This is a genomic window from Pseudoalteromonas sp. NSLLW24 (assembly GCF_015864725.1).
GTDB lineage: Bacteria > Pseudomonadota > Gammaproteobacteria > Enterobacterales > Alteromonadaceae > Pseudoalteromonas > Pseudoalteromonas arctica.
In genome coordinates this window covers 230,687-288,357 of record NZ_JADYWQ010000001.1, presented here as the reverse complement: position 1 = coordinate 288,357, position 57,671 = coordinate 230,687, and the positions used below count along the sequence as shown (strand labels likewise).

The following is a 57,671-nucleotide window of genomic DNA, read 5'->3' as shown; positions in this document are numbered from 1 at the left end:
TTAAAATTTTGTGTTAAAAATGAATATATGCACTCTTTTTATCAATACTGTATTGATAGTGATAAAAAGGTAATTTTCACCTCAGACATGTACTTACCAGAATATGTGATAAAAAAAATTCTTTACGATAATGGTTATACAAAATTCCATCAATTATTTTTATCCTCTGTAATTCGTAAATCAAAGTCTAAAGGTGGATTATATCCACATATACTTAAAGAACTATCCTGTAAACCATCTAAGCTTTTACATATTGGCGATTATTACTTCGCCGATGTAATTAACGCGATGAAAGAAGGCATCAAACCTTATTATTACAAAAAAACCAGTGAATTTGCGCTTAGCCATCATTCATTTAAAAGATTAAGGCAGCTATACCCTTCAAAACTCTCTATAGAAGAATCTATTTATTTTGCGACTATCATCAACAAAACGTTTACCCAAAGAAATAATAACAATGAAAATATTTGGTACGACTTCGGTTATGTTTATTGTGGAATAATATATTTTGGCTTAACTCGCTGGCTTACTAGTCAGGTAATACATCAAGAAATAGAACATATATTTTTCCTTGCGCGCGACGGCTATATAATGCATAAAGTGTATAGCCTTATGAATCAAGGAATTAAAACCCCTGTTAGTAAATATATGTATGCATCAAGGCGAGCTATAAACATCCCCACTATATACAATGGCATCGATGAATATTCGATAAAGGTACTTTGTCATTTTGTTCCTAATTTGAGCGTCGTAAACTACCTTGATAGAGTTGATATAGAAGCGGAAAAACATATTGAAAAAATAGAAAAAGTAGGCTTTTCTGATCAAAATCATACAATAGAAACAGATAGCGATAAGGATAAATTAGCAAAACTCTTTCATTTATTAGTTGATGATATATGTAGTAATGCAGCGGTCGAAAGAGAGAACCTATTAACTTACCTAGATCAAATTGGGTTTATGGATACCAAAAAAGTCGCGATTGTTGACATTGGATGGCAAGGGACAATCCAGAATTCACTGAATAAGCTAATGCTATTAGAAAATAATGAAATAGATATTCATGGTTATTACCTAGGCACATTTCAAACTGCAATGAAGTTTTCTGAAAAAGGGTTTCCGATGTCTGGCTATATGTGTAACTTTTCAGAACCTAAAAATAATTTTCAAGTGTTATCGGAAGGTGTGCATATGCTCGAATTTATTTTTTCGGCACCTCACGGCTCTGTAATTAAATTCGATAAAAAAAATGATGACATAGTAGCTATATTCGAACCTAATGACTTTTCTAATGATAAGCTAAATACAATAAACGAATTTCAAAAAGGGGCTATGGACTTTATTTCTGATTTTATGGCTATTGAGAGGGACTATAAAAAAATAAATATCGCTCCTGAAACAGCTATAAAACCTATATCTCGACTATTAAAAACCCCTACTTATAGCGAATCCGTAAACTTTGGTAATCTAAAACACTCTGAGTATGTCGGAGCAAATAGCCATGAAAGTTATTTTGCTAAAACGTCCGATCCATTAAAAATGTTTCTTAACCCGATTAAGTTTAAGCAAACCTATAGCAAATCATTATGGAAAGCTGGTTTCAGAAAACGTTATATGCGATATATTCTACCGGAAAATATATACTGCTATTTTAGAAAGCATTAAGTTGGTAACTCCATTTTAATGCTTATAAATTAATATTCAAAAAAACTAAAAAATATCTTCCCTTGTTTCAATTTACTGCGTTTACTTAACTTATAAGTGATTTTATCTACCCACATACCAATTCTGAGATACTGAATGCGCCCCAGACAAAGCAGTGAAAAACGACCAGACGCCATGAATTTACGCCAAAGTGTAAAAACACTGTGGCCCTACCTTACAAAATTTAAAGGCCGTGTTTTTGTTGCACTTATGGCGCTTATAGGCGCAAAAGGTGCCACGCTTTTAATGCCTTGGGCACTTAAAGAAATTATAGACTCGGTAGATAAGTCGATTAACCCACTGTTGGTTATTCCCGCTTTATTGTTATTGATGTACGGTGCACTGCGTTTTGCCAGTGTATTTTTAGGTGAGATAAGGGATGCTGTATTTTCTCGTGTAACCGAGCACGCCATGCGTGATATTGGTTTAAAAGTATTTAAGCATTTGCACTCACTTGAGCTGGCTTTTCATTTAGATAGGCAAACCGGTGGCATTAGCCGCGATATAGAACGCGGTACGAGTGGCTTAAGCTTTTTAATGCGCTTTTTAATGTTTAATATTGTGCCTACTTTATTTGAAATACTGACCGTTGCGATTATTTTTGGCACGTTGTTTTCTGTTTGGTTTGCGCTTATTACATTACTGGCAGTTGCTATTTATATTACCTTTACTGTGGTGGTTACTCAGTGGAGAAACCGCTTTATTAGAGAAGCAAATGCTGCCGACAATCAAAGTAATACCCGCGCCATAGACAGCCTACTTAATTATGAAACTGTAAAGTATTTTAATAATGAGCAGTTTGAAGCAAAAACGTACGACACCTTTTTAGCAAACTGGGAAAAAGCCCGTTTAAAAAATAGAATGTCGTTGCTCGCCCTTAACTCAGGCCAAGCACTTATTATTGCTTGTGCTATTACCGCGTTAATGTGGTTGGGCTCAACCGAGGTAGTTGCAGGTACGCTTTCTATTGGTGAACTTGTGATGATTAACGCGTATATGATTCAATTGTTTTTACCGCTTAACTTTTTAGGTTTTGTGTACCGCGAAATAAGACGCGCCCTAACCGACCTTGAAAACATGCTTGGGCTACTTAACAAAAAACCACAAATAACCGATGCACTTAATGCTAAAGAGCTCAATATTAGCCAAGGTGAAATAACATTTAATAATGTAAGTTTTAGTTACGATGCGCATCGCCCTATTCTTAATAACCTTAGCTTTAGCGTTAAAGCTGGCAGTAAGGTAGCTATTGTTGGTGCCAGCGGAGCTGGTAAAAGCTCATTAGCGCGACTGCTTTATCGTTTTTATGATGTAAGCGCTGGTGAAATTAGTATTGATAATCAATCTATAAACTCAGTAACACTAAATAGTTTACGAAAAGCCATTGCTATTGTGCCGCAAGACACTGTGCTGTTTAACACCACAATTCGTGAAAATATCGCTTACGGTAGACCATCAGCAAGCGATGCTGAAATTGACGAAGCCATTGCTATGGCGCATTTAAAAGACTTTATAGAAACACTCGATAAAGGCAATAAAACGCTGGTTGGTGAACGTGGTTTAAAAGTATCTGGCGGCGAAAAACAGCGTATTGCCATTGCACGCGCTATTTTGAAAAAGTCCCCTATTTTAATTTTTGATGAAGCAACATCTGCACTCGACTCTCATTCTGAGCAAGCAATACTTGCTGCAATGCGTGAAGTTGCCAGTAACCATACGAGTATTGTTATTGCACATCGTCTTTCTACTATTACCGATGCAGACACCATTATTGTGCTCAAATCCGGACAAATTATTGAGCAAGGTAAGCACGATGAGTTACTCACACTCGCCGGAGAATATGCCCATATGTGGGAACTACAGCATAAAAAATAAATAGTGTGTAACCCCTCTTAGCTCGGATACTTTTAAGTATTCGAGCTAAATAAAGCTTTTATAGCGCCTATCGACCTTTCTCTTTTCTTCTTTATTAGTTTTATCGAGCACTGTGGTGATTCACCTCAAAAGGTTTGTTTGTATGATTAATATCAATAACAATCGATAAGTTAAATATTCGTAACAATAAAAATGATTCACTGCTGCTTTAATTCAATCAGTGATACTCAGGAGTAAGTAATGAAAAAGAGTTTAATTGCCGCAGCATTAGCTGCCACATTTATTACCGGTTGTTCAGAGCCGCAAACAACAAAAACAGACGAGCAACACCCTAAAGTAGCCACTGCAGCAGTAACAGAAAAAGCAGAGTTAGGTAGTTTTGGTGTTGACCTAACAGCACGTAACGAAGCCGTTAAACCAGGCGATGATTTTTTTATGTATGCCAGTGGTACTTGGTATGACAACTACGTAATGCCTGCAGATAAAACCCGCTACGGAGCATTTTCAGGATTAGCTGAGCGCAGTGAAGACGATGTTAAAGCTATTATTGAAGAAATAGCAGCACGTAAAGATTTAAACGCAGAAGAAAAACTCGTTGCTGATTTTTACAATGCGTATATGGATACCGAAACACTTAATAAACTCGGTGTAGCGCCTATTAAGCCATTGTTAAGTGAAATTAATGATATATCGTCGACTGACGATTTAGCTGAAATGTTTGGTAAGTCTTGGTTAACCGGTAATAAAGCCCCTTTGGGTGGCGGCATGTGGTTTAACCGCTTAGACCCTAATAAATATGAAATGTCACTAGGTGCGGGTGGGTTAGGCCTACCAGATCGCTCTTACTACCTTGAAGACGCTGAGCGTTTTGTTAAAACACGTGCAGCTTATGTAGCTCACATTGCTGACATGCTTGAGTTTACAGGAGTCGAAAATACCGCTGAGCGCGCTCAAGCAATTTTAGACCTTGAAACCAAAATTGCACAAGGTCACTGGCCACGTGAAAAGCGTCGTAATCGCGATTTAACCTTAAACCAAGTTGAACGTGCTGATTTAAGCACTGCTTATCCTGGCTTTAACTGGGATTTATACTTTGCACAAACAGGTTATAAAGTACCTCAGTTAAATGTGTCTCAGCCAGAGCCAATAAAAGCGATGATTGAGCTAATCAATCAAGAAGATATTGCAGTATGGAAAGACTACCTAACGTATCACGCTATTAGCGGTAACGCAGGTTTACTATCAGAAGACGTATTTAATACTAACTTTGCTTTTTTTGGTAAAGAACTAAACGGACAGCAAGAGCCTCGCCCTCGTTGGAAACGTGCAATAAGTGAAATGTCGGGCACAAGTTCGCTTGGTTTTGCTATTGGTAAAATATACGTAGCGCGTTACTTCCCTGAGTCATCAAAACAACAAATGTCAGAGCTGGTTGAAAACCTTCGAACAGCCCTTGGTGAACGTATTGATAATCTAGAATGGATGGGTGATGCAACTAAAGTAAATGCGCGCGCTAAGCTGGCTGCATTTGTACCAAAAATTGGTTACCCCGATGTTTGGCAGTCTTATGAAGGTTTAAGCATTACTAAAAACGATTTGATTGGTAATGTGAAAAACATGCGTGAGTTTTTCCACGCTGAAAGTGTTGAAAAAGAGCTACAAAAAACAGACCGTAACCGCTGGGGCATGACGCCACAACGCGTAAACGCTTACTACAATAGCTCGTTTAATGAAATTGTATTTCCAGCTGCGATTCTACAACCGCCGTTTTTCGATCCAAATGCCGATCCGGCTGTAAACTATGGCGGTATTGGCGCTGTAATTGGTCACGAAATGGGTCATGGATTTGACGATCAAGGTTCAAAATCAGACGAAAACGGTGTGCAACGTAATTGGTGGACTGATGCTGACCGCGCTGCATTTGACAAAAAAGCCGATCAACTGGCTGCGCAGTACAGTAAATACGAGCCAATTGAAGGTAATTTTGTTAATGGTCGCAATAGCCTTGGCGAAAATATTGGTGATGTGGGTGGGTTATCAATGGCCTATCACGCGTACAAGCTAAGTTTAAATGGTAAAGAAGCGCCTGTTATTGACGGTGTTACTGGCGATCAACGTTTTTTCCTTGCGTGGGCACAAGTATGGAAAGAAAAACGTACTGAGCAAAGCATGCTTAACCAACTTCGTGGTGGCACACATGCCCCAGGTCGCTTTAGAGCACAAGCGCCACGCAACCACGATGCATGGTACAAAGCGTTTGATGTAAAACCAGGCGATGAGTTATACCTTCCTGAAGATGAACGTGTACGTATTTGGTAAGTAATACTTACTTTTTATTACTTAGTAAGGCAACCTGTTATACAGGTTGCCTTTTTTATTGAGTTAAATTTACAATAATAGATATAATTCCAACGTCTAAATCCCTCGATAATCTCCTCACTAAAATGCACTTTAGATGGACTTTAAACGCTACAGTTTTAATCGGCTTTAATACTTACTAGCCCTTGAATGCATTTACCTTTAGAATACGCATTATAATTTTATTCTATTATTTACATATATTAAGGCGAAACGCAGATGGGAAGAGCTTACCAAAACAAAAAAGATTCAATGGCTAAGACTGCGGGTGCTAAAACTAAAGTTTATTCTAAGTACGGCAAAGAAATTTATATTTGTGCTAAAAACGGCGGTGTAGATCCAGATGGTAACTTATCATTACGTCGCTTAATTGAACGCGCAAAAAAAGACCAAGTACCAGCACACGTTATTGACCGCGCAATCGACAAAGCAAAAGGTGGCGGCGGTGAAGACTACTCAGCAACACGTTACGAAGGTTACGGCCCTGGTAACTGTATGATTATCGTTGACTGTTTAACAGATAATAACAAGCGTACCTTTGCTGATGTACGTGTTTGTTTTACCAAAGCAAATGCTAAAATTGGCGCTCAAAACTCTGTTTCACATTTATTTGATCACCTTGCTATTTTTGTATTTGACGGTGATGACGACGAAGCAGTACTTGAAGCATTAATGATGGCTGATGTTGATGTAACTGACGTAGAAGTAGATGACGGTAAAGTCACTGTTTTTGCTCCTCACACAGAGTACAACAATACACGTACAGCGCTTGAAGAAATGGGCGTGACTGAGTTTGACGAAGACCTAATTAGCTTTGTGCCACAAATTGAAACGCCGATTGAAGGCGAAGACGTTGAAGTTATGGAACGCTTTTTAGCCATGCTAGAAGATTGCGACGACGTACAAAACGTTTACCATAACGCGCAATTCTAAAACCTGATTTACTAAGTTAGAACGACTTTAAGCCAACAGCTATGTTGGCTTTTTCATTTTTAGAACATGGTATAAATATGAACTCCCTTAAAGAGCTTAAAAGTGGCAAACTTGCTGGTGCTACTCGCCTGCAATTAGTAGAAGAGCTAACAGTATTCCCTGAAGAGATTTTTAGCTTAGCTGACACGCTTGAAGTTCTCGATTTATCAAATAATAACTTATCAACACTACCTGATGAATTTGCCTGCTTAACACACCTTAAGCGTGTATTTTTATCGTTTAATCAGTTTAAGCATATTCCTGCGGTTTTAGCTAAATGCCCTGCTCTGATAATGGTTGCATTTAAAGGCTGTAAAATAACTGAGTTTAGTGATTATTGTTTACCAAAAAATATTGAATGGCTCATCCTCACCGATAATAATATTACTGAGCTACCGCAAAGTTTTGGCCAATTTACCCAACTTAAAAAGCTCGCGCTTGCGGGCAATCAACTTAAGCAACTGCCAAGTAGCATGGCGCAGTGTAAAAACCTCGAGCTTGTTAGGCTCTCTGCTAATAACTTAACACACGTAGACGACTGGCTGTTTGAACTGCCTAAACTTGCTTGGCTTGCGTTTGCCGGTAACGATTTTAATAAAGCCCAGTGCCTTACAAAGTGCAGCTTAGAAAATAAGCCTCTTGACGATTACACGCTTAGTCATGTTATTGGCCAAGGTGCATCGGGCGTTATTCATTTAGCGCAAGCTGCTGATAGCGCTGTAGCGATTAAATTATTTAAAGGTGCAATTACCAGCGACGGCTACCCGCTTGATGAAGTGAATTGCTGCTTACAAGCAGGCGATCACGCTAATTTAATTAAAGTACTTGCCTACATTGAACAAAGTGATCAGTTAGGTTTAGTGATGGAGCTAATAGATAAAAGCTTCGCTAATTTAGGTTTGCCTCCAAGCCTTGAAACCTGTACGCGTGATACCTTTAACAATGATTGCCATTACTCAACTCACGCTATTTTAAAAATTGCACAGCAAATGGTAAATACACTGCATCACTTACATGTTCGTAAAGTAAGTCACGGCGACATTTATGCGCATAACACTATGGTTAACCAAAACCATGACGTTCTGTTTGGTGATTTTGGTGCTGCAACTAATTTAACGATGCTAAGTGAGTATCAGCAAAAGCAACTAGAGTTGATAGAAGTAAGAGCTTTGGGCTGTTTAATTGAAGACTTATTAGGCACGGTAACCGGTGATGATAGGCAAAGTGAGCTATTTGTTAAAATGTCCGATATGGCAAAATATGCTATGCAACCTTCATTAAATCAAAGACCTACACTTACTGAGTTATTAGAAGAGCTAAATATATAATTAAGTAGAGTCATAAAAAAGAGCAACGTGTAGCACGTTGCTCTTTTTTTAGTTTGAGTTTATTGAATTAATCGAGCTCATTTAGTGCGCTTAAACGGGTAAATCTGTTGTTTAAGCATACCTACCGGCATGTAATCCCCGACTACGCCATATGCTTCTGGCCACTCTTTTTCGCCTTTAACAGCAGTACCAAACACGTAGTCTAAAAACGAAAAATGCGCAGCGTAATTGCGGTCAATTGCGGCTTTATCTGACGCATGATGCCAATGGTGAAACTGCGGTGTAACCATAAAATATTTTAGCCAACCAAATTTCACACGTACATTTGCATGGTTAAACACAGCCTGTAAACCCACAATAATTACGTACAGACTAATTATTTGCTGTGAAAATCCAAGTACAAATATGGGTGTGAGCACTAAGCTGCGAGTTACGAGTATTTCAAGAATATGTTGGCGAGAGCCCGCTAACCAGTCCATTTCTTTAGCACTGTGATGTACGCCATGAAAGCGCCATAATAAAGGGACTTCGTGATAGGCACGATGCACCCAATACTGCATTAAATCAGCCACGAGTATTATTAAAAACAACTGCACTACAAATGGTGTTTGCTCTATATAACCTTGTACTGTAGATGATACAGCCCAGCCAAAACCATAATGCACAAAGTGGTTAGTAACGAGTAATACAAAACCAATAATTAAATGGTTTACGAAAAAGTGGTTTAAATCGCCTCGCCATTCGCTACGTAATATTTTTTGATCTTTTCGATGGGGTAGCAGCTTTTCAATAACAATAAATATGAGTGTTGAGCCGAGTAAATCTAAAATAAACCAATCGAGCCCTATGTAAGGTGTGTCGCTAGCAAACTCGTTTACCTCAACGTTTGGTCCGCCAAACATAATTGCCAGAACAATAAAAAACCACGCTGTAGCCCCTAAACGCTTATTGGTATTACGTACAAAGTTAAGTAGCCCTAAACTGCCCGAGACCAATAATGATGCAAACATAAGCTGACGTAAAAAGTCGACACTGTAGCTTTTTCTCAGCTCTGGTGTAGTTAAGTATTCAGGAAAGTGAAACGCTAATACGCCTAGGCAACTCAGTATTGCTAAAAAGCAGGCTATGTAGCCACTTATGTTGCCCTCACCTATCTGAAGATGATTTGTGCGAAATACCTTTCGTGATAAAGCTCTGATCATTTTTATTATTCCTTGCTTCGTTGAGTTGATTAAATACAACGAAATTCCATTGATTTACACACCCACATATTAACAAAATTTAGGGTATAAAAAATACAAATAGTTCCCTCCATAGTCTGAGTTGCAAATATACAGATAAACCAAACGCAAAAAAGCCACGCAATGCGTGGCTTGGTTGGATAAAGCTAAAACTTTACATCATTAGGGCTGTATTATAAAAACGCACCTAATGCTTTAACTTGGTCTAACATGCGGTTTGAGAAACCCCATTCGTTGTCGTACCAAGCCATTACTTTAACTAGATTGCCATCGGCTTTAGTTTGCGTTGCATCAAAGATAGATGACGCTGGGTTATGGTTAAAGTCGATAGAAACAAGCGGAAGCTCATTATATTGTAAAATATCTTTCATTGAACCCGTTGACGCTTCTTTCATGATTGCATTGATTTCTTCTGCAGTCGTATCGCGCTTAGTAATAAACGTAAAATCAACTAAAGATACGTTGATTGTTGGTACACGTACCGACATACCGTCTAATTTACCAGCAAGTTCTGGTAATACTAAACCAACAGCTGCCGCAGCACCTGTTTTAGTTGGGATCATAGATTGAGTTGCACTACGAGCACGGTATAGATCTGGGTGGTATACGTCAGATAGGTTTTGATCATTCGTATAAGAATGAATCGTTGTCATACTCCCCTTTTCAATACCTACTGTGTCGTTAATTGCTTTTGCAAGTGGTGCTAAACAGTTAGTAGTACACGATGCATTTGAGATGATTTGGCTATCAGCGTTAATTACATCGCTGTTTACACCATGAACCACTGTTGCATCCATATCTTTACCTGGAGCAGAAACGATTACTTTTTTAGCACCCGCTGTAATATGCTTAGCAGCGTCATCACGTTTAGTGAAAAAACCAGTACATTCTAAAACGATATCGACGTTTAGTGCTTTCCACGGTAAATTTGCAGGGTCGCGTTCTTGCGTTAACGTAATTACGTCATCGTCAATTAACATGGTGTTATTTTCAAGTGTTACTTTTTTAGAAAATTGACCATGAACTGAGTCATACTGCGTTAAATGTGCATTAACGTTAGCTGGTGCTAAATCGTTAATTGCTACAATTTTAATTTCGCTGTTTTGAGCTGACTCATAAAGTGCACGTAAAACATTTCTACCGATACGGCCGTAACCGTTAATTGCTACATTAATCATTTTAGACTCCTATTTAAGTTCACTTGCTTGGCGAGCAAGCGCTTCAATTGCTTGCCAGTCTTTATTTTCAATTAGTTGTTTATCTAGCATCCACGTACCACCAACACAAATAACGTTGTTAAGCGCTAAATAGTTCGGTGCAGTTGCTAGGCTAATGCCGCCAGTTGGGCAAAAAGTAATATGTGGTAATGGGCCACCAATTGATTTAAGCATTGCTGTTCCGCCTGCTGCTTCTGCAGGGAAGAATTTTAAATACTTAAAACCATGCGACGCAAGTTGCATAACTTCACTTGCAGTTGCAGCGCCTGGTAAAAATGGTATATCTGATGTTTTAGCCAAAGCAATAAGCTCATCGCTCACACCTGGACTCACCATAAAATCTGCACCTGCGGCAACCGAAAGATCAAAACTTGCTTTATCTACTACCGTACCAGTACCTACATAGGCTTCAGGTACTTCTGCTTTCATCAGCTTTACAGCTTCTGCAGCAATAGGTGTACGTAGTGTTATTTCTAAGGCTTTTAAGCCACCGTTATATAACGCTCTTGCAAGTGGTGCTGCATCTTCTAATTTTTCGATTACAACCACTGGCACTACGGGTGCCGATGCTAAGATTTTTTCAATACTCATTACTTGTTCCTCATTACCCAGTATGGCTAATATTTATTCAAGTCCAAAAGCACTCGCGCCTAAATCGGCACTGCTTACGATATTTCTAAATCCAGTAAATAATTCGCGACCTGTACCAAATGTTGCACTTGGCAGGCTAAGTTCTGCTTCACGTTTAGCAAGTTCTTCGTCGCTAACGTGTACTTTTAATATTCCGTTTGGCGCATCAAGTGTCACTAAATCACCTTCTCGGATTTTAGCAATAATGCCGCCTTCTACTGCCTCTGGTGCTAAGTGAATAGCAGCTGGTACTTTACCTGATGCACCCGACATACGACCGTCAGTAACAATGGCTACTTTAAAGCCTTCATCTTGAAGCGTTGCCATTACTGGCGTTAATTTATGTAGCTCTGGCATACCTTTCGCTTTAGGGCCTTGCTCTTTTAGCACGGCAATAAAGTCTTGGTTTAATTCGCCACGCGTGTATGCATCTTGCAGAGCACTTTGTGAGCTAAATACTTTTGCAGGAGCAGTAACAACCTGATGTTCGATAGCAACAGCTGACACTTTAATAACAGCTTTACCTAAGTTACCCGTTAGAAGTTGCAGACCACCTTGCTTACTAAAAGGGTTACTCACTGGGCGAAGTACTTCTTCATCATGTGAGTTTGCTGGGCAATCTACCCATTTAACTTTAGTTGGGCCGGTTGAGTTGCTCATGATCAGGCTATCGTCTTTATCCAAACGAGGTTCTGTCATGTAAGGTGCTAAACCATCGCCTAGCATTGTTTTAACATCTGTGTGTAAGTAACCAGCGCTTGCTAGCTCTCGCATTAAGAAACCCATACCGCCAGCTGCTTGGAAGTGGTTTACATCTGCAGAGCCGTTAGGGTAAATACGTGTAAGTAGTGGTACAACTTCTGATAAATCAGACATATCTTTCCACGTAACCTGAATGCCCGCCGCTTTTGCTATCGCAACAATATGAATTGCATGGTTAGTAGAACCACCTGTAGAAAGTAGGCCTACTAAACCGTTTATAATCGTTTTTTCGCTGATCACATCGGCTAAACACGGGCTTTCTTTATCATCTGTAAGCTGCTTAAGCATAGTTTCTACAGCATTACCTGTAAGACCATCGCGAAGCTCAGTGTAAGGATTAATAAACGAACTACCTGGAAGGTGTAAGCCCATTATTTCCATTAACATTTGGTTTGAGTTTGCAGTACCGTAAAACGTACAAGTACCTGCGCTGTGGTAAGACGCGCTTTCAGCCTCTAATAAGTCTTCGCGACTTACTAGACCTTGTGCAAATTTTTGACGAATACGTGCTTTTTCTTTATTAGGAATACCTGATTGCATTGGACCTGCTGGTAAAAAGAACACAGGTAAATGACCAAACGACAATGCACCAATTAATAAACCCGGGACGATTTTGTCACAAACGCCTAAACAAAAAACGCCATCAAACACATCGTGTGAAAGAGAAATTGCCGTAGACATAGCAATTACATCACGAGAAAAAAGCGAAAGTTCCATGCCGTCACGCCCTTGCGTAACACCATCACACATTGCAGGAACGCCACCAGCAACTTGTGCTGTAGCATCGTATTTGGTAGCAATGTCTTTAATTAAATCTGGGTAGTCTTTGTATGGCACATGAGCCGATAACATATCGTTATATGAGTTGATAATAGCAAGATTTGGCTGCTCATCAGCCTTTAAGCGCGCTTTGTCATCACTGCTACATGCAGCCATAACATGGGCTATATTTCCGCAACCTAAACCGGCACGAACTCTTGTTTGTTTTTTTGCGTGCGAAATACGTTCTAAATAATCTTGACGGGTATTTTTACTGCGTTCGATAACGCGCTGGGTAACTTCTTGAATACGAGGATGTAACATAATTTAACTCATCTCTATTAGTTAGAGGATAAAGGCTCAGTAGCAACTACAGACTCCACGTAAATAACTGTACTGAGCATCTTTGATTTACCCGTTCAAAGGTACGCTACCAGGGAGCCTCTCACAACAGCCCTGACACCGGTGTCACTGTATTAACGCATAGCAATGACACCGGTGTCAACCCCGGGTAACAAAAATAGTTTAATATTTTAACATGACCGAATAATGACCTAATTGATTTTTAGGCACAAAGTATATTTTAGCAAGTTCAGAGCAAAAAAAAGCCCGAATAAGCGTCACTCATATTCGGGCTACTGTGAAAGTGTTTTTAACTCACTATTTTATCGCAGAGGTAGACTCGCGTGTAATTAAGCGCGACTCAAGCGTTACCTGATACGGCTGTTCTTGCGGTTGAGCGATGTGTGAAATAAGTTGAGTTACGGCTTGTTTAGTCATTTCTTCAACAGGCTGTGCAATAGTCGTTAAACCAGGCCAAATATGACGTGCAATGGGTGCATTATCAAAGCCGGCTATTGAAATGTCATCAGGCACTTTTAATTGGCGCTGGGTAGCTAATTTTAATACCGCTGCCGCCATGTAATCGTTTGATGCAAATACAGCTGTTGGCCTAGGAGATAAATCTAAAATACTGCGTGCACTATCTACACCTGAGTGATAACTAAAGTTACCCTCCTCTACTAAGCGCTCATCAAACTCTATTCCATGGCTTGCAAGTGAACGCCTGTAGCCTTTAAAGCGTTGTTGCGTGGCACTGTGATCCGGGTGCCCTTTAATAAACGCTATAGATTTATGCCCAAGGCTAATTAGATGCTCAGTAATTTCAAATGCGCCTTGTTCATCATTACTACGAACTGAAATAGAATCATCTTGAAGTAAAGCTGACGCAACTCTTGCGTAAGGGATTTTTTTAGATTTTAAAAAAGCAACAAGCTCAGCAAAATCACCAAAAGGAGGTGTTAGCACAATGCCATCTAATCGAGAAGTCTGTAGTAATTGCTCAATATTATTTATAAGGGCTTCACCACGAAACTCACAAGGATGTATCAATAAATTATAGTTATTTTCTTTGCATGCTTCTAAAGCACCCGTTTGCACGCGAGTAATGTAGCTTTTACTTGGGTTATCGTAAAGACACCCAATAATAAAGCTACGATTTTGTGCAAGGCCTCGTGCAATTGGATTTGGGGTGTAATCGAGTTCTTTAAATACCGCAAGCACCTTTTCTCGGGTTGCAGCACTAACATTAGGCTCGTTATTCAAAACGCGTGATACGGTTTTTTTAGAAACACCAGCATGACTTGCCACACTGTTTATTGTTACTTTTTTCATCACTCTATTTTTCCAAATGCGAACAAGGAAAGCTCCTTATTTGCTGTTGTGCAAACACGCTGCGGCACCAATTAGTGGAATATTATCTTGTGTTACAAGTATTACAGGAATTTGCCCTGCGTATTGCGACATAATACCCTTTTGCGAAAATCGTTCAACAAAACGGCTCTCTAGAAGTCTTGCTTGCATACGAGGCAGTATTCCACCGCCAATAAATAGTCCGCCTAAAGCGCCGTAAACAACGGCTAAATCGCCAGCTACACTGCCGATCCAATCACAAAATTGATTAAGAGTTGCATCGCACACAGCACATTCACCGCTATTTGCTAGGCTACTTATTTGCGCAGCATCTAAATTTTTAGCTGTTACACCCTTAACCGCAGACATCGCTTTGTATAAATGCGTTATGCCAGGGCCTGAAAATACAGTTTCGATAGAAACATGGGGATGATCTTTACGTAATTCATTTAATAGTAAAGTATCGAGTTCATTAACTGGTGCAAGCGATATATGCCCCCCTTCTGAACTTAAAACAGCGGTAGATTGCGACGTTCTAACTAAGCACGCGGCACCAAAACCAGTACCTGGACCTATAACACCAATGTTAGCATTGTCATCAGCTTGGCCTGATTTAACAATGACATTTTGTTTAGGATCTAAGTAAGGAGCCGCATATGCAAAGGCAGCAAAATCGTTAATGACCTCTAGTTGCTGTAAATCAAAATGAGTTTTAAATTCACTAACACTAAAATGCCAACCTAAATTGGTTAAATGTACCTGCCCAGCTTTTATTGGACCTGCAACGGCTAAACATGCGCGTTTAGGTGTAATATGCGAGACTGTTTGTAAATATTGCTCAAGCGCACTTTCAAGTGAACCAAAATTAGCACTAGGAAAAATATTAATGTGCTCTATTACAAATTGGTTAGTATGTTCATTAAAAGCAGTTATTAAAGCAAAGCGGGCATTAGTGCCGCCAACATCAGCAACTAAGATGGGATCAAATTGGGCAGAAGAGTTTAGGCTCATAGTATTATCTCTTTTGTTAAGCGACTCGTGCTTATTATTTTACAATGGTATACCATTGTTATTTATACTTTGAGCTATCACCTCAAAGTAGCTATCACAGTAAAAAATGCTGCCTATAAAATATATAAACAGCGAATACGTTTTGACAACAAAATGATAAAACATTTATATTATGACACCGGTGTCAGCCGTTTATCAATAAAAATATACGTTAATTCACAAAAAGCTTGAAATTATTCATTAATAACCGAAAATGGCACAATTATTTATCAAATTAATTAAGTTGTAACAATGAAAGGTAAAGCCACCTCATTTGATATTGCCCACTATGCAGGGGTATCTCAATCAACTGTATCTCGCGCTTTACGTAACAGCCATCTTGTTAATGAAGAAACACGTAAACGTGTTTTCGATATAGCTAAAAAGCTTAATTATAAAGTTGATAAAAATGCCAGCAACTTGCGTACACAACAAAGCAGCACACTTGCATTACTTCTTTTCGAAGACCCTACCTCTGATGAGTCACAAATTAATCCTTTCTTTTTAGCCATGCTTGGCAGCATTACCCGTGCTTGCGCTAAAGAAGGTTACGATTTATTAGTATCATTTCAATCGGCCAGTGCTGATTGGCAAGCAGACTATGAAGATAGCCACAGAGCCGATGGTATTATTTTACTCGGTTATGGCGATTACATTGATTACCAACCAAAATTTAATACCTTACTTGAACAAAACACTAAGTTTGTTTGTTGGGGTGCAACGGTTGATAATCGCCCAGATTTAACTGTTTGTTGTGATAACTACGGTGGCGGTAAGCTCGCCGCTGAGCACTTTATTGCACACAGCAGAACTGATTGCGCTTTTATTGGTGATGCATCTGATCATAGCCCTGAATTCTTTAGTCGCTTTCAGGGTTTTAAAGATGAGCTATTAGCTAACAACGTAAAAATAAACGAACGTAAAATGGCTAATGCTATATCAACTGAAGAATCTGGGTATCACGCCACTCGTTCGCTTATCGCTAATAATATTAAATTTAACGCCTTATTTGCTGCAAGCGACTTAATTGCTATTGGGGCTATACGTGCACTTAAAGAAGCAAATATTAACGTGCCAAAAGATGTTGCGGTAGTCGGCTTTGATAACATAGCCATTGCTAGTTATGTAAACCCACCGCTGACGACGATAGAGCAAAACACCACTGTTGCAGGGCAAATGCTCGTAGAGAACTTATTAAAGCTGATACGTGGTGAAGAAGTACAAAGTACCCTATTAGCTCCTATTCTCATTCCTAGAAGGTCAAGCTGAGCTTATTTTTTAAGCAAACACCGGCTACATCTGTTCACATCCATTTACAAACAATAAAATTGTATAATAAACAATAGATTAAAATAAAAATCATCTGAAAAACTATACTTTTCCGTCAAAAAGACATCAATTCCTCCCCCCTTAGCAATAGCTAGTCGTTAACTGTATTTACTATTTTGTGTCTGTAATGTAAATTTATTGTGCCGCTATAACCTTACTCTGTAACTTTATAGCTTAAATAACAATAATATCTCAGGGATTTACATATGTTTAAAACTAAAGCTCTATCAAATGCAATAAGGTACTCTTTATTGCTAGGCTCTGTAGCCTTAGCGCCTAACGCGCTAGCTCAAGAAAACGACTTGAATTCAGACGTAGAATTAGAAGAAGAAGCACCTGAACGAATAGTTGTAACAGGCTCACGTATAAGAAAAGCTGAATTTTCAAATGCATCACCAATTCAAATTATCAATGGCGACTTATCTCGTGAAATGGGTTTATTTGATGCAGGCTCAATGCTTCAATCGACCAGCCAAGCGGCTGGTGCTCAAATAGATAATACATTTGGTGGTTTTGTACTAGATAACGGTCCGGGCGCTGCAACAATCGGATTTCGTGGTTTAGGTGCTGAACGAACTCTTGTGCTTATTAATGGCCGAAGAATGGCTCCTGCTGGCGTTGGTGGTGCACCAACATCACCTGATTTGAATTTAATACCTGGCGTAATGATTGAGCGTGTAGAGAATTTATTTGATGGCGCATCAACCGTTTATGGTTCTGATGCGGTAGCGGGTGTAGCTAACGTAATATTGAAAAAAGATGTTGAAGGTTTTATTTTTGATGCATCTTATCGTCAACCTAAAGGTGAAGGCGGTGAAGAAACTGTACTTTCGGGTATGTGGGGCAAAACCATGGATAATGGTTTTATCACTGTAGGCGTTGAATATTCAGAACAAAAATCTCAATCTTTATCTGGTAACCCTTTTGTTAAAGGGTGTGAAGAGCGTATTTGGGAAGCTGAAGATGGCAGTATCGTAACGAGAAACAGTGGCTATGGTCCTGTGGCGAGTGGTGAAGATTCATGTGATATTTTCCCTCTAACAAATCGTATTAGCGTACCTTCTTTCTTTGGTAGTGTTTATTACACTCCTAACTTTACAAACACTGGTATTCCAAACTTCAGCGAATCAACTGTACCATCAAGTCTTGAAGGATTTTTACCTTCATGGGTAGCTGGCGATTTCGATGGCGATGGTATTAATGATGGTGTATTTGTTGATGGTAACGGAGATGGTTTCCGTGACGTTGATTTCCAAGACCCTCTATACGCTTTCCAACAATCTGATTACTACAAAAGTGGTGATTACAGAAGTAAAAATGAACGTATTTCACTAATGCTTAATGGTGAATATAACTTCCAAGATGATAACGATACAACTTTCTACTACGAAGGTTTATATGCGAGTCGTAAATCACCAATTTTTAGCCCTGGTGCACAAATATTTCAACAAGTAGCGGCATCAAACCCATATAACCCTTGTGGTACAAACGGTATTGACTGTTTTGGCGTGTTAGGTGTGGGCCCTGGTGGACCTGAGGCCGTTCAGCCAATCATCAATATTCGTGGTGACCGTGATCAAACTGAGGTTGAAGTTTCACAATATCGTTTAGTTACTGGTGTTACTGGTAACCTCGGTATGTTTGAAAACATTGGTTTAGACAATTGGTACTACGACGCGTCTGTATCGTACAGCGCATCTAAAGGTACTGACCACCGTGTTGGTATTGATGAAGAGCGCTTGATTAACTCATTAGAAACTGCTGTTCTTAATGATGATGGTACTGTTACCTGTGGTACTGGTTCTGATGGATGTGTTCCTGTTAATTTATTTGCAGACAGTATTTACCAAGAAGGCGGCGGTACGCTTTCACCTGAAGAAGCGGCCTATTTATTTATTGACCGCGACATCGAAACTAAAGTAAACCAGTTTGTTTTTAATGCATTCATGGGTGGTGACTTCTTCGCACTACCATGGAATAACGAAACTGTTGCAGGTATCGTTGGTATTGAATATCGTCGTGATGAGATTGAATCAAATCCTAATGCAGCAGCATCACAAGGCTTACTATGGGGCTACTTTGCTGACCAAGGCGCTGATGGTTCTCGTAATCTAAAAGAAATATTTACAGAAGTTGACTTCCCTTTACTTAAAGGAGTTAAAGGTGCTGAAGAACTTACATTTACAGCTTCTGGCCGTGTTTCTGAGGAATCTTTCTACGATGCTGAATCAACTTATAGTCTTAAAACTATCTACCGTCCTGTTGATTGGTTTACTCTTCGTGCTACAAAAGGTACTTCTTATAGAGCGCCAAACTTACGTGAACGTTTCTTAAACGGTACGTCTGGTTTTAATACAGTTGCCGATCCATGTGTTGTTCCGGAAGATGCTCGTAATATTGACCCATTGAACCCAGGTTCAGCAGCTACATATAATGCAGCTGAAGAAACACGCGATACAGCGGTATTAAACGCTTGTCAAGCATCAGGTATTGATCCAACTACTCTTGGTTTAGGTCAAGGTGGGACTGATTCATATACAGCTACTTACAGCGCTGAGATTGAAACTGGCGGTACAACTGAGCTTAGTGCTGAAACATCAGTGGCTAAAACATACGGTTTTATCTTTGAACAACCGTTCACTGATGCATTTGATTTAACAATGTCATTAACTCGTTTTGATATTGAAGTAACAAATAGTATTGCAGAGCCAAGTGCTTTCTACAGTATTGGTCAGTGTTATTCTGCAGATGGTAATGATGCTTTTTGTAGCCGTATAGGGCGTGACGAAAATGGTCAAATTGATTTAGTTGATGCTAGCTTTATCAATATTGGTTTAATCTCTTCTAAAGGTTTTGATTACAATATCTACTTTGAAACAGATACGGTAATTGCAGAAGAAAACTTAGGTATTACACTAGACCTTCAAGCTACGCGTATGACAGAGCAAGTTTTTGATGTACTTGGTACTATTGATGACAATATGGGTGAGCCAGATTCACCAGAATGGCGCGGTACAGCACGCTTACAACTTAAATATTCTGATTTTAGGTTTAACTGGGAAACACGTTTCATCGGTAAAGGTCGTGAAGATGAAGATGATTTAGGTGAATTCGAAGAAGGTACTGCAGGTTGTCGTGGTTTAACTGACGCAAATGGTGCTCCACTTAAATGTCGCCCTGTTGGTTTCACTGATGACTACTTTGTACATAACATCGGTATGACTTGGTCTAACGATGCTTATAAAGTGAACTTTGGTGTACGTAACGTATTTAATGAAGCTCCACCAAAAGTAGATCCAAATGGTTCTTTCTCAAATACTAACATCCCTCTAGGTGTTGGTTATGATACATCAGGACGTAGCCCATACATCAGTTTTACAGCTTCTTTTTAATTAGAATTGGCTGAGTATATATTCAATCCAGATGGCCTAAAATTTTAGGCCATTTTTTTTGAGGGAATAAAAAATGAAACTTAAAAAAAGAATGTTAGTAGGATTTACCTTACTAAGCCTATCTTCTTTCGCTAATAGCGAAACTGAAGATGCGACACAAGTAAGCAGTATCGATGCTTTCTCAATGTCATCGGCTATCCGTAGTGTTGTAGCATCACCTGATGGTAAGAAGCTTGCTATTTTAAGAGCGACTACCAAAAATGGTGACTATATAATTGAGATAAGAGATCCAAATAACCTAGAAGCAGACCCCGTAAGGTTGGGCGCTGATAAAATGCTGATATCTTCCATCGTATGGTTAAACGATGAAAAAATTGGCGTTATGTTTAGACAAATACTAGAAGATGGAAGTCGCAAATACTGGGTTAATAAGTTTGCAATAACTGATGCTGATGGTAAAGGCGACTGGTTATTACCATTTAAGAAAAAGCGAAATGTTCAATTTAATATAATAAATATACTTCCAGACAAAAAAGATGAAGTACTTGTAGAGGTTGATATTAATAATAACTACATTCCAGATGTAGTGAGATTTAATATTAACACTGGACGAAGCGTTACTGTAATGCGCGGAAATGAAAAAGTATCAGGCTCGTTTGTTTCTGACTACGATGGTGAAATAAGAATAGCCCAAGGTTGGAATAAATCTGATAACGCAATCGATTATTATGCCCGAGATAAAGGCAATGATGATTGGAAAGTAATTAAGCAAGTTAGTCCTAAAAAGCGTGAAAACTTTGAGATATTAGGATTTGCAAAAGGTAATCCTAACGAAGTTTATGTTAACGCCAACTTAGGCGAAAATACGACTGGCATTTATATTTACAATATTAAAACAGGTCAGTATTCTGAACGTCAATTTGGTCTTAAATCTGTAGATACAGACGGTGTTATACTTGATACAGACGGTACTTTACAAGGCTTTCGCTATACAACCAAGCAGCCTAAGTTTTATTTCACAGACCCAAACCTTCAAGCACTTAACGAATCTGTTGCTTCTTTATTTAAAGATAAATTTGTACAAATCATTAGTAGCTCTGATAACGATAACGTATTAGTGGTGAGAGTATCTGCTGACGATAATCCTGGCAGCTATTACATTGTTACTAATAAACAGAAGCTGACTAAAATTGGTGATCGACTTCCGTTTATTGATAAAAGTAAATTAGGATCCGTTAAATATATCTCTTATAAAGCAAGAGATGGACGCAAAATAAAAGCGTATGTAACCATTCCTGCGACTAAAGGTCCTTACCCTGCGATAATACTTCCTCACGGTGGTCCTTGGGTGCGTGACTCTGTTGTATTTGATGACTGGGCGCAGTTACTCGCCTATCATGGTTACGTCGTTATTCAACCAAACTATCGGGGATCTACTGGTTACGGTTTAGAACATTGGATAGCCGGTGATAATAACTGGGGCTTGAAAAAACAAGATGATCTAGACGATGCCGCACAATATTTAATAGATAAAGGCTTAGCGACAAAAGATAAACTCGCTTTATTTGGCTGGAGTTATGGTGGTTACGCTGCATTTGCTGCATCTATGCGTGAAAACAACATATACAAATGTGTTGTTGCCGGTGCCGGGGTAAGTGATTTAAGCCGTATTAATGCAACTCTTAACGAAAATCGCTTTTTAAGTATTTTACAACGCCCTACGATTACAGGTGTCTCTCCTGTAGAGCAAGTAAATAAAGTAAATATTCCTATACTGGTTGTACATGGTGATATCGACAGTCGTGTTCCAGTAAAACACAGTAGAGACTTCGTATCTGAGCTTGAAAAGTACAAAAAAGACTTTAAATATATTGAGCTTGAAGATGCCGATCACTTTTCTGATACGCTTTTCTACGATCATAAAAAAGAATTTTATACCGAGTTGTTATCATGGTTTGATAATAAGTGTGGCCTCAAATAATGTAACTAAAAAGTGACATTCATTTTATTTGAAGAGCATTCTTTTGTTTTAATATTAAGTGAGTACATAACAAAAAGGCTTCTAAATTTATTTAGAAGCCTTTTTTAATAACTACAGCATGTTTTATATTAGTCTTTAAGCGATTCGGCAACCACCGGATAATAGTCCCAAACTTGTTTATCACTGAGTGAGCGTACAAGCTTAATGTATTCTGCATGTGTCCAAGCTAGAGGTGTTGCTGAGTTTGTGCCCTCGCCTAACACATAACCTGCTTTATTTACACCCACGCCATCCCATACTTGCTCAGGTAGCATCATGCCGCTATTAGCAAACTGCTCTAAGCCTTTTACGTAGCTATTTTTAATGTCCGCTTGTTTTGCATCATCTAGCGTATTATTTGCGTTTGCGGCCGCTATTTCATAGTGTCCGCGTTCGCCTGTAAAAAATGGCCATACACGACCACGTTGGCCTGGCGTGTTGCTCCCGCTTTCGGCGTAATTAGTACCTGTGGTTTCATCTTCGCCGTAACCGTCGTTGCCATAACGGCGATAGCCTGCAAATGTGCCGCTACCATCGGTAAAGTTAAAGCTGTATTTAACTTGTAAGTTATCTTCAAGCGTTTCGTCGTCATACTCAGGCAGGGTTTTAACTATACTTGAATCGTTGGCACTTCTTACTCCATAGCGGACTAATTCTAAAAAACCACCGTCTAAAATCTGCTTTTTGTTAAAACCTTCACGGCCATTGTTGGCGTTAATTTTAGTATTAGAGTTAGCGTCGGTGTCTTGACCTATACGAATAAAATACTCGCCATCGGTGCTATCACCTTTTAAATTACCTTCGGTGGTAAACATTTGCGATTCTATATCACTGTTGTACTTTTTAGCCGTTGCTAAATAACGATCTGCATTTTGAGTATCACCACTGAGTGTTGCTATGTCACTGGCTGTTATAAGGCCAGCAACAACGGCAGCCGTTGTAGAGGGAGAATAACCACTTTGCTCTTCCCAGCGCTCTTGCTGTGTTGCGGGTGGAGTGATTTGCATGTCGTTCCATAAAATTTTAGCTCTTCCGCCATCAACTAAAAAGTCAGCTGCCGGTTTTAGCATGCGTGCATACCAATCTTTAAGTTCGTTATCACTTAGTACGTTTGCTTGATGTAACTTCCACGCGAGCATAATTGGCATAGCTGTTTGATCTAGCTGTCCCCCTACCCATTCAAGTTCACCATCAACATGTGTTTTTTGTAAAAACCATCCTGTATCACCATTGTTACCGGGGGTTATGCTAGTAACTTGTACTTTTTCAAGGTATTCGAAGGCCGTTTTTGCAGTGGCGGTATCGCCTAAGGCCATAAATGCCATAGCTACTTGATAAAAATCACGAACCCATACCGCTTTGTAACCAGTCGAACCCTCTTTGGCTGAAACAGTTTCACCCCAAGGATTAGAAAGTGAGGCAATGAGCGCACCCGCATTAGTTTTGTCTTCTTGCGCTTTTAGTACCATTGCACTGGTGTAAAGTAGCTTACCGTCATCGGCTGTTTGCTTAACCATTGTATTTAATGGCTCAAGGCTTTGTAAATAATCTTCCCAGCCTAGCGCTTCACCTTTACCGTTGTAGGCATCAAGCACATTTTGATAACCTTTAGATAAGCTCTGTGCACCTTGTTGCTGGCTTTGCTGCTGCGTTTTACCAAAGCTTAGTGCTAAATCAAATGTGGTATTACTATAGATAGTACCAAGCTCTGCCAGCAGAGTGACATTACCGGCCTTATCGCCTGTGTTTGAATATTTTTTGCTTAGTGTGTGTTGTTTTTTAAGTGAGGTGATGCCATCGCTCACACCTGTAAAGCCTACACTTTGCATTTTGAATGACGTAGATGATTGCAACGTTAAAAAATTATCATCTTCCCATGCTACTAAGCCTTGCTCAGTGGTTTTTGCAAAATCACCTAAGCCGTTGTTGTTTATATAAGGATTAACAGCAACATACGCTTTCACGCCTTTAAGTGATGTATTAAAAATACTGCGTACAAACAATGTTTGTCCGTCAGGGTCGGTGAATATGTGTTTTTCGAGGGTAAAACGCCCTTTCTTATCTGTACTTGTTACTTTGTAAGCAAGCGATAGTGGTCTGCCTTTATCGTCTTTATGTAAGTAATCAATTGTAACGTCTAAGTCGTCAGCTTCAGTGACTGTAAAATCTTTACCGGTTACTACAAACTGCATATCTTTAATTTGAGCTTGGTGAATGAGTCCAAACATAGTTTCGGTGATCATACCTTTGGCAATTGAAAACCATACTTTTGATACTTCACCTGTCGCAGCGTTGTTATTATATTGGCCGTTTTGGTATTGCTCAAAAGAAGTACCAATTCCGGTTTTACCCGCGTAAGCCCAATATGGTTCAGCACCTGGTGCGCCAGGAGCTGCTGAAACTGTAGCATCAATATTTTCGTTATTCGTATTTTGTGCACCACAGGCTGTTAAGCCCAAAGTTAAAAGAGCGGTAGTAATAAGGTTATATTTTTTCATTGTGTGACCCTTAGTTTGAATTTTTAACGCGCATTACAGCAATCGCAGCAACAACGAATGATGCAGCACCAATTAATAATGCGTAAATAGGCTGGTTAGAAAATACGTGGCGTAAAATAAGCCCTAAAATACTAGCAGCAAGCAATTGCGGTATAACAATAAAGAAGTTAAAAATACCCATATACACGCCCATTTTATTACTCGGTAGTGCGTTACTTAACATTGCATAAGGAAGCGATAAAATAGAAGCCCATGCAAAGCCAACGCCTATCATTGGAATAAGGAGCATTTTTGGATCTGTTATAAACATAAAGCTCGCAAGGCCCAATGCGCCTAGTAATAAGTTAAAGCAATGTGCGCCTTTTAAGCCCATTTTTTTAACTAAAAATGGAATACACATAGCGGCAATAGCCGCAAAGCCGTTGTAAGCTGCAAATAAAATACCGACCCAATCAGCCCCATCGTTAAAGGCTTTACTTGTTGCATCACTGCTGCCGTAATGAAAGCTTGTTACTGCGGCTGTGGTGTATATCCACATAGCAAACAACGTAAACCAGCTAAAAAACTGCACCCAAGCAAGCTGCTTCATTGCCTCTGGCATGGTAAATACATCTTGTACTACTTGGTAAAAACCGCCTTGTATTTTGTTAGCAGCCTTTAATGCGCTTGCTATCCACTGCACAATACCAAACGCTAGTAAGCCACCAGCAAGTAGGTATAACTCTTTTTCAAGCGATAAACCCATTACTAATGCAAGGGTTGCTAAACCTAGCACCACAAAAATAATGGCACCTTTATTGAAGTTGATATCTACTAATGCGGTGTTAGTCGGTTTGGCAGTGTGGTTTTCAAAAGCAGCTAATTGCTCAGGGCTATATTCTTTGGTTCGCATAACTGTCCAAAGAACTGCGACTAGCAATACGACCCCACCCCAATAAAATGAATATTTAACAGATTCAGGGATTTGCCCTGGCGCAGCGGTATTACTTACATCAAACCAATTGGTCATCATCCATGGTAGCGCTGAGGCTAATACCGCACCAATACCAATAAAAAAGCTTTGTAACCCGTAACCTGTAGCGCGTTGTTTTTCTGGCAGGTTATCGCCTACAAGTGCTCTAAAAGGTTCCATAGTGACATTGATTGAGGCATCCATAATCCATAACATACCTGCAGCAATCCAAAGGGTTGGTGAATGCGGCATGATAAAGAGTGAGATAGTAGTAAGTACCGCCCCTATGAAAAAGAATGGACGACGACGACCAAAACGTCCCCATGTTTTATCACTCCAATAACCAATTATTGGTTGCACTATTAAGCCCGTTAGCGGTGCTGCAACCCATAAAATAGGAATATCATCAACTTGTGCGCCTAGGGTTTGAAAAATACGGCTCACATTGCCGTTTTGTAGTGCAAAACCAAATTGAATGCCTAAAAAGCCAAAGCACATATTCCATATTTGCCAAAAACTTAGATTTGGTTTGTTGCTGTCATAATTATTATTTTGATTATTCATGATTAGCCTTATTAGTTAAAACTGCGCTACTAAATGCATCTAGCGAAAGCATAAGCTTTGTAACTTCTTTGTCAGTGATGATCTTTACCGTATTTTGCTCAAGTAAGTCGTGTAGCGGTTTATTTCGCTCAAAGGTATTTGCTTGCTCTGGTGTTAAATTAATTAATACCGTTTGTGGCTCCTCACTAAAATTACTAAAAACATAAATAGATTGCTGTCCCAGCGAGCGTACAAAACCAACAACGCGTTCGCTATTGCTAAGTGAAAGCTCTGACATGGTTCCACCTACAACAGCGGGCAAACTATTGAGAGCCATTATTGACTTATAATAATCACGAAGTGATGCTTGCTCGCTCGATAAGTTAGCGCCGTCGAATTTGCCGTTGTTCATCCATGCTTGATGCGCTGGTACACCAATGTAGTCAAAAATACTGGTGCGGGTAGATGTGCCAAAACCTGCGTTTTCAGATCCGTCCTCCCCCACATCTTGGGCAAAATATAATAAAGTAGGTGCGCGACTCATTAAGCTAGAAACGACCATTGCTGGTTTCCCCCAGCGTGCATCACCTGCAAAATCAGGGCTAGCAATGCGTTGTTCGTCGTGATTTTCTAAAAAGTGCAGCATGTGCGCTTCAATATCAGCCACTTGGCTTTGGGCTGCAAAAATAGTATTAGCAGCTTGCTTACCCTGCATAATGGCTTTTAATGTGTCGTAAAAGCCGACTTTGTCATACAAGTAATCCATTTTTCCTTGCTGAATATACACTCTGTACATTTGTGGGTTGTAAACTTCAGCCAATAAAAACGCATCGGGCTTTTGCATTTTTATTGATGAATTTAAAAAGCTCCAAAATTCAACCGGCACCATTTCGGCCATATCGTACCTAAAACCATCAACGCCTTTATCAAGCCAGTAAAGAGTGATATCTCTAAATTTATACCAGCTATTAGGCAGTTCCTTATTTTGCCAAAACGCATAATGAGCGCGATAATCTTGGTTTTCTAACTCTTTAGGTAATACAGGAAAGTCATAGCTGCCATCAGGCTTAACGCCATAATTGACTCTTACGGTTTCGTACCAATCGTTAATATCTGGCTTTGGTGCACGCGCACCATTACCCGTCCATTTTGCTGGGGTTTCATCAAAAAAACCGTCAGCTAAAGGGTGAGTACTCCCCCCTAAAACTAGATAGCTTTGTGATGTTGGAACCTGAAAAGACTGACCTGGTACATAATAAAAGTTATTATTTTTATCGTACTCTTTGCTGGTGTCGTCTTGTTCACCAAAGTCATTTATTCCCTTGGGTTTTGCTACTGATTTATAATTACGAGCCACATGGTTAGGTACAATATCTATAACCACTTTCATGCCATGCTTATGAGTGCGTTCAATCAGATCACTAAACTCACCCATTCTATTGGTCACATTTATGGCTAAATCTGGGTTTACGTCGTAGTAATCTTTTATTGCATAAGGTGAACCTGCACGGCCTTTAACTACATCAGGGTCATCTTGCGTAATTCCATACTCGGTATAATCGCCCACTAGCGCATGATGTAAAACACCGGTATACCAAACATGGGTTGTCCCCAATTCTTTAATACCTTTAAGTGCAGCATCGTTAAAATCGGCAAATTTACCTACACCATTTTGCTCTTTTGTACCCCAAGGCACATTCGCGGTCTGTGTGTTGCCAAATAAGCGTGTAAATACTTGGTATACAACAGGCTTTGTTAACTCATTTTGCGCCTGTTTAGGCGCTTGCTGTTGTTCGGTTTCATTATTGTCTGAGCACGCACTTGTTATAAGTGCGCTGCACAGTAATGCGGGTACATAAACTGATTTTTTCATTGTGTGTCTTTTTGTCAGTAGTGTTATAGCTTTATACTAAAGATATCTGCAGCAAGCATACAGTTGCTGCATACGTATTCACTTAAACATTCACGGCGTATTAATCACTAATACCGTAGCAGCCATTGGCTTTAAGTTAATACTGTTAGTTAGTTTAAAAGTGTGTTGTGTGAATAATGCCTTCGCATTGGCATTTTTTGGTATAACTTCTTGCATGTAATCAAGATTATGCTTTTGTTTTACTTTGTTTTTATTCATAAAAACTAATACTGTTTGCGTATCACTAACGCGAGCATAACTATACACACCATTGTTCGGGCTGAAATGAACGAGCTTACCCTTTGTAAGTGCCGGGCTTTGCTTTCTAAAGTTAAGTAGCGTGCTTATAGTCTTGTGCATATCGCGCTGCTCTTTACTTAAACCTATTCCAGTAAACGCATTGGCGTTTTGATTTTTAAACCCACCTGGAAAATCAATGCGTATATCACCATGATCTTTACTCGGCGTGTTATCTAATAATATTTCGGTTCCATAATATATTTGTGCAATGCCGCGCGTTGTTAAAAACAAAGTCATCGCCATTTTAGTTTTAGCTAAGTCTTGCCCAAGCTCCGTATATACACGGCTCATATCGTGGTTATCAGCAAACACCATAATGTTATTGGTGTCTGGGTATAAAAAATCGTTAGCTAATGACTGATATACTTTAACCCAGCCTGTACTCCAACTTTCATCTTCATTTAAAGCTCGAATTACCGCCTCTTGCAACGAAAAGTCCATCACACTGGGTAAGCTTGACACATACCCATCTTGATTAACTTTACCGCGCTGCCAATACGACGCTATTGCAGGGTTTGAAGTCCACTCTTCGCCAACAATATTAAAGTGTGGGTATTCATCCATAATGGCCTTGGTCCAATCACTTAAAAACGCTTTATCTGAATAAGAATAGGTATCTACACGAATACCGCTTAAATCTGAGTATTCAATCCACCAAATTGCATTTTGAATTAAATACTCATTTAATAATGGTTGGCGCTGGTTTAAATCGGGCATGCTAGCGACAAACCAACCATCGCTAAACTGGCGTTTATCGTAGTTACTTGCGTGTGGATCTTGAATTGTTTGGCGCGCATGGCTTGTGGCATTTTTGCCATTTTCAAACTGCCCATTAAAGTTAATCCAATCTTGAGTTGGTTTATCCTTCATCCACAGGTGCTCAGAACCAAAATGATTAAGCACCATGTCCATAACAAGCCCAATGCCCTGCTCTTTAGCCTTTATTGATAACGTTTTGTATAAATTATTTGATCCCATTCGCGGATCAACGTTGTAAAAGTCTGTGATCGCGTAACCATGATAAGAGTAATCTGGCATGTTGTTTTCAAGCACAGGTGTTAGCCAAAGCTGTGTCACGCCTAGTTTATTTAAATACGGCAGTGCATTAATTACACCTTGAATATCACCGCCATGTCGCCCGCCTTTAAAGCTTGTATTTTCACTCTCTAGCATACCTCTAACTGTATCGTTTTTTTCATCACCATTTACAAAGCGATCTGGGTTAATTAAATATAAAGCATCTGCATTTGTGAAACCTTGACGTTGCGCGCTGTGTTTATCTCGGGTAAGTAAAGGAAATTCAAAGCTATGTACTGGATCGCTACTCTTAAATTGAAGCGTTCCCGCTTTAGCGTTATCGCTAATATTTAAATGTAGAAAAGCATAATTAGGGTTGTCAGTGCGTGTTACGTTATTAAGTTCAACCCCTTTATACTGATCTAATTTAAATTCTTCGTTAGCTATATTTTGCTCATGCACTAGAACTGTAATGTTATTTTTATTCATGCCTACCCACCAATTGGCAGGCTCTACATTAAGTGCATAACTAAAGCTTGGTAAGCTACATGCGCTTACTAGTAAAAGTGTGTTTAAAAATCGCATTGTTATACCTTTTTAATGCTAGCTAAAAAATTCTGGTGAGTTGGTAGCTGCGCAACTGTTGAGTTTATCAATGTTTTTAAAGTAGAGAATAAATCGCTCAGTTGATCATCACTTAGTGAATCAACAATACTGTTATAGTCATCAGGGATAAGTCCTTGCCCTATCATGACTTGCTGCCAAGCAACCTCAGCGAATAGCTCATCGTCTTCCCGCACTACTTTGCCTGTTTGTTTAAATAAACTCAGTTTATGGGTAAGGGAATTTGGTATATCCATTTGCATGCATTGACGCCAAAACGGGGTATCTTCTCGCTCGGTGAGTTTATAATGCAAAATAATAAAATCGCGTATATGCTCTATTTCAATAACGCTTTGTTTATTAAACTGCGTTACTAACGCATCGCTAATGCCATTATGTGGAAATAGTTTAATTAAGCGTGTAACCGCAGTTTGAATTAAATGAATACTAGTTGACTCAAGCGGCTCTAAAAATCCACTTGATAAACCAACCGCGACCACGTTTTTATGCCACTGCTTTAAGCGCCGACCTGTTTTGAATTTTATAATCCGGGGCTCTGTAATTGGCTCAGCGGGTAAGCTTTTTAGCAGTAACTGCTTAGCATCATCATCTGACAAGTATCTACTGCAATAAACAAGGCCATTGCCAATACGATTTTGCAGTGGTATTTGCCATTGCCAACCAGCACTATGTGCAATCGATCGCGTATAGGGCTTAAGCTCATGAGTACTTTTTGTTTGTACGGCTACTGCACTATCGCATGGTAAGTAATGAGACCAATCAATAAACCCTGTATTAAGTGTTTGCTCAATTAACAAGGCACGCAGCCCGGTGCAATCTATAAATAAATCACCACTAATTTGACTGTCGTTATCCAGTGCTAGGCTTTTAACATTGCCTGTATCGCATTGTTCAACATGGCTTATTTTTGCATCTATGTGTTTAACACCGCGCGATATAGCCAACTTTTTTAAGTATTCAGCGTAAAGCGTCGCATCAAAATGATATGCGTAACTCAGCCCAGGTAGTTGGGTATTAGGAATTGTATTGAGGGGTGCAAATTTATGCTGTTTAGCCGCTTGGTAATTGAGTGAAAAATCCCATAAGTCGTCTTCGCAACCCGTAATTTGACCTTTTAACCAAAAGTTATAAAAATCGCAAAAGGGAAAATCTTTACCTAACGAGCCAAACGCATGCATGTAGCTATGCCCTGGCGTTTTCCAGTTTTCGAACTCTATACCTAATTTTATTGAAGCATTAGTGGCATTAATAAAATCTTGCTCGTTTATACCCAGCGCGTTATTAAGTTGCATAATGGGCGGTATCGTTGCTTCACCCACTCCTACCGTACCAATAGCTGATGATTCTATTAGTGTGATATTAATTACTTTACCTAACACTTTATTAAGCAGTGCTGCTGTTATCCACCCTGCGGTACCACCGCCTGCAATTACGACATGTTTTATTGGTTTCATATTATTGCCCACGCTTTAATACAGCGCTCAATAAACTTAATTAAGCGAATTGGTATTAATCAGTGTTTGATAAACTAGCTATAAAAAAGCCCTTGTAAAACAAATCACAAGGGCTTCTACACACAACTTTTATTATAGCTTGTAACTAAAGCCTAACAAGTAAGTACGACCGTAATCTTGGTAGTCACGTACTTGTAGAGCATTATCGCCAGAAAGTGACGTAAACGGTTCTTCAGTTAAGTTTTGTACTTGAAACTGAACAGATAAACCTTCAAGGCTTTCAATACCGGCCTCAGAGAAGTCATAACCTGCTTGAACATCCCAAATAGTTTCACCTAAAATATCAACTTGTTCAGTGTTAAAACCTAAACCATATACATCACCTTTAAAGGCACTGCGTTTGCGCATACTGGTACGTAATTGCATACCATGCATTTCGTAGTAAACTGTTAAGCTTTGAATTTTATCCGAAAGACCTGGTAGCTCGTAATCGTTACCGTTTTGATCCTCTATATCAGACTCTATTCCTGTATGGCTGGCAATTAAACCAAAACCTTCAAGAGATGGATGGAATATTTTAAATGGTAACGCTAGTGAAAGCTCGTAACCATATAAATCGCCACCGCCGCCATTTATTTTACCGCTGCCTGTACCTGATGCTGTTGCAGGAACTTCACCTGTTGAAGGGTCAGCTACGCCTGACATATCAATTGCATACGTGCCGTCAAAAATCCACTGAGTTAAATCTTTATAGAAAAACGCAGCAGAGAAGTAACCTTCATCGCTAAAGTAATTCTCGTAAGTAAAATCGTAGCCGGTTGCTTCTTTAGGTTCTAAATTTGGGTTACCACCCGATACAGACCAATAGTTGCCATTTTCATCAGGTGTTTGATTATATGAAGCATTAACTGATGAATTCATTTCATCTAAGCGTGCACGAGAAATTGTTTTAGCAGCACCAAAACGTATCGTTTGTTGCTCATCAATCGCAAGTGACAGGTTTAAGCTAGGTAATACGTGCGAGTAATCATGACTTATGTTTGTCGGTGATGTAACAACCACACCATCAACAGTACTAAATGCATTACCTTGTGATGATTGATCAGTTTGTACATAACGCACGCCCACGTTACCCGTTAATGCAAGGCCGCTTACTTCAGCATTAATATTTGCTTGAACAAATGCAGAAGTAATTTCTTCTTTTACAGTCCACGATTTAGTCGCATGACTTGTATTTGTTAAGCTCTCTGCCAGTAAGTCGTAATAACCGTCGTTAACTAAGCCATTTACGTCATAAGCAATCATATCGCCCATGCCTATAAAGCCTAAATCAACACTTCCGTTACGGTACTGTTCTGGCACATTAAGCATGCCTGGGCTATCAAGCGAAAAGCTAGATAACGTCATAAAGTAACCTTCTGAATCTTTTGTTTTCTCACGTTCTTTGTAAGACATACCAAATTCAATAGAGCTTATGTACTCGTTTTCTAATACCTTTGAAGCCGCTATTTTTAATGTTGACAGCTCATCTTCAATGGTCGGTGCATTAATAAAACCATCTTGCGCTTGGTTTTCATACTCAGTACCAGTTAAACCATATTTATCGTTAAGTGCAGAGCTTGCACCCCACGATAGCGGGCCACCTAACTGTATTAAACCATAATCGCTATAATCTAAGTCATGAGTAAAGCTTGCGCCGGTGTTTCCACCATTAAATGTATAACCTAAGTTATCTGCAACACCGCGAGCATCACCACGCCCTGTACCTGAGTAGCTCTCAACACTCCAGATTTTACGGTCTACTTGTGAGTAGCTTGCGTCAAACTCTACTGACCACGAATCGTCAATATCATATTTAGTATTAAAACCAAAAGCTGTAAGTTCCGCTTCGCGTTCTTCATAATCGTTTCGAACTACTACACGTTGGCCTTGTGTTACTGCACTAGTTATAAAGCCAGATGCTTCATCAACTACAACACTATTTGCATCAATACTACCTTGTCCCCATGCAAACGGAACTTCAATACCGCGTAGAATTTTTTCATCTGTAAAATCTACATATAACGCATCAAACGTCATGTTTAATTTATCTGTAGGTGCGGCTTCAAGTACAAGCATTGCAGAATCGCGCTCAAGTGTAGATGAACGTACAAATGGTTTAGCGCCACCTAAAATTGAATAATCGTTACCATTTTCAGTGAATTCTGGGTAGCCCCACGAGTTCCAACGTTTTTCTTGATTTGGTGAACTCATTGTATTTAAAGCAAAGGCAACACCAATTGTATCGTCAGCAAACTGGTCAATGTATGAAATAGTGCCTCGGTAACCGTCATCATTACCGTCTGGATTTAATTTACCAAAGCTGGTTTGCTCATACTGCCCATTTACTTGCACAACACGCTCGCCTTTACTTAAAGGGCGCACGGTTTGCATATTAATAACACCGGCAATACCTTCAGCATCAATACTTGCATTTGGCGTTTTATAAACAGTTACACCGCTCATTATTTCTGATGGATAAAGGTCAAACTCTACACCACGGTTATCACCAATCGATACCTGCTCACGACCGTTAAACGTTGTGCCACTTTCATTCTCGCCAAAACCACGAATAGAGACACGACTTGCTCGACCATCTAAGCGCTGGGCGGTTAAACCGGGTAAACGCGCAATCGATTCAGCAATTGAAGAATCTGGCAATTTGCCAATGTCTTCAGCCGATATAGATTCTACAACCTGTGTAGAGAAGCGTTTTGTGTTGATTGATTCTACAACACTGCCACGAAAGCCTTTAACTTCGATAACTTCTACATCATCTTTTTTTATTGTATCTTCTTGAGCAGCCTGTGTAGCAAAGCTTGATAAGCCTGCAGCTGTTAATGCCAAAGTTAATATACTTGGTTTGAACATAGACATAATGTTTTCCCGTTACCCATATTGTGATACCCGCGTTCAATGTTTAAGTGATAGTTAAACAAGGCGAGCTAATTTTGTTGTCAGGATGAATATTAACGCCAGATTTATTTTATTAACAACTTTATGCATACGTATTCAACAATTTCAATGTAGCCTAAAATTAACATATATTACACATATATAATTTTAACCACATGATTTTATTAAAAATAAGCAAAACAAAAAACACTGAAAGAGCATGACAGATTAAATCTATTTTGTAGAAAACTAATAGCCTTCCTACTTGAATGTAAACAAGATGAAATTAATTAGCGCTGTTATATAACTTTTAAATAATTGCACATTTACTAAGTGTTAAATTGGTCAGACCATTCCTAGTAAAACCAAGGGTATATTTCCTTTATAGTACAAACTGTTAGGTTAAATTTAACTAAAAAATGAATGAATAACATAATTGGTAAACATTAAACACACAAAACGAACACCGCTAAAGATGCGCTAAGCGCTTATTTTAAATAATTTTATTGCATTATTTTTAGTGCATACGTATGCAGACTTTTTACAGAATTAAAGGCTTCACGTATGCTTTTTGAAAATAACGTGATTAATCGTAATCACAATAAAGAATAGTCTAAATACTGTGTGGAATGACGGAGAAAAGCATGACCCAAAAGCAGTGGTATAAAGGTGCGGTTATTTATCAAGTTTATCCGCGTAGCTTTCAAGATAGCAACAACGATGGTATTGGTGACTTAAAAGGGATTATTAATCGTATTGATTACATTAAAAGCTTAGGCGTTGATGCAATTTGGATTTCACCTTTTTTCAAATCGCCGATGAAAGACTTTGGCTACGATATTAGTGACTACCGTGACATTGACCCGCTTTTTGGTGATTTAAACGATTTTGATGAACTTATTAGCCAAGCCCATGATCGCAATATTAAAATCATAATTGACCAAGTACTAAGCCATACATCAGATCAGCATCAATGGTTTACAGATAGCCGCGAAAATCAAAATAACGATAAAGCGGATTGGTATGTTTGGGCTGAAGCTAAAGATGACGGCACAGCACCTAATAATTGGCTGTCTATTTTTGGTGGTGGCGCGTGGCAGTGGGAACCTCGCCGTGGGCAATATTATTTGCATAACTTTTTAACCGAACAACCCGATTTAAACTTTCATAATCCTGACGTAAGACAAGCTGTACTTGATAACGTAGAGTTTTGGCTTAAAAAAGGCGTTGATGGCTTTAGATTAGATGCTATTAACTTTTGTTATCACGATGCACAACTTCGCGATAACCCAGCTAAACCAAAAGATAAGCGCCAGGGTCGTGGTTTTAGTGAAGATAACCCATACGCATTTCAGTATCATTACTACAACAACACTCAGCCAGAAAATATTGAGTTTATGCAAGACATTCGCACATTACTTAATAAATACCCAGGTACTGTATCGCTTGGCGAAATCTCATCAGAAGATTCATTGGCGACAATGGCGCAGTACACCCAAGGTGGCGATAAGCTGCACATGGGATATAGCTTTGAGCTCTTAACAAATGATTATTCAAGTGAATATATTAGAACTACGGTTCAAACTCTTGAACAACGTATGACTGAGGGTTGGCCGTGTTGGGCATTTAGCAACCATGATGTAGAGCGCGTAGCAAGTCGCTGGAGCGAAAATGGCGAAATAAACCCTCAGCAATGTAAAATGCTAACCGCCCTACTTGCTTCCCTTCGTGGCAGTGTATGTATGTACCAAGGTGAAGAGCTTGGTTTAGGTGAAGCATCTGTTGCCTTTGAAGACTTACAAGACCCATACGGCATTACATTTTGGCCTAACTTTAAAGGGCGTGATGGCTGTAGAACGCCAATGCCTTGGGAGCAAGTTGATTCACCTCATGCGGGTTTTAGTGATGTAAAACCTTGGCTACCTGTTGATGATGCACACAAACAGCAATCAGTCGCTGTGCAAACTAATGATAGCAACTCAATTTTAAACGCCTATCGTGAGTTTATGGCGTGGCGCAAAAGCCAAACTGTTTTACTAGAGGGTGATATTGAGTTTATTGAAACGCCTGAGCCTGTGCTTGCTTTTTATAGAACGCTTGGACCGCAAAAAATGCTGTGCATGTTTAATCTAAGCTCTCAACAAACAAGTACTGATATGCCAACATCAATCGTTAAAGAATACAATGAGCTTAGCCACCACAGCGCAAAATTAAGCCAAGACACACTAACACTTGAGCCTTTCGCTTGCTTTTATGCAAAGTGTTAATGACATCAATAATTACACTTAATATTACAGCTAAGCTCTAAACATAAAAAGCCCAAGTAAATTACTTGGGCTCTTTTATGCGTTTAATTTTTCTAATGACTTTGGGTTTTACTGTTTAAGTAGTCAGTTAAAGCAAATAAAACGCCTGACATTACAAACGTAACATGAATAGTCACTTTCCAAAGTAGCTCATCACTTGGATATGCGCCTGAGTTTATAAATACTTTTAATAACTCAACAGCAGAAATAGCGACTATCGCACTTATTAATTTCATCTTTAGACCTGAAAAACCAACTTTTCCCATCCAAGATGGTCTGTCTTCATGATTATCAATATTAAGCTTAGAAACAAAGTTCTCGTAACCGCTAAATGTAATGATCAGCAATAACCCCGCTAATAATGCCGTATCAACTAAAGTTAGAATACCGACAAGTAACTCTTGATTTGTTGCTGTAAATGTCGCAATACCCATTAAATAAAGCTGCTTAAAAAACTTTATTAACAACAGTACAACTGCAAATAGTAAACCCACAAAAAATGGGGCTAGTAGCCAACGCCCTTTAAAAATAAAAGATTCTAATGCATGCTCTACTTTATTAGCTTGGCGTGGTTTTTTATTAGGGGTGTGTGATGACATTGATTTGTCTTTTAATTAAAAAAAGCGACCTTAGCTTATAAACCACTGCAACACAATGCTGCGAAATCCTGACAAGTAAATTACTCATCTTCACGATAAAAAAATTTCGTTATCTTTTATTTCGTTTTCGTTTAAAAATCAGTATACCAACAGAGTTGTTCTGGATTGGGCACTACTGGTTTAAACCTAATCTTAAACTGGGTAAATCAGTCATCACACCATTTTTTTAGGAATAAACGAATGAAAAAAGCATTGCTAGCATTAATCGTAGCTCCACTATTTGCAGTATCTGCGACTTACGCGGTAGCAGACGATGCGCCAACAGCTTCAGCCGAAATGGTAAAAGAATACACAGAAATGTGTGTTAACTGGGCTAAAGATGATGACGTAAGCAATGAAGAGCTAAATGCCTACGTATTAAAATGCGTAAATGATGAGCTTGAATCTGAAGGCTATAAAAAAGTATCTTCTGTTAAGATTTAATCATACCAATTGCATTAAATTAGTGATCTATTTTAGCGCTAAGAAAATAGCTCAATAGCATGACATATAGTTGTTTTATATGAATGTTTTTTAACGCAGTGAGTGGGTTATTTAGTGCAATATAATGACCATTTTTTAATAAAACTGGTATCTCCAATACGCTTAGTTGAATGTACTGCTAATAAAGCCGTTGCGAAAACATTTAACTAGGCACAAAAAAACCGGAATAGACACAAGCTGTGCATTCCGGTTTTTTTATGGTTTTTTAAAACCTATAAAAAGTTATGAATAAGCGATAACGTGCTTATTCATCTTCTTTTTTAGCTTTCGCTTTAGGCTTTGCTTTAGCTGGTACCTTTTTTGCAGCAGCTTTCTTTTTAGGTGCTGCCTTTTTCTTCGCTTCTTCTGTCCATTTACCTGCTTCATAATGAGCAGTCCAGCCAGTAGCTTTACCGTCAACTTCAGTCATAACATACTGAGCTTTATTTTTACGGCTGTAGCGTACAACAGCAAGATTACCATCAGGATCTTTAGCAGGTGCATCTGCTAAGTAATAAAACTTAGGCGAGATACGGTCTCTAAAGCGTTTTAACTCTTCTACCTTAGGTGCACGTGTTTCACGAGACTTAGGAAAAGTATTTGCAGCTAAGAATATACCAGCGGCGCCATCACGTAATACGAAATACGCATCTGACTTTTCACACTCTAACTCAGTAATGTGAACAGGATCTTCTTTTGGTGGAGCAGCTTCGCCACTTTTAAGTAGTTTACGTGTGTTTTTACACTCGTCATTATTACAGCCAAAATACTTACCAAAACGACCCGATTTAAGTTCCATGTCAGAGCCACATTTATCACATTCGATAATTGGTCCGTCATAGCCTTTAATTTTAAAGGTACCTTCTTCAACAATATGCCCTTTACATGCCGGGTTATTACCACACACATGTAATTTACGGGTTTCGTCGATTAGATATGAATCCATTGCAGTTTCACAAATAGGACAACGCTTCATCTGCATTAACTTTTCAGTTTCTACATCTTCTACATCAGCTGCAACTGCTTCATCACCCGACACCAAGTTCATTGTTGTAGTACAACGCTCTTTTGGCGGAAGGCTGTAACCTGTACACCCTAAGAAAACACCAGTTGATGCCGTTCGTATACCCATCTTTCGGCTACACGTAGGACATTCAATATCAGTTTCAACCATCTCGTTAAGACGCATACCACCGTTCTCTGGCTCGTCTTTAGCAACAGTTAATTGCGTTGAAAAATCAGCATAAAACTTATCTAGAACTTGAGTCCATACACGCTCGCCTTCAGCGATATCATCTAAACGGCCTTCCATTTTAGCTGTAAAATCAAAGTTCATTAAATCAGTGAAGTTTTCAACCAAGCGATCGGTAACTATTTCACCCATTTTTTCAGCAAAGAAACGGCGGTTTTCTACACGTACATAACCACGATCTTGAATCGTTGATATAATTGACGCATAAGTAGATGGACGACCAATACCGCGTTTTTCAAGCTCTTTTACTAAACTTGCTTCACTAAAGCGCGCTGGCGGTTTAGTAAAATGTTGCTTAGGATCAAGTTCGATTAAAGTAAGGACTTCACCTTCTTTAACAGCCGGTAGTGATTGATCTTCTTCGTTTTTCTTACGTATTGCAGGTTGTACTTTTGTCCAACCATCAAAGCGGAGCACACGGCCTTTCGCTTTAAGCTGGAAGTCGTTAGCTGCAACAGTTAGTGTTGTTAAATCGTATTCAGCAGGTACCATTTGGCACGCTACAAATTGACGCCAAATTAGCTCGTACAGCTTTTTAGCATCGGCGTCTACACCTTCAACATGACCAGATAACACGGTAACGCTTGAAGGACGTATTGCCTCATGCGCTTCTTGTGCATTGCCTTTAGAGCTGTAGCTAATTGGATCTTTTGGTAAGTATTTAGCACCAAACTCGTTTGTTACATACTCACGACACATTTCAACGGCATCTTTCGAAAGATTAGTTGAATCAGTACGCATATACGTAATATACCCGCCTTCATACAAACGCTGAGCAAGCATCATGGTCTTTTTAACGCCATAACCTAAACGTGTGCTTGCTGCTTGCTGCATGGTTGAAGTAATTAATGGCGCACTTGGGCGACTTTTACTTGGTTTTTCTTCAACGCTAATTACTTTGTATTCTGCATTCTCAAGGCTTTTAACCGCTGCGCTAGCCTGAGCTTCATTTACAGGCTTAAAAGGCTTTCCTGCTTGTTTGGCTACTTCTAAACGTAACTCAGACTCAGTATTTTTAACGTCAGCGTGAATATCCCAAAATTCTTCAGGGATAAACGCCTTAATTTCACGCTCACGCTCTACTAATAAACGTACCGCAACAGACTGAACTCGTCCTGCAGAAAGTCCACGGGCCACTTTAGCCCACAATAAAGGTGATACCATAAAGCCAACAACACGGTCTAAAAAGCGACGTGTTTGCTGAGCGTAAACCATATCAGTATTGAGCTCGCCAGGTGTTTCAAACGCTTGCTGTATTGCGTTTTTAGTAATTTCGTTAAAAACTACGCGCTTATATTTAGCAGGATCACCACCAATGATTTCTTGAAGGTGCCAAGCAATTGCTTCCCCTTCTCTATCCAAATCCGTTGCGAGATATATTTGGTCTGCATTTTCTGCCAGCTTTTGTAATTCTTGAACAACTTTTTCTTTACCAGGCAGTATTTCGTAATGCGGATCCCAGCCTTGATTTGGGTCTATACCCATACGCGCGACTAAGTTTGTATAATCTCGTTGCTTTTTATACGCTGCTTTCTCTTCAGGTTCCATTTTACGAACTTCTGCTGGCGTTTTAATTGCCGGCACTTTAGCTTTGCTCGAACCTGAAGTAGGTAAATCTCGTACATGCCCAATACTGGACTTTACGATGAAGTCATTACCTAAATATTTATTAATTGTTTTAGCCTTAGCAGGAGACTCTACAATTACTAGCGATTTGCCCATAGTTGCCTATTTCTAACCAAATATTGAAAATGTGTTTTGCCGACATAAGCGGCGCGAATATTTATAGGTATATCTACAAACACTAGTTGTTACAAGCTTTTAATACAAACTTTTCAGTATTTACTGAATAAACGAACAATTTTTGTCGTTAAATTAAACAAACTAGTGTTTTTAGATTAATTGATGTGGAATATATAGAACAGAAACAAAAATGCCAACCTAAAGGTTGGCATTTTTTTAGTTTACAGGTTAAAGATCATCTTCTACCGGTATAGAAATAGAAGTTACAAGACCAGATGTTGCCTCTGTAGCAATAGTTAAACTACCAGAAGAACTCTCATTACCGCCCGTAAGTGGCTCTCTCTTAATCCCGAATGAAACTCCAATCGGTACAATACTGGTTGTGTTAGGAAATGTATAATTAGTAGTTCCTGTCAGCTCACCGTTATCTGTAGTTATTGTAACATCACTCCCTACAGGCATTGGGTTATTATATACATCTGCAATATATACAATTAAACTTAAGCTACTTGTTCCAGATGCAGTTTGAGTTAAATCTATAGCACTCACTTGACACATCAGTGCACTAGTTGGATCATTTTGCACTCGACGAACTAAAGGGCTAGTTAAGTCACTATTTACTCGCACTTCAGTCGCAGTAGCTCCAGCTATTGCAGCACAATCATCAGCAAATGTAACTAACCTGTAAAAAGCAGAATCTCCTGACATAACAATTTCTTGGTTTTGAAATACATTAACCATTTTACGGCTACAAATACCGGCAGTTTCATCTGACTCCAAACACAATAAACCGTTGTACAAACCATTTCCTGTTGTCCAAGTACCACTTCCATCAAAGTCTATAAAGTCCTCAAATTCATCACCGATAGAGGCATCTTTAGTACATGGTAAGGCTGTACCATCTGCACAATCTTTACCACCGTAAATACCATCTTCATTATGATCCACAAAGGCTTCAGGAATGTCGAATAAATCTTCAAAAAAATCTTCACTATCAAAATAGCCATTACCATTGAGATCTGAGAATGTTTCTTCACCAATAGCATAAGCAAGCACTGTTGCTCTTCCACCTAATGGTAAATCTACGCTGTAATCATTGTTTAAGATACCAAGCGGACAAGGTAACCCACTATCACACTTCTCTGAAATAGAATTTTCATATAAAGAATCAGTAAATGGGCGAGGATTGCTGCTCGTCCATTTAACACTACAAGCGCCATTGCTAGTTGTACAACTCGGTTCGATAACACCACCTTCAGTAATAAAGCTTATGGCCGTACCATCGGGGACTGGATTATTAAAGTGATCAGCTAAACGCGCATTTACTGATACCTCGGTACCATCAACATTCAAACCATGTGGGTTAAATTCAGAGCGTGACAAAGAAAAACTATTTTGATCAGCAATACCTGTGCTAATAACCAAAATATCAGATGGTGCTGTTACAACAACAACTTCGCCATTTATATCTTCTTGGCTTGATGCGATAACACGAACTGGCGTAGCAACTGCTCCCGACTGAACTGTTGTTTGTATTTCACCAGCGCTATTAGTGATAGCTGAAGTTGGAGTAATAGTGATACCACCAACTGAAGTTGATAAGCCAAAGTTAACAGTTTTAGAGGCTAATGCATTTCCGTTAGAATCAATAAGCTTAAACTTAACATTTGAAATTTCACTTCTATTTGCACCACCAGTGCCTTTCAATGAAATAACTGGTTCTGTAACTTCAATAAATTGTATAAAGCCAATATCTGCTGGAGACACATCTATTGTTGTAGTACCTGATACAGTATCACCACCGGTAATAACCGTTGCAGTAATTATATCACCACCTACACATGTTAAAGGACGGTATGTTGAGCGCGCAAAACCACCTATACTGGTTACTGACTCATCCATTACAGCTAAACCACTCGCTACACAACCTGAGGTAAATTCAACATTTAGTGGTGTTGTATATAGTTGACCGTCTTTAGTAATTTCGATAGAGATTAATGCAGTAGCTCCAGCCGATAATAACTCATTCGCTGCTAATGAACTTGTAAGAGTAATATCAATGTCAACAGCCGCAATTTGAAATGCTTTCGTTAAATTACTGTCTAGCACTGATACTGTAACTTCACCTGCTCCTACATCACGTCCAGGTACGATATCTAATATAGCAATACCACTAGAATCTGTAATTGCAGTACCTGTAGTAGGTGAAATTGTACCAATAGTTGTAGTTGCAGTAACTAGTGTTTGAGTAAGTGGTGTTGTTGAATTTTCATTAGTCACTTCAATAAATAAAATAGCTGAAGAATCACCTGAGATACTTGTTATCTCTTCACATAAATTTGCATCTCTGATTGTTTTAAAATCAACCGGACAATTTTGCAAAATTTTAAAATTGATATCCGCAGTGCTTTGATTAGGGTCAATAGCATCACCACGAGTATAAAACCCTACCGTTTCTGTAATAGCTTCGTACTGTGCTGTAACATTACCAGCTCCTTCAATTGTACCTGGTGTCAAATTTAGAGTGGCAATACCATTAGTATTTGTTAGTGCCGTACCCGAACTCGGTAAAAGACTACCTAAAGTAGAGCTAAAAGAAACCACTTCTCCCACTACTGGGTCACCATTTGAATCTAGGACTAGAGCTTGCACTAGGCCATTATCGTTAGCACTAATTTCACTTGTTTGTATTAGTGTTGTTGACGATATTAAACTTAGATCAATTGTGAAATTATCGGCATCACCTTGATCAGGAGAATCACCTGCAGTTGTATATGTAAAAGCTTCAGCTGTAAAACTTGTGTTATCGCTATCAATATATTCGGCCGTAATTGAACCGGCCCCGGCTTCTGTCCCTGCTAATAAATCAACCTTCGCAATCCCCAGTTCATTGGTCAGTGCAGTACCATTAGAAGGATTAATAGTGCCTAAGCCTGATAAATTAAATGCTACTAACTTATAGGCACCTGGCTCACCATTTAATAATAGTTGTGCCTGAGCAACAGCAGGGCTTAAAAAATCTACATTACGAGTGGTCGAACCATCACTTGCTAATAAGCTCACCGTAATTTCAGCCTTTTCAACAATGATAGATTCAAAGTCAAAGGCTTCCGATGAGTACGTAACACCATTATTTATGTAAGTTACAGATAATTCTGAAGCACCTTCAATATTTCCAGCTAGAAGCTCAATAGTAGCTATACCATTACTATTGGTTAAAACACTACCAGAACTAGGGTTTAAAATACCTATATTACTAGCTAACGAAAAGTTAACACTTTGTGAGCTAACTGGAGTACCGTCATTAAGTAGCGTTGCTCTTAGTTCAAGTGGCACTAATGAAGTAACCGTATTTGATTGAACTTCCGTTCCGTTTGAATACCCTTGCAAAGTTAAACTATAAGCTGGTTGGCTTCCTTCTTTGCCATCTGATTGAAACGAAAATGTAGCACTATAAGTAATACTATTTTGAGTGAAACTTGCTGTAACTTGACCAGCTCCTTCAATTGTTCCTGATGTTAATTCTACTTTCGCTTGTCCATTAGTTTGTGTAAGTGCCGAACTTGCATTTAAAGAACCCACATTACCCGATAGAGAAAATGTTATTACCTCACCAGATACTTGACTACCATTATTAGTAAGAGTAGCGATTAAATCGATTGGAGTATCCCCTGAAACTGAATTAGTTTCAGACCCATCCCCTTGAGAGAAGCCTTGTAATTGGATCACGTATTCATTATTTGGATTTATAGCTGCATCACCAGCTGAACTAAACGAAAAGCTTTCTGCATAAGACTCACCACTGACAGTATAAGTGGCTGTAATTATACCAGCACCTTCTATAGTGCCAGCTGTTAATATGACTGATGCTTGACCCATTTCGTTTGTTAAATCTGATGTTTTATCTAAAACACCAATATTATCTGAAAGTGCAAACGTGATACGCTCTGCTACAACAACTGAGCCTTCATCATCAAACAGTGTTGCTTGAATATTTAAAGGGTTAGCGGCCGTTACCGCTGTTGCTTCTGTACCATCAGATTGAGATAAACCTTTTAGCTCTATAGTGAAGTCGCTTTCAATATTTTGTTCTGAATCACCAGCAGAGCTGAACGAAAAAGTACTCGAATAGGACTCTCCGTTTATAGAATAAGTAGCGGTTACTTCACCTGCTCCCTCTGTAGTGCCTGCGGTTAACTCAATTGTAGCTAGACCATCAGCTTGAGTTAGTGCCGAAGATTGAGCAAGAGAGCCAATGTTGTCTGCTAGTGCGAATGTTATACGTCCACCTGAAATAATATTTTCATCTGCATCAGAAAGTCTAGCTCGTATATTTAATGGGAAATCGGCTGTAACAGCATTTGACTCACTACCGTCGACTTGAGAATAGCCTTGCACACTAATTGTGTATGCGTTTTCAACATCACTTGCTGCATCACCTGTTGAGCTAAACGAAAAACTATCTGTGTAGGTTGTGCCATCAACTGTATATGTGGCAGTTACTTCTCCAGCACCTTCTACAGTACCAGCCATTAGTTCAACTTCGGCTTCTCCATCTGCATTTGTAAGTGCAGATGTTTGGCTTAAAGCCCCAACCGTATCAGTTAAAGAAAATGTAATTCGCTGACTACCAACAAAATCACCATCGTTATCAGTGAGTATTGCTCGCAGGTTTAAAGGAGAATCTGCCGCAACAGCGTTTGACTCTGTTGCGTCTGTTTGAGAATATCCCTTTAATGAAACCGAGTATGTAGCAGGCTCTGTAGTGGAATCACCATCACTAATAGAGCCGTCTTTTTCAAGTGACCCACCGCCACCACAGGCTGTGAGTAAAAAACTTAGCAATGAAATGCCGAGCAGTCGCATTAAAGGCATGAACCTCTCCCTAGCGTTGTTATTATAATTAAAATTAATTTACACTTAATATTAACCTATAACTTAGTCTAAAATCACAGTTTTTTATTACTTTTTTGTGCAAAATATTTTTAAATAAATACTAACTTTTTCTGTAGTAAATATTTCCTTGCTGGTAGTCTATGGCAAATTTATAAAATGTAGATCAGGAAATATGTCAAAAATCCGTTCAATGAGTTTAACCACTCGCATCATGATTGGTATGGCGCTTGGGGTTACAGTAGGTTTTATATTTCAGGCTATATTAGCTGGTGAAGACGATTATCTAATACCACTTGGGTTATTCTCTTTGCCAATTAAAGCCTTTTTTGTTGATGGTATTTTCCATGTTGGTGGTCAAATATTCATTGCCAGCTTAAAAATGTTAGTTGTGCCTCTTGTTTTTGTATCGCTTGTTTGTGGTACCTGTAGCTTAAGCGACCCTAAAAAACTAGGCCGCCTAGGTGGTAAATCTATTGGTTTATATTTATTAACTACAGCTATTGCTATAACAGTGGCGATTACACTTGCCTTATTATTTAGCCCTGGTGAAGGTATAAGCTTGCCATCTAATGCAACCTACGATGCTAAAGAAGCACCTACCCTTGCACGTGTAATTATAGATATGTTTCCTACAAATCCTTTTGAAGCAATGGCCAAAGGCAATATGCTTCAAGTTATTGTGTTTGCACTTTTATTTGGTGTAGCAATGGCATTAAGTGGTAAAGCAGGAAAACGTGTTGCTACCGTATTTGAAGATTTAAACACTGTGATTTTAAAACTAGTTACGCTTTTAATGAATATTGCCCCTTATGGCGTGTTCTTTTTAATGGCAAAACTGTTTACAACAATTGAGCTTAACTTAATTGTGAGCTTAGCGAAGTACTTTGGCGTTGTAGTGCTTGCACTGTTATTACATGCTTTTGTAAACTACACATTGCTTTTAAAAATATTAACGGGCTTAAACCCGCTTATTTTCTTAGCAAAAATGAAGCACACATGCTTATTTGCATTTAGTACCTCGAGCTCAAGCGCAACTATGCCTATTACACTTGAAACTGCTACTAAAAAGTTAGGTGCTAATAACTCGGTTGCCTCATTTACTATCCCACTGGGTGCTACCATTAACATGGATGGCACTGCCATCATGCAAGGTGTGGCTACCGTGTTCATTGCACAAGTGTTTAGTGTCGATTTGACAATATCTGATTATTTAATGGTTATATTAACAGCAACACTTGCCTCTGTAGGTACAGCAGGCGTACCTGGTGTTGGTTTAATAATGCTGGCAATGGTACTTAACCAAGTTGGCTTACCTGTAGAAGGGATTGCAATTATTATCGGTGTAGATAGATTACTTGATATGACACGTACAGCAGTTAATGTAACCGGCGATTGTATGGTTACCTGTGTTGTTGCCAAGTCTGAAGGTGAGCTAGATGAGAGCATCTTTAACGACCCTAATGCAGCTAAAGACTTAGAAGATTATCATAAATCTATTGACTCATAAGCTACATTTATATAGCTATAAAAAAACCTTGATGCAATCCATCAAGGTTTTTTTTCGAGTAAAAATAATTTAACTGAATCCTGAAAAAGATTCTAATCTAAGGATTTAACGACTTAAACTTAGAAAGTAAGTTTATTCCCACTTTATTTACACCACTACTCAAGCCAAGAGCTAGCTTATCGCTCAACCCTTTTTTAACTTTGTATTTAATCTTATAAATTTGGCGCTCATGTTGCTGCTCTAGCAATGCATCATCACTTGTTTTTATAACATCTACCAAGCCTTTATCAATCGCTTGAGTTGCAAACCAATGCTCACCTGTCGCAACTAAGTTTATATCTAAGCTTGGACGTTGAGTGCTTACAAACGTTTTAAATAAACCATGTGTTTGTTCAATTTCTTCACGAAATTTTTCACGGGCCTTATCTGTGTTTTCACCAAATAAAGTAAGTGTGCGTTTAAATTCACCTGCTGTTATTTGCTCAAATTCAACATCATTTTTCTTTAATATTTTATTAAAGTTAGGTATTTGAGCTATCACACCAATAGATCCAACTATTGCAAAAGGCGCTGCAAGTATCTCGTCCGCGACACACGCCATCATGTAACCACCACTTGCTGCCACTTTATCAATTGCAACACTTAGAGGAATACCCGCACTTTTAATACGCTGTAACTGAGATGCAGCAAGTCCATAGCCATGTACAACTCCACCACCACTTTCTAAACGAATAAGTACTTTGTCTTTACTTGGATCGGCAATAGAGATAATGGCCGTTATTTCTTCTCGTAAACTTTCTACTTCGTGAGCATCCATACTACCCACAAAGTCAATTACATATAAACGAGGTTTAGGCTCATCTTTATCTGCTTTTTTACTTTTTGATTTAAGTTGTTTTTGATGCGCTTTAAGCTCTTTTTTGCCCAACGTATTTTGTAAAAAACTCTCTTTAAGTTCAACTAACTGCTCTGATATATCGTCAATTTGTATTTCACCTTTTTTGGCCTTTGGCTTAACCGCAGCGCCAACTATTAGCATTAAAATAACTGCTATAGCGATAACAAAAGTAACTGTTTTGGCAAAAAACAAACCGTATTCGTATAAAAATTCCAACTGGTTTCTCCATTTATAAATTTCAGCTAATTTAGCATGCTTTAAAGCAAAAAAAGCCACTTTTCAGTGGCTTTTAAAGGTTAATTATTTTACTGGTTATTAATCAGTCACAACCTCAGGGTTGGAAACTAATAACATCCGTCCGCGAGCAGCTAAGTAAGTAGCTACTTGCAACTGCATTTCTGCATTAGCGGCAGCACTGCCTTCAACAGTTGCAGCCTGTGCAGCATCTTGAGCTGGTGTTAATATAGAACCATGATGCCCTTTAGTAAATTTAACTAAGTAGCTTGCTGGTGTTTCACTCAATGCTTGCGAAGAACTTACTGTCTCAAGACCCATCAAGTTAGCTAATGGAATTGTGCCAGAAATAGGATTATTAGCTGCCATTGGTGGTATCACTTGGTCAGGCTTGTTATCAACACCATCACCCACAACAACATTAGTATAAACAGGAGTACCTAATGCTTTCACAGTGGCTGCGTAGTTCGTTGGATCACCACTATCTAGCGCTGTTTGCGCCGCAAAAGCAAACTGTGTAAATACACCTTGAATGTTAGTAAGTTTAGTCGTTTCACCCGCAGTGGTAAGTGATGCAATATATTCGTTGTAACCACATGTCAAGTAAGCTTCCATGTCTGGTATTAATGAGCCACAGTTAGAAACTGCATCTCCTTGTAAATATGCAGTAAATTCATCAGCCTCTGTTGTACCCGCTTGTGAAAGTACTGAACCTTGAATAAATGGACCAAACGCAGCAGATTCAAGTAAGAAGCTTGCTATACCGCCACCACCACTTGCAAGAGCTACCGTGTTTACATTAAATAGCGGATCAAGCGTTTCTGCCATTGGCGTATTAGCTTGAGCAATAAATGCTGGAGCAACAATAGAACCTAGCGAATGCCCAATGTAGGTAACGTCTTTACTATTGATAGTTGTATCGTTAATAAAGTTTAAGCCTAAACGAAGGCCTAATAAATCAGCAGCCGATTGACGTAAGCTATCACGTGCAACAAGTAATGAACTTAAGTTCATGTAACTAAGCACAGAACCCGTTGTTGCATTAAAGTCGTCTGTTCCATCACCATCAACATCTATTCCGCGCTCACCATGTCTTGGATGGTCAATAGCAACCGTTGCAAAGCCTTGAATAGAAAGCTGCGCAGTTAAAGCAAGCATACTTTCTTTTTGTGTTGTAATACCGTGCTGCATAATCACAACAGGCCATCCACCTTCAGGCATTGCGATAGGATCTAATTGTAACTGTGCACGGACACCATTAATTATCGGTAAAATAGGTTTAGTAACTTGCACTGGCACATTTGCCATGCTTTGTACTTTTGGAATTGAGTTGTATTTTGTCAAATGACGTGTGCTGTCTAGTCCTAAGTCACGTAATTGTCCGTCACTTAATGCAGAACATAAACCATCATTTTCACTAATAGGATCTGTCGGAAATGCATCGCCTGCAACGGCCTTATAACCAATTATTGCCACCGCGTTATCACACATACCTTGCCAATATGTATCACTTAAATCACTAATATCAGTACCCGTTGGCGTACCTAAATACATCGGTAACATAATGCTACCTTTTTGATATTGCACACCAGAGAAAGCAGCAGAGACTTCTACACCCTGAGAAGCAAATACTTGTTGTACATTTACCATAGGCTGTTCAGGAACTTGAAGCGCAGGAGTTGGTAACGCAGGCTGTTGCAAGCTTGCAGCTAGCAATTTTTTAATTGTCCCGAGTACCGGGCCTGCTGATTGAATAGTCATCGCACTAGAAAAAATAATATCTTCTTTTGCGATATCTCCTGAACTTACAACTACATTTTCGTAACTGTTAACAGCACCCTGCAAACCAAGTTGAGCTTCTGTAATTAATGGCGCTTCTTGTTTAACCAGCCCATAAGTAGAAGAAGGCTCAATAGAACGCCCTAATGAATCTTTAAGACCAGTAGTTAATACATTGATGTATGAGCTACCTGCCGTAAATGGTTTTAAAGGAATAATTGCAACGCCATCACCTGAAGCTTGAGTAACAAAGTCAACACCAAAAGTAAGCTCACCGATCAATTTACAAGCAGTACCGGCAGCTACAACTGAACATTCTGCATCAGTTAAACTTGCACCCATTACAACTTCAAAAATTCTTACTGTACCAGGGGTCCCAGCAGACGCTTCATCTAAACTCACATTTGGTGGGAATGTTAAATCGATTTTATAAGGAACCTGCGAAGACCAACCATCAAGTGCACCTAGTGCAAGTTGAGGGTTTGCATAAGCTGCGCGCGAAATAGACACATTGTTGTCATCTAATTCACCAGGAATATTAAGTGTACCGTCTTGAGTTCCACTCATTAATAAATCATTAGGTACCGATAAGATACCTGCTGCTGGATCAAATGTAACTGTTGCTGTTGGGATAACTGGTGCTGTGTCGTTTTTGACATCTGTTAACGTTTCTCCACCGCCACAACCTGCTAAAGCAGCTGTAACCGAGAGTGAAAGTAGCATTTTTTTCATATTGTTGGCTCCGCACGTATTTTATTTTTATAGTGTGTTTAATCAGTGTATTAAGTTAAAACAATGTAATCAGGTTATTAATGAGACATTAGACCAGTTAAACTTAACGTAAAGTTTCTATTTTCGCCACCTAATTTTACAATAAATTCGATTACTTCACGTTTCGCTATGTTAAAATCAAAAAAATTATATGAATTGGTACTTTTATGCACACATATCAAGCAGCTGAAAACGCACTTAAAGATAAAGTTATTTTAATAACAGGCGCCGGTGATGGTATTGGCCGAGTTGCAGCAATTACGTATGCAAAATACGGCGCTACAGTTATCTTATTAGGAAAAACAACTAATAAACTTGAATGTGTTTACGATGAAATTGTTAATGCTGGCTACCCTAAACCTGCAATTGTACCCATGGACTTAAAAGGCGCAACTAAACAAAACTACCGTGACCTTGCTGCAACAATCGAATATCAGTTTGGGCGCCTTGATGGGTTGCTTAATAATGCCGGTATTTTAGGGTCACTCGGTCCGCTTGAACATTTTTGCTCATCTACGTTCGAAAACATAATGAAAGTAAACGTGACTGCACAAGCAATGATCACTAAAGCACTTTTTCCTGTTCTTCGTAAGTCTGATAATGCATCGATAGTATTTACATCATCAGGTGTAGGCCGCAAAGGCCGTGAATTTTGGGGGCCTTATGCCATCTCAAAATTTGCAGTAGAAGGTATGATGCAAACATGGGCATGTGAAGTAGGTAAAACGAATATTCGTGTAAACTGTATTAACCCAGGCGCTACTCGCACTTCAATGCGAGCTGCTGCATATCCAGGTGAAGATAGAGACGCACTTGCTACACCAGAGGATTTAATGCCTACATATTTATATCTAATGAGTGACGATTCTAGTGAAGTGAATGGCGAATCGTTAGATGCTCAAGTAAAAAAGTAATTTAGAGTTTAAATAATTTAAACAGCACATTAAAAAAGCCGCAATTAGCGGCTTTTTTGTGTTCAATAAATAAATAACTAATTGATTATTTACGTTTAGTCGGCTTAACACGCTGATTGTGTTTTTTAACTGCTTTACGAATTTGGTTAATTTTGGCGCGTTTATCTTTGCGTTTTTCAGGCATAACAGAAAGCTTAGTTTGTGTTTCGCGACCTAATTTAACGGTTTTACGCAAGTAGTTTACTGTTTCTAAATCATACTCCATCCAACCACCTTGTGGCACGCGCTTATCAAGCTCTAGTTTACCGTAACGAATACGAATAAGACGAGATACTTCCGCATCTTGAGACTGCCATAAACGACGAACTTCACGGTTACGCCCTTCATTTAACGTTACGTTAAACCAACGGTTAACGCCTTCGCCACCCATAGGGGTTACAGTCGTGAATTTGGCTGGACCATCTTCAAGCTCAACACCACGTAGTAAGTTTTTAACCGTCTCGTTGGTTACTTCACCAAATACACGTGCAGAGTATTCACGCTCTACTTCATAGCTTGGGTGCATTAAACGGTTTGCCAGTTCACCATCGTTTGTAAAAAGCATTAAACCCGATGTATTAACGTCTAATCGACCAACCGCAATCCAGCGATCGCCATCAATACGAGGAAGTCGGTCAAATACAGTACGACGCCCTTCAGGATCTTTACGTGTGCTTAACTCACCTTCTGGTTTGTTATACATAATCACACGACAGATTCGGTCTGCTTTTTCTTCGATTTTTACACTATGTCCGTCAACACGAATCAAATCGGTTTCTTCAACACGGTCACCTAACTTTGCCACTTTACCGTTTACACTAACGCGGTTTGCGTCAATGTATTTTTCCATTTCACGGCGTGAGCCTACGCCTGCACGGGCTAAGACTTTTTGTAACTTTTCACCTTGTATAATACTCATTCGGATGGTTCTCTCACAGAAGGATCGCTCAATAACTGGTTAATTTTACTTTGCTGCTCTGTTGGCAACGCAGGTAAATTTTCAAGTCCAGTTAACGAAAAATAATCTAAAAATTGCTTAGTAGTTGCATATAAAGCCGGCTTTCCCGGAACCTCTTTATGCCCTACCACTTTAACCCACTCTCTTTCGAGTAAGGTTTTAATAATATTCGAACCCGTAGTAACACCCCTTACTTGCTCAATTTCGCCGCGTGTAATGGGCTGCCTGTATGCAATAAGTGATAATGTTTCCAGTAAAGCACGCGAGTATTTTGGTGCGCGTTCTTGCCACAAGTTATTTAACCAAGGGCTTAAACTACTGCATGCCTGAAACCGATACCCACTACCAACTTCAACTAAGCGAATACCACGAGTTTGAAAATGCTCTTGTATTGTATCTATTGCGTCATTTATTCGTGCCATAGAAATAGCTAAATCTATTAATACGATGTCTTTAAGGTGGCGTTTACTAACAGGCTTATCTGCAACAAAAATAGCTGCTTCAATGATCTCAACTAGTTGTTCATCACTAATTCGCCGACCCGCCATACACACTCTTAACAAATAAAAATACACAGCCATCTATTATGACAGAACAACACCAAACTAGGAAAATATATCTATCAAATAACTAAATTTAAAACACAAAAAAGCCAGTGACTAGCACTGGCTTTAATCTTACTTACTAAAATGGTAACTATTAGTTACTTTTAAAAGCTTCTAATGCATCATCTTCAGCTACTGCGTTACCGTATTTTTTAATGTAACCCATAAACTCGCTTTTACTGATGCGCTTATCTTGGTTTTTATCCATGTAACCAAAATGATTTGAAATATCATCATCGTTACCTTCAACTACCGAGATATAGCCATTGCTGTCGTTATCTAGACTTGCAAAGCTGCTTTCAATTTTATCGAATTTAGCAATTTCAGCTTTAAATGCCGACTCACTTACTTCAGAATCAGTGGCTACTTTGCCATTATTAAGCTTCATATAAGTGTTAAATTCTTTGCGGCTAATTTCGTTATCCATATTGGTATCAATATTTGAAAAATGGCCCCAAATGCTATCGTCATCAGCTTCAACTTTTGAGATGTAGCCATCGCTATCATTATCTAAACTTGCAAAGTCACTGTCTATTCTTTCAAGACCTTGATTAGATGAACAAGCCGCTAGGCTTAATGATGCTAAAATAGTGGCTGCTAATGTTAACTTTTTCATAAGACGTATCCTTCGTAATTAATTAAATGTCACTTTAACTAATACAAATCCAATGCCAATAATAGTTAACTTATAATAATCAATAACTTAATCTCGATCGGTATATTTATTAAACAGTTTCAATAAGTTAAGCTTGCAAGCTTTGCAAACAACCTTGTAATTTTTGCAAAAAAATACCCGGTAAAAACCAGGCATTTCAAATTTACTTATTATTATAGTTAAGCTAATAATTAGATTGCTGCGTTTTGGTAGCGTTTAACAAACTCAGTAACGTTTTGACCATTACATTTTAATGAGTTTAGGTTACCAATTTTTTGACGAACAGGTGCTAAACCTTGTTTTAAAGCCGTCATACATAATTGAGTTTCTTGTTGAGCGTCTTTTGCAAATACTTCTACTTTCTCAACTGATGCGTTGCTTAATGTCGTTTTTTTAGCAATATCACGAATATCTTCACCATTACATAAAATGCTTTTAGAAAAACGAGATAGGTAAACACCGTGCTGGGCAGCTTCTTTACGAGCAACGCTAAAGCCTTCGTTTGCACTTAGTACACATAACTTAGACTCAATTTTGTTATCTTGGCTAAAGTAAGTATTGCTTTGAGCTGACGCAGTTGCAGATGCTAGTAAAGCAGTGGCTAAAAGTAGTTGAGTTTTCATGAGAGATCCTATTTGAACGAGCTAAACAAGTGAATTTCGCGCATTATATATTCAATAAAGTTAAGTTCAATTGAATTTTTTATTTATTTAAATAATTAATATTGTATTCACAATGTTTAAACTTTACCCATCATTTGATCAACATTTGCGCAGCTATTATCTCAATTCAGTCATGTTATGTGCGCGTATTTACTGATACAATTTAATCTATTAAATAGAACCAATTTTAAGGTAAATTTTATGAAAGTGATTTCTTTCAATATCAATGGTCTGCGTGCTCGTCTTCACCAATTACAAGCAATTATCGACAAACATCAACCAGACGTTATTGGCTTGCAAGAGATTAAAGTTCACGACGAAGCATTTCCATTAGAAGATGTTCAAAAAATGGGATATCACGTCTACTTTCATGGTCAAAAAGCGCATTATGGCGTAGCTATGTTATGCAAAAAAGAGCCTAAATCGGTCTTAAAAGGTTTTGCCACCGATACAGATGAATCGCAAAAACGCATGATAAGCGTCACTGTTGAACAAGAAAACGGTCGCGACCTTACTGTCATGAATGGCTATTTCCCACAAGGTGATAATATTAATCACGAAACTAAATTCCCTTATAAACGTCAATTTTATAAAGATTTAATGACACACCTTGAAACCAATCACACACCCGATCAAGACGTCATCGTTATGGGTGATATCAACATATCACCTACCGATTTAGATATTGGTATTGGCGAAGTAAATGCTAAACGTTGGTTAAAAACGGGTAAATGTTCTTTTCAACCGGTAGAGCGTGAATGGCTTGCAACATTACTTAATTGGGGTTTTAAAGACACCTTTAGAGAGCAAAACCCCGAAACAGACGATCAATACTCATGGTTTGACTATCGCTCTAAAGGGTTTGTAGATAATCGAGGACTTCGTATAGATGTAGTGCTTGCAACCAATGAGCTTGCAGCACGCTGCATAGATACAGGTATTGATTACGAACTTCGCGGTATTGAAAAACCGTCAGATCATGCCCCTATATGGTCAACATTTAAGTAATTATTATGCTCAGCCTAACAATGCAGGGGCTACTTTGGGCTCTTGTAATTATTATTGCTCTATTAAGCTTTGATAAAAAAACATATAAAACATTGCTTAATACGCCAGTCCGTCAAACTGGCGTACTTGCGTGTGCGTTAGTGTTTGCAGTGCTTTGGCGAATAAAGGCTGGCATTTTAACTGGCCTTGATTTACACATACTAGGTGTTACGGCCGCGACATTAATTTTAGGCTGGCGGTTGACTATTTTAAGTAGCCTACTTGCCACAGCCCTACTCGCTGCCTTTGGTCAAATTGAACTTGAGCTGTTACCAGTACAACTGCTTATTGGTGCGTTTATTCCTATTTTATTGAGCTATCTTGGCTTTATAATTAGTTACCAATATTTACCTCGTCATTTTTTTGTTTATATATTTGTTTGTGCGTTTATAACCGCAGGATTTATAGCCTGTATAAAAATAAGCCTAGGTGCTTTATTTTACTTAGCTATAGGGCAATACAATTGGCAAGAACTTGCAGATAACTACGTTTATTTAAGTGCCATAATTTGGTTTCCTGAAGCAATGCTCAACGGCATGGCTATAACAATTATGATCACCTATCGCCCGCATTGGGTAAAAACTTTTTACGATAAGGACTACCTAGGCTCATGAGTCTTGAATATCAATGCCCGCTGTGTAACCTAGCACTTTTGAAAACTGATTCAACACTTCGTTGTGCTAACAACCACAGCTTTGATTTTGCTAAAGAAGGCTATGTGAATTTACTGCCTGTGCAACAAAAAAATTCAAAACAACCGGGTGATTCACTTGAAATGGTACAAGCCAGACGTGCATTTTTAGAGCGTGGGTATTATGGCTTCTTACAACGAAATCTTAGCGATATAATTAGTAATATAAGTGCAAATACAGTTATTGACTTAGGATGCGGTGAAGGGTTTTATACCCAAGCAATCGCGAATAAAACAAATGCTGTTGTATACGGTGTCGACATTTCAAAATCAGCGGTTAAATATGCAGCAAAGCGCTACCCTAATTGCCATTTTAGTGTGGCATCAATCAGCCAAGCCCCCTTTAAAAGCCAATTTGCTGATGTACTTGTTAGCGTATTTGCACCTTTATTTGAGCAAGAGCTTGAACGCCTAGCAAATCAAAACGCAACATTAGTGGTTGCAAGCCCAGGACCCTGTCATTTAAAAGAGCTAAAATCGTATATATATTCAGAAGTAAACGAACATACTGAAATAGCCACTCCAAAAGGGTTTCAAAAATCAGAGCAGATCCTTTTAACAGAGCATGTAGCGCTTAGCTTTACTGATATTAAAAACTTAATAATGATGACGCCATTTGCATGGAAATTTAGACCCGAGCACTGGACAGCACTCGAAGAAAAAGGTGAACACACTGTCACCTTATCGTTTTATATTACTCAGTTTACCAAAATAGATAATGATGTAACTCTCTAAAACTGCTCTTTAGTAAACGCCCTGTCCATTTTATCAAACATATCTTTAAGTAAATTGGCAAGCTCCATATAACGGGGCTTGTTTTCACTTAACTGCGTTTGATATCCATTAGCTGCCATTTTAGTGTACAGCTCGTTATACCATTTTTGCATCGCAGGCTCTAAAGGCGTTTGCGCTCGCTTACCCAACCAAAATAAACCTTGTAATGGTAAAGATATAAAAAATAATGCACTTGCAATGGCTTGCGGTAAAAAATCAGAACCCAAGTAATTTAGCTGAAAAAACAATGTTAGCA

Annotated in this window: 37 protein-coding genes (2 of these 37 running past the window's edge); 15 read left to right on the top strand and 22 right to left on the bottom strand. The window is 38.9% G+C overall.

The genetic code is table 11. The features are described 5' to 3' along the window. From I6E72_RS01190 to I6E72_RS01170, 5 genes are all read left to right on the top strand, one after another. A protein-coding gene (locus tag I6E72_RS01190; RefSeq protein WP_197110825.1) for an HAD family hydrolase crosses the window boundary here: on the top strand, positions 1-1,665 show its 3' portion. 399 nt of this gene lie to the left of the window's left edge; 1,665 of the gene's 2,064 nt are visible here — the last part of the coding sequence; the start codon falls outside the window, past its left edge; it ends in the stop codon at positions 1,663-1,665. A 135-nt stretch (positions 1,666-1,800) separates the two neighbouring features. Then, positions 1,801-3,579, top strand: a complete 1,779-nt coding sequence (locus tag I6E72_RS01185; protein WP_197110824.1) for an ABCB family ABC transporter ATP-binding protein/permease — start codon at positions 1,801-1,803, stop codon at positions 3,577-3,579. Between the two features lie 240 nt (positions 3,580-3,819). Further along, the gene (locus I6E72_RS01180) at positions 3,820-5,898 is read left to right on the top strand and encodes a M13 family metallopeptidase (RefSeq protein ID WP_197110823.1); all 2,079 of its coding nucleotides are present in this window, start codon (positions 3,820-3,822) and stop codon (positions 5,896-5,898) included. A gap of 258 nt (positions 5,899-6,156) precedes the next feature. After that, on the top strand, positions 6,157-6,870 hold the full coding sequence (locus I6E72_RS01175; protein ID WP_010555049.1) for a YebC/PmpR family DNA-binding transcriptional regulator: 714 nt from the start codon (positions 6,157-6,159) through the stop codon (positions 6,868-6,870). Between the two features lie 41 nt (positions 6,871-6,911). Continuing rightward, the gene (locus I6E72_RS01170) at positions 6,912-8,237 is read left to right on the top strand and encodes a leucine-rich repeat-containing protein kinase family protein (protein WP_442960301.1); all 1,326 of its coding nucleotides are present in this window, start codon (positions 6,912-6,914) and stop codon (positions 8,235-8,237) included. Positions 8,238-8,314: 77 nt separating this feature from the next. Here I6E72_RS01170 and I6E72_RS01165 read toward each other — a convergent pair whose 3' ends face one another. The 6 genes from I6E72_RS01165 to glk all read right to left on the bottom strand — a co-directional run bounded on the left by I6E72_RS01165 (position 8,315) and on the right by glk (position 15,549). After that, positions 8,315-9,439 carry a sterol desaturase family protein gene (locus I6E72_RS01165; RefSeq protein WP_024599396.1) on the bottom strand — a complete coding sequence of 375 codons (1,125 nt, stop codon included), beginning with the start codon at positions 9,437-9,439 and terminating at the stop codon, positions 8,315-8,317. A gap of 212 nt (positions 9,440-9,651) precedes the next feature. Then, positions 9,652-10,656 carry a type I glyceraldehyde-3-phosphate dehydrogenase gene (gene gap, locus I6E72_RS01160; RefSeq protein WP_007582622.1) on the bottom strand — a complete coding sequence of 335 codons (1,005 nt, stop codon included), beginning with the start codon at positions 10,654-10,656 and terminating at the stop codon, positions 9,652-9,654. Between the two features lie 9 nt (positions 10,657-10,665). Then, entirely contained in the window at positions 10,666-11,286 is a 621-nt protein-coding gene (gene eda / locus I6E72_RS01155; protein WP_002959756.1) for a bifunctional 4-hydroxy-2-oxoglutarate aldolase/2-dehydro-3-deoxy-phosphogluconate aldolase, read from the bottom strand. A gap of 33 nt (positions 11,287-11,319) precedes the next feature. Continuing rightward, positions 11,320-13,170: a phosphogluconate dehydratase gene (gene edd / locus I6E72_RS01150; protein ID WP_007582619.1), complete on the bottom strand. Its 1,851-nt coding sequence runs from the start codon at positions 13,168-13,170 to the stop codon at positions 11,320-11,322. Positions 13,171-13,506: 336 nt separating this feature from the next. Further along, positions 13,507-14,520, bottom strand: a complete 1,014-nt coding sequence (locus I6E72_RS01145; protein ID WP_010555045.1) for a LacI family DNA-binding transcriptional regulator — start codon at positions 14,518-14,520, stop codon at positions 13,507-13,509. Between the two features lie 36 nt (positions 14,521-14,556). After that, positions 14,557-15,549, bottom strand: coding sequence for a glucokinase (gene glk / locus I6E72_RS01140; protein WP_010555044.1), 993 nt, complete (start codon positions 15,547-15,549; stop codon positions 14,557-14,559). 291 nt (positions 15,550-15,840) lie between these two features. On the opposite strand from glk, the gene I6E72_RS01135 reads away from it, so the two are divergent. The 3 genes from I6E72_RS01135 to I6E72_RS01125 all read left to right on the top strand — a co-directional run bounded on the left by I6E72_RS01135 (position 15,841) and on the right by I6E72_RS01125 (position 22,290). Then, positions 15,841-16,857, top strand: coding sequence for a LacI family DNA-binding transcriptional regulator (locus I6E72_RS01135; protein WP_007582612.1), 1,017 nt, complete (start codon positions 15,841-15,843; stop codon positions 16,855-16,857). Between the two features lie 266 nt (positions 16,858-17,123). Continuing rightward, the gene (locus tag I6E72_RS01130; RefSeq protein ID WP_101164482.1) at positions 17,124-20,309 is read left to right on the top strand and encodes a TonB-dependent receptor; all 3,186 of its coding nucleotides are present in this window, start codon (positions 17,124-17,126) and stop codon (positions 20,307-20,309) included. A gap of 73 nt (positions 20,310-20,382) precedes the next feature. Further along, positions 20,383-22,290, top strand: a complete 1,908-nt coding sequence (locus I6E72_RS01125; protein WP_197110821.1) for an alpha/beta hydrolase family protein — start codon at positions 20,383-20,385, stop codon at positions 22,288-22,290. A 128-nt stretch (positions 22,291-22,418) separates the two neighbouring features. Here the strand turns inward: I6E72_RS01125 and I6E72_RS01120 are convergent, their stop codons facing one another. The 6 genes from I6E72_RS01120 to I6E72_RS01095 form a co-directional block, all read right to left on the bottom strand. Beyond that, positions 22,419-24,827: a glycoside hydrolase family 15 protein gene (locus tag I6E72_RS01120; RefSeq protein WP_197110820.1), complete on the bottom strand. Its 2,409-nt coding sequence runs from the start codon at positions 24,825-24,827 to the stop codon at positions 22,419-22,421. A 10-nt stretch (positions 24,828-24,837) separates the two neighbouring features. Next, complete coding sequence (locus I6E72_RS01115) at positions 24,838-26,343, bottom strand: MFS transporter (RefSeq protein WP_010555040.1); 1,506 nt, start codon at positions 26,341-26,343, stop codon at positions 24,838-24,840. Continuing rightward, the gene (locus tag I6E72_RS01110) at positions 26,336-28,195 is read right to left on the bottom strand and encodes an alpha-amylase family glycosyl hydrolase (protein ID WP_197110819.1); all 1,860 of its coding nucleotides are present in this window, start codon (positions 28,193-28,195) and stop codon (positions 26,336-26,338) included. The genes I6E72_RS01115 and I6E72_RS01110 overlap by 8 nt, the downstream gene beginning before the upstream one ends. Positions 28,196-28,285: 90 nt before the next feature. Beyond that, positions 28,286-30,136 (bottom strand): glycoside hydrolase family 13 protein, encoded by a 1,851-nt coding sequence (locus tag I6E72_RS01105; protein WP_197110818.1) that lies wholly within the window; start codon positions 30,134-30,136, stop codon positions 28,286-28,288. A 2-nt stretch (positions 30,137-30,138) separates the two neighbouring features. After that, a complete protein-coding gene (locus I6E72_RS01100) occupies positions 30,139-31,629 on the bottom strand; it encodes a tryptophan halogenase family protein (RefSeq protein WP_197110817.1) in 1,491 nt (496 codons plus the stop codon). Positions 31,630-31,761: 132 nt separating this feature from the next. Beyond that, positions 31,762-34,545, bottom strand: a complete 2,784-nt coding sequence (locus I6E72_RS01095; RefSeq protein ID WP_197110816.1) for a TonB-dependent receptor — start codon at positions 34,543-34,545, stop codon at positions 31,762-31,764. A 662-nt stretch (positions 34,546-35,207) separates the two neighbouring features. Between I6E72_RS01095 and I6E72_RS01090 the strand changes: the two genes are divergently transcribed. Further along, a complete protein-coding gene (locus I6E72_RS01090) occupies positions 35,208-36,830 on the top strand; it encodes an alpha-glucosidase family protein (protein ID WP_197110815.1) in 1,623 nt (540 codons plus the stop codon). A 92-nt stretch (positions 36,831-36,922) separates the two neighbouring features. On the opposite strand, the gene I6E72_RS01085 is transcribed toward I6E72_RS01090, so the two are convergent. Then, a complete protein-coding gene (locus I6E72_RS01085) occupies positions 36,923-37,468 on the bottom strand; it encodes a TIGR00645 family protein (RefSeq protein ID WP_007582598.1) in 546 nt (181 codons plus the stop codon). Positions 37,469-37,708: 240 nt separating this feature from the next. Between I6E72_RS01085 and I6E72_RS01080 the strand changes: the two genes are divergently transcribed. Next, entirely contained in the window at positions 37,709-37,951 is a 243-nt protein-coding gene (locus I6E72_RS01080) for a hypothetical protein (protein WP_007582596.1), read from the top strand. Between the two features lie 304 nt (positions 37,952-38,255). Here I6E72_RS01080 and topA read toward each other — a convergent pair whose 3' ends face one another. Together topA and I6E72_RS01070 are read right to left on the bottom strand one after the other, a co-directional pair. Next, complete coding sequence (gene topA, locus I6E72_RS01075; RefSeq protein ID WP_197110814.1) at positions 38,256-40,964, bottom strand: type I DNA topoisomerase; 2,709 nt, start codon at positions 40,962-40,964, stop codon at positions 38,256-38,258. 249 nt (positions 40,965-41,213) lie between these two features. Next, positions 41,214-45,860, bottom strand: a complete 4,647-nt coding sequence (locus I6E72_RS01070) for a beta strand repeat-containing protein (protein WP_231620489.1) — start codon at positions 45,858-45,860, stop codon at positions 41,214-41,216. Positions 45,861-46,053: 193 nt separating this feature from the next. Between I6E72_RS01070 and I6E72_RS01065 the strand changes: the two genes are divergently transcribed. Then, positions 46,054-47,388, top strand: a complete 1,335-nt coding sequence (locus I6E72_RS01065; protein WP_007582590.1) for a dicarboxylate/amino acid:cation symporter — start codon at positions 46,054-46,056, stop codon at positions 47,386-47,388. Between the two features lie 97 nt (positions 47,389-47,485). On the opposite strand, the gene sohB is transcribed toward I6E72_RS01065, so the two are convergent. Both sohB and I6E72_RS01055 read right to left on the bottom strand, forming a co-directional pair. Next, positions 47,486-48,502, bottom strand: a complete 1,017-nt coding sequence (gene sohB, locus I6E72_RS01060; protein WP_197101952.1) for a protease SohB — start codon at positions 48,500-48,502, stop codon at positions 47,486-47,488. A gap of 99 nt (positions 48,503-48,601) precedes the next feature. Further along, complete coding sequence (locus I6E72_RS01055; RefSeq protein ID WP_197110813.1) at positions 48,602-51,031, bottom strand: VolA/Pla-1 family phospholipase; 2,430 nt, start codon at positions 51,029-51,031, stop codon at positions 48,602-48,604. 206 nt (positions 51,032-51,237) lie between these two features. Here I6E72_RS01055 and I6E72_RS01050 point away from each other — a divergent pair, with 206 nt between their 5' ends. Next, positions 51,238-51,984: a YciK family oxidoreductase gene (locus I6E72_RS01050; RefSeq protein WP_007375386.1), complete on the top strand. Its 747-nt coding sequence runs from the start codon at positions 51,238-51,240 to the stop codon at positions 51,982-51,984. Between the two features lie 85 nt (positions 51,985-52,069). Here the strand turns inward: I6E72_RS01050 and rluB are convergent, their stop codons facing one another. The 4 genes from rluB to I6E72_RS01030 all read right to left on the bottom strand — a co-directional run bounded on the left by rluB (position 52,070) and on the right by I6E72_RS01030 (position 54,864). Continuing rightward, a complete protein-coding gene (rluB, locus tag I6E72_RS01045) occupies positions 52,070-52,942 on the bottom strand; it encodes a 23S rRNA pseudouridine(2605) synthase RluB (RefSeq protein WP_007582584.1) in 873 nt (290 codons plus the stop codon). Further along, on the bottom strand, positions 52,939-53,529 hold the full coding sequence (scpB, locus tag I6E72_RS01040) for an SMC-Scp complex subunit ScpB (RefSeq protein ID WP_024590449.1): 591 nt from the start codon (positions 53,527-53,529) through the stop codon (positions 52,939-52,941). The genes rluB and scpB overlap by 4 nt, the downstream gene beginning before the upstream one ends. A 151-nt stretch (positions 53,530-53,680) precedes the next feature. After that, a complete protein-coding gene (locus tag I6E72_RS01035) occupies positions 53,681-54,202 on the bottom strand; it encodes an EF-hand domain-containing protein (RefSeq protein WP_165721507.1) in 522 nt (173 codons plus the stop codon). 230 nt (positions 54,203-54,432) lie between these two features. Further along, positions 54,433-54,864: a hypothetical protein gene (locus tag I6E72_RS01030; protein WP_007582577.1), complete on the bottom strand. Its 432-nt coding sequence runs from the start codon at positions 54,862-54,864 to the stop codon at positions 54,433-54,435. A gap of 240 nt (positions 54,865-55,104) precedes the next feature. Between I6E72_RS01030 and xthA the strand changes: the two genes are divergently transcribed. The 3 genes from xthA to I6E72_RS01015 are packed head-to-tail and all read left to right on the top strand — an operon-like array spanning position 55,105 to position 57,376. Then, on the top strand, positions 55,105-55,911 hold the full coding sequence (gene xthA, locus I6E72_RS01025) for an exodeoxyribonuclease III (RefSeq protein ID WP_165727397.1): 807 nt from the start codon (positions 55,105-55,107) through the stop codon (positions 55,909-55,911). Between the two features lie 5 nt (positions 55,912-55,916). After that, complete coding sequence (locus tag I6E72_RS01020; RefSeq protein ID WP_165727396.1) at positions 55,917-56,564, top strand: energy-coupling factor ABC transporter permease; 648 nt, start codon at positions 55,917-55,919, stop codon at positions 56,562-56,564. Beyond that, positions 56,561-57,376: a putative RNA methyltransferase gene (locus I6E72_RS01015; RefSeq protein ID WP_197110812.1), complete on the top strand. Its 816-nt coding sequence runs from the start codon at positions 56,561-56,563 to the stop codon at positions 57,374-57,376. Before I6E72_RS01020 ends, I6E72_RS01015 begins: the two co-directional genes overlap by 4 nt. On the opposite strand, the gene yfbV is transcribed toward I6E72_RS01015, so the two are convergent. After that, positions 57,373-57,671, bottom strand: the 3' portion of a protein-coding gene (gene yfbV, locus I6E72_RS01010) for a terminus macrodomain insulation protein YfbV (protein WP_007582569.1). Its footprint extends 148 nt past the window's final position; 299 of the gene's 447 nt are visible here — the last part of the coding sequence; its start codon lies off the right edge, out of view; its stop codon occupies positions 57,373-57,375. The genes I6E72_RS01015 and yfbV overlap by 4 nt on opposite strands.

Coding starts and splice junctions, on each gene's coding strand:
- I6E72_RS01185 (WP_197110824.1), top strand. CDS start 1,801: ATGCGCCCCAGACAAAGCAGTGAAAAACGACCAGACGCCATGAATTTA.
- I6E72_RS01180 (WP_197110823.1), top strand. CDS start 3,820: ATGAAAAAGAGTTTAATTGCCGCAGCATTAGCTGCCACATTTATTACC.
- I6E72_RS01175 (WP_010555049.1), top strand. CDS start 6,157: ATGGGAAGAGCTTACCAAAACAAAAAAGATTCAATGGCTAAGACTGCG.
- I6E72_RS01170 (WP_442960301.1), top strand. CDS start 6,912: ATGTTGGCTTTTTCATTTTTAGAACATGGTATAAATATGAACTCCCTT.
- I6E72_RS01165 (WP_024599396.1), bottom strand. CDS start 9,439: ATGATCAGAGCTTTATCACGAAAGGTATTTCGCACAAATCATCTTCAG.
- gap (WP_007582622.1), bottom strand. CDS start 10,656: ATGATTAATGTAGCAATTAACGGTTACGGCCGTATCGGTAGAAATGTT.
- eda (WP_002959756.1), bottom strand. CDS start 11,286: ATGAGTATTGAAAAAATCTTAGCATCGGCACCCGTAGTGCCAGTGGTT.
- edd (WP_007582619.1), bottom strand. CDS start 13,170: ATGTTACATCCTCGTATTCAAGAAGTTACCCAGCGCGTTATCGAACGC.
- I6E72_RS01145 (WP_010555045.1), bottom strand. CDS start 14,520: ATGAAAAAAGTAACAATAAACAGTGTGGCAAGTCATGCTGGTGTTTCT.
- glk (WP_010555044.1), bottom strand. CDS start 15,549: ATGAGCCTAAACTCTTCTGCCCAATTTGATCCCATCTTAGTTGCTGAT.
- I6E72_RS01135 (WP_007582612.1), top strand. CDS start 15,841: ATGAAAGGTAAAGCCACCTCATTTGATATTGCCCACTATGCAGGGGTA.
- I6E72_RS01130 (WP_101164482.1), top strand. CDS start 17,124: ATGTTTAAAACTAAAGCTCTATCAAATGCAATAAGGTACTCTTTATTG.
- I6E72_RS01125 (WP_197110821.1), top strand. CDS start 20,383: ATGAAACTTAAAAAAAGAATGTTAGTAGGATTTACCTTACTAAGCCTA.
- I6E72_RS01120 (WP_197110820.1), bottom strand. CDS start 24,827: ATGAAAAAATATAACCTTATTACTACCGCTCTTTTAACTTTGGGCTTA.
- I6E72_RS01115 (WP_010555040.1), bottom strand. CDS start 26,343: ATGAATAATCAAAATAATAATTATGACAGCAACAAACCAAATCTAAGT.
- I6E72_RS01110 (WP_197110819.1), bottom strand. CDS start 28,195: ATGAAAAAATCAGTTTATGTACCCGCATTACTGTGCAGCGCACTTATA.
- I6E72_RS01105 (WP_197110818.1), bottom strand. CDS start 30,136: ATGCGATTTTTAAACACACTTTTACTAGTAAGCGCATGTAGCTTACCA.
- I6E72_RS01100 (WP_197110817.1), bottom strand. CDS start 31,629: ATGAAACCAATAAAACATGTCGTAATTGCAGGCGGTGGTACCGCAGGG.
- I6E72_RS01095 (WP_197110816.1), bottom strand. CDS start 34,545: ATGTCTATGTTCAAACCAAGTATATTAACTTTGGCATTAACAGCTGCA.
- I6E72_RS01090 (WP_197110815.1), top strand. CDS start 35,208: ATGACCCAAAAGCAGTGGTATAAAGGTGCGGTTATTTATCAAGTTTAT.
- I6E72_RS01085 (WP_007582598.1), bottom strand. CDS start 37,468: ATGTCATCACACACCCCTAATAAAAAACCACGCCAAGCTAATAAAGTA.
- I6E72_RS01080 (WP_007582596.1), top strand. CDS start 37,709: ATGAAAAAAGCATTGCTAGCATTAATCGTAGCTCCACTATTTGCAGTA.
- topA (WP_197110814.1), bottom strand. CDS start 40,964: ATGGGCAAATCGCTAGTAATTGTAGAGTCTCCTGCTAAGGCTAAAACA.
- I6E72_RS01070 (WP_231620489.1), bottom strand. CDS start 45,860: ATGCCTTTAATGCGACTGCTCGGCATTTCATTGCTAAGTTTTTTACTC.
- I6E72_RS01065 (WP_007582590.1), top strand. CDS start 46,054: ATGTCAAAAATCCGTTCAATGAGTTTAACCACTCGCATCATGATTGGT.
- I6E72_RS01055 (WP_197110813.1), bottom strand. CDS start 51,031: ATGAAAAAAATGCTACTTTCACTCTCGGTTACAGCTGCTTTAGCAGGT.
- I6E72_RS01050 (WP_007375386.1), top strand. CDS start 51,238: ATGCACACATATCAAGCAGCTGAAAACGCACTTAAAGATAAAGTTATT.
- rluB (WP_007582584.1), bottom strand. CDS start 52,942: ATGAGTATTATACAAGGTGAAAAGTTACAAAAAGTCTTAGCCCGTGCA.
- scpB (WP_024590449.1), bottom strand. CDS start 53,529: ATGGCGGGTCGGCGAATTAGTGATGAACAACTAGTTGAGATCATTGAA.
- I6E72_RS01035 (WP_165721507.1), bottom strand. CDS start 54,202: ATGAAAAAGTTAACATTAGCAGCCACTATTTTAGCATCATTAAGCCTA.
- I6E72_RS01030 (WP_007582577.1), bottom strand. CDS start 54,864: ATGAAAACTCAACTACTTTTAGCCACTGCTTTACTAGCATCTGCAACT.
- xthA (WP_165727397.1), top strand. CDS start 55,105: ATGAAAGTGATTTCTTTCAATATCAATGGTCTGCGTGCTCGTCTTCAC.
- I6E72_RS01020 (WP_165727396.1), top strand. CDS start 55,917: ATGCTCAGCCTAACAATGCAGGGGCTACTTTGGGCTCTTGTAATTATT.
- I6E72_RS01015 (WP_197110812.1), top strand. CDS start 56,561: ATGAGTCTTGAATATCAATGCCCGCTGTGTAACCTAGCACTTTTGAAA.